Source organism: Flavobacterium profundi, from assembly GCF_006491645.1.
Taxonomy (GTDB): domain Bacteria; phylum Bacteroidota; class Bacteroidia; order Flavobacteriales; family Flavobacteriaceae; genus Flavobacterium; species Flavobacterium profundi.
On the sequence record NZ_VDCZ01000007.1, the window covers coordinates 1 to 57,671 of the forward strand.

At 31.5% G+C, this 57,671-nt stretch carries 49 protein-coding genes (1 of these 49 running past the window's edge); 17 read left to right on the forward strand and 32 right to left on the reverse strand.

What is annotated here, in order from left to right:
- Positions 1-125: 125 nt before the first annotated feature.
- The 5 genes from FHG05_RS10035 to hemB all read right to left on the reverse strand — a co-directional run bounded on the left by FHG05_RS10035 (position 126) and on the right by hemB (position 6,842).
- Entirely contained in the window at positions 126-791 is a 666-nt protein-coding gene (locus FHG05_RS10035; protein ID WP_140997891.1) for a hypothetical protein, read from the reverse strand.
- A gap of 34 nt (positions 792-825) precedes the next feature.
- The gene (locus FHG05_RS10040; protein ID WP_140997892.1) at positions 826-3,402 is read right to left on the reverse strand and encodes a phosphoenolpyruvate carboxylase; all 2,577 of its coding nucleotides are present in this window, start codon (positions 3,400-3,402) and stop codon (positions 826-828) included.
- A 97-nt stretch (positions 3,403-3,499) separates the two neighbouring features.
- Positions 3,500-4,612: a DNA-processing protein DprA gene (gene dprA / locus FHG05_RS10045; protein ID WP_140997893.1), complete on the reverse strand. Its 1,113-nt coding sequence runs from the start codon at positions 4,610-4,612 to the stop codon at positions 3,500-3,502.
- A gap of 105 nt (positions 4,613-4,717) precedes the next feature.
- Positions 4,718-5,770 (reverse strand): CNNM domain-containing protein, encoded by a 1,053-nt coding sequence (locus FHG05_RS10050; protein WP_140997894.1) that lies wholly within the window; start codon positions 5,768-5,770, stop codon positions 4,718-4,720.
- Between the two features lie 82 nt (positions 5,771-5,852).
- Complete coding sequence (gene hemB, locus FHG05_RS10055; RefSeq protein WP_140997895.1) at positions 5,853-6,842, reverse strand: porphobilinogen synthase; 990 nt, start codon at positions 6,840-6,842, stop codon at positions 5,853-5,855.
- A 151-nt stretch (positions 6,843-6,993) separates the two neighbouring features.
- On the opposite strand from hemB, the gene FHG05_RS10060 reads away from it, so the two are divergent.
- A complete protein-coding gene (locus tag FHG05_RS10060; RefSeq protein ID WP_140997896.1) occupies positions 6,994-7,629 on the forward strand; it encodes a hypothetical protein in 636 nt (211 codons plus the stop codon).
- A gap of 2 nt (positions 7,630-7,631) precedes the next feature.
- Positions 7,632-9,467, forward strand: coding sequence for a hypothetical protein (locus FHG05_RS10065; protein ID WP_140997897.1), 1,836 nt, complete (start codon positions 7,632-7,634; stop codon positions 9,465-9,467).
- A 60-nt stretch (positions 9,468-9,527) separates the two neighbouring features.
- Here FHG05_RS10065 and FHG05_RS10070 read toward each other — a convergent pair whose 3' ends face one another.
- Genes FHG05_RS10070 through hemA form a run of 8 tightly spaced genes read right to left on the reverse strand, consistent with a single transcriptional unit; the run spans position 9,528 to position 17,948 of the window.
- Entirely contained in the window at positions 9,528-10,556 is a 1,029-nt protein-coding gene (locus FHG05_RS10070) for a DUF4421 family protein (protein WP_140997898.1), read from the reverse strand.
- A 10-nt stretch (positions 10,557-10,566) separates the two neighbouring features.
- Positions 10,567-11,469, reverse strand: coding sequence for an oxygen-dependent coproporphyrinogen oxidase (hemF, locus tag FHG05_RS10075; RefSeq protein WP_140997899.1), 903 nt, complete (start codon positions 11,467-11,469; stop codon positions 10,567-10,569).
- Between the two features lie 60 nt (positions 11,470-11,529).
- Positions 11,530-12,555, reverse strand: coding sequence for a uroporphyrinogen decarboxylase (gene hemE / locus FHG05_RS10080; RefSeq protein ID WP_140997900.1), 1,026 nt, complete (start codon positions 12,553-12,555; stop codon positions 11,530-11,532).
- A gap of 57 nt (positions 12,556-12,612) precedes the next feature.
- On the reverse strand, positions 12,613-13,284 hold the full coding sequence (locus tag FHG05_RS10085) for a uroporphyrinogen-III synthase (protein ID WP_140997901.1): 672 nt from the start codon (positions 13,282-13,284) through the stop codon (positions 12,613-12,615).
- Positions 13,285-14,001: a potassium channel family protein gene (locus FHG05_RS10090; protein ID WP_140997902.1), complete on the reverse strand. Its 717-nt coding sequence runs from the start codon at positions 13,999-14,001 to the stop codon at positions 13,285-13,287.
- An 11-nt stretch (positions 14,002-14,012) separates the two neighbouring features.
- Positions 14,013-15,755 carry a TrkH family potassium uptake protein gene (locus FHG05_RS10095; protein WP_140997903.1) on the reverse strand — a complete coding sequence of 581 codons (1,743 nt, stop codon included), beginning with the start codon at positions 15,753-15,755 and terminating at the stop codon, positions 14,013-14,015.
- A 14-nt stretch (positions 15,756-15,769) separates the two neighbouring features.
- Positions 15,770-16,690 (reverse strand): hydroxymethylbilane synthase, encoded by a 921-nt coding sequence (gene hemC / locus FHG05_RS10100; RefSeq protein ID WP_140997904.1) that lies wholly within the window; start codon positions 16,688-16,690, stop codon positions 15,770-15,772.
- A 10-nt stretch (positions 16,691-16,700) separates the two neighbouring features.
- Complete coding sequence (gene hemA / locus FHG05_RS10105) at positions 16,701-17,948, reverse strand: glutamyl-tRNA reductase (RefSeq protein WP_140997905.1); 1,248 nt, start codon at positions 17,946-17,948, stop codon at positions 16,701-16,703.
- 229 nt (positions 17,949-18,177) lie between these two features.
- On the opposite strand from hemA, the gene FHG05_RS10110 reads away from it, so the two are divergent.
- The 7 genes from FHG05_RS10110 (at position 18,178) to FHG05_RS10140 (ending at position 25,986) form a co-directional block, all read left to right on the forward strand.
- Positions 18,178-19,050 (forward strand): helix-turn-helix transcriptional regulator, encoded by an 873-nt coding sequence (locus FHG05_RS10110; RefSeq protein WP_140997906.1) that lies wholly within the window; start codon positions 18,178-18,180, stop codon positions 19,048-19,050.
- A gap of 122 nt (positions 19,051-19,172) precedes the next feature.
- Entirely contained in the window at positions 19,173-20,210 is a 1,038-nt protein-coding gene (gene hemH, locus FHG05_RS10115; RefSeq protein ID WP_140997907.1) for a ferrochelatase, read from the forward strand.
- Positions 20,210-21,562, forward strand: coding sequence for an MATE family efflux transporter (locus tag FHG05_RS10120; protein WP_157504233.1), 1,353 nt, complete (start codon positions 20,210-20,212; stop codon positions 21,560-21,562). The genes hemH and FHG05_RS10120 overlap by 1 nt, the downstream gene beginning before the upstream one ends.
- Positions 21,552-22,100, forward strand: a complete 549-nt coding sequence (locus FHG05_RS10125) for a CopD family protein (RefSeq protein WP_140997908.1) — start codon at positions 21,552-21,554, stop codon at positions 22,098-22,100. The genes FHG05_RS10120 and FHG05_RS10125 overlap by 11 nt, the downstream gene beginning before the upstream one ends.
- Before the next feature lie 56 nt (positions 22,101-22,156).
- Positions 22,157-23,584, forward strand: a complete 1,428-nt coding sequence (locus FHG05_RS10130; RefSeq protein WP_140998059.1) for a sensor histidine kinase — start codon at positions 22,157-22,159, stop codon at positions 23,582-23,584.
- Between the two features lie 27 nt (positions 23,585-23,611).
- A complete protein-coding gene (locus tag FHG05_RS10135) occupies positions 23,612-24,382 on the forward strand; it encodes an enoyl-CoA hydratase/isomerase family protein (protein ID WP_140997909.1) in 771 nt (256 codons plus the stop codon).
- Between the two features lie 11 nt (positions 24,383-24,393).
- Positions 24,394-25,986 carry a hypothetical protein gene (locus tag FHG05_RS10140; RefSeq protein ID WP_140997910.1) on the forward strand — a complete coding sequence of 531 codons (1,593 nt, stop codon included), beginning with the start codon at positions 24,394-24,396 and terminating at the stop codon, positions 25,984-25,986.
- 21 nt (positions 25,987-26,007) lie between these two features.
- Here the strand turns inward: FHG05_RS10140 and FHG05_RS10145 are convergent, their stop codons facing one another.
- The 7 genes from FHG05_RS10145 to FHG05_RS10175 form a co-directional block, all read right to left on the reverse strand.
- The gene (locus tag FHG05_RS10145; protein ID WP_140997911.1) at positions 26,008-26,652 is read right to left on the reverse strand and encodes an HD domain-containing protein; all 645 of its coding nucleotides are present in this window, start codon (positions 26,650-26,652) and stop codon (positions 26,008-26,010) included.
- A gap of 70 nt (positions 26,653-26,722) precedes the next feature.
- The gene (locus FHG05_RS10150; protein ID WP_140997912.1) at positions 26,723-27,715 is read right to left on the reverse strand and encodes an acyl-ACP desaturase; all 993 of its coding nucleotides are present in this window, start codon (positions 27,713-27,715) and stop codon (positions 26,723-26,725) included.
- A gap of 4 nt (positions 27,716-27,719) precedes the next feature.
- Positions 27,720-28,454, reverse strand: a complete 735-nt coding sequence (locus tag FHG05_RS10155; RefSeq protein ID WP_140997913.1) for a lysophospholipid acyltransferase family protein — start codon at positions 28,452-28,454, stop codon at positions 27,720-27,722.
- Positions 28,455-28,541: 87 nt separating this feature from the next.
- The gene (locus tag FHG05_RS10160) at positions 28,542-28,952 is read right to left on the reverse strand and encodes a BrxA/BrxB family bacilliredoxin (RefSeq protein ID WP_140997914.1); all 411 of its coding nucleotides are present in this window, start codon (positions 28,950-28,952) and stop codon (positions 28,542-28,544) included.
- A 119-nt stretch (positions 28,953-29,071) separates the two neighbouring features.
- Positions 29,072-31,090: an FG-GAP-like repeat-containing protein gene (locus tag FHG05_RS10165; protein ID WP_181369167.1), complete on the reverse strand. Its 2,019-nt coding sequence runs from the start codon at positions 31,088-31,090 to the stop codon at positions 29,072-29,074.
- 29 nt (positions 31,091-31,119) lie between these two features.
- Positions 31,120-32,232 carry a hypothetical protein gene (locus FHG05_RS10170; RefSeq protein WP_140997916.1) on the reverse strand — a complete coding sequence of 371 codons (1,113 nt, stop codon included), beginning with the start codon at positions 32,230-32,232 and terminating at the stop codon, positions 31,120-31,122.
- An 84-nt stretch (positions 32,233-32,316) separates the two neighbouring features.
- Positions 32,317-33,465 carry a lycopene cyclase family protein gene (locus tag FHG05_RS10175; RefSeq protein WP_140997917.1) on the reverse strand — a complete coding sequence of 383 codons (1,149 nt, stop codon included), beginning with the start codon at positions 33,463-33,465 and terminating at the stop codon, positions 32,317-32,319.
- A 116-nt stretch (positions 33,466-33,581) separates the two neighbouring features.
- On the opposite strand from FHG05_RS10175, the gene FHG05_RS10180 reads away from it, so the two are divergent.
- Positions 33,582-34,067 carry a PAS domain-containing protein gene (locus tag FHG05_RS10180; protein WP_140997918.1) on the forward strand — a complete coding sequence of 162 codons (486 nt, stop codon included), beginning with the start codon at positions 33,582-33,584 and terminating at the stop codon, positions 34,065-34,067.
- On the opposite strand, the gene FHG05_RS10185 is transcribed toward FHG05_RS10180, so the two are convergent.
- Positions 34,064-36,313, reverse strand: a complete 2,250-nt coding sequence (locus tag FHG05_RS10185; protein ID WP_140997919.1) for a TonB-dependent receptor — start codon at positions 36,311-36,313, stop codon at positions 34,064-34,066. The two genes, FHG05_RS10180 and FHG05_RS10185, sit on opposite strands and share 4 nt — an antisense overlap.
- Positions 36,314-36,402: 89 nt before the next feature.
- On the opposite strand from FHG05_RS10185, the gene FHG05_RS10190 reads away from it, so the two are divergent.
- Genes FHG05_RS10190 through FHG05_RS10200 form a run of 3 tightly spaced genes read left to right on the forward strand, consistent with a single transcriptional unit; the run spans position 36,403 to position 39,340 of the window.
- Complete coding sequence (locus tag FHG05_RS10190; RefSeq protein WP_140997920.1) at positions 36,403-37,050, forward strand: metal-dependent transcriptional regulator; 648 nt, start codon at positions 36,403-36,405, stop codon at positions 37,048-37,050.
- A 10-nt stretch (positions 37,051-37,060) separates the two neighbouring features.
- Positions 37,061-38,935 carry an Nramp family divalent metal transporter gene (locus FHG05_RS10195; protein WP_140997921.1) on the forward strand — a complete coding sequence of 625 codons (1,875 nt, stop codon included), beginning with the start codon at positions 37,061-37,063 and terminating at the stop codon, positions 38,933-38,935.
- Positions 38,936-38,944: 9 nt separating this feature from the next.
- Positions 38,945-39,340 (forward strand): hypothetical protein, encoded by a 396-nt coding sequence (locus tag FHG05_RS10200; RefSeq protein WP_140997922.1) that lies wholly within the window; start codon positions 38,945-38,947, stop codon positions 39,338-39,340.
- Positions 39,341-39,342: 2 nt separating this feature from the next.
- Here the strand turns inward: FHG05_RS10200 and FHG05_RS10205 are convergent, their stop codons facing one another.
- The 4 genes from FHG05_RS10205 to FHG05_RS10220 all read right to left on the reverse strand — a co-directional run bounded on the left by FHG05_RS10205 (position 39,343) and on the right by FHG05_RS10220 (position 42,570).
- Positions 39,343-39,474, reverse strand: coding sequence for a FeoB-associated Cys-rich membrane protein (locus FHG05_RS10205; RefSeq protein WP_140997923.1), 132 nt, complete (start codon positions 39,472-39,474; stop codon positions 39,343-39,345).
- 3 nt (positions 39,475-39,477) lie between these two features.
- Entirely contained in the window at positions 39,478-41,586 is a 2,109-nt protein-coding gene (gene feoB / locus FHG05_RS10210) for a ferrous iron transport protein B (protein WP_140997924.1), read from the reverse strand.
- A 3-nt stretch (positions 41,587-41,589) separates the two neighbouring features.
- Complete coding sequence (locus tag FHG05_RS10215; protein WP_140997925.1) at positions 41,590-41,826, reverse strand: FeoA family protein; 237 nt, start codon at positions 41,824-41,826, stop codon at positions 41,590-41,592.
- Positions 41,827-41,907: 81 nt separating this feature from the next.
- Positions 41,908-42,570 carry an SCO family protein gene (locus FHG05_RS10220; RefSeq protein ID WP_140997926.1) on the reverse strand — a complete coding sequence of 221 codons (663 nt, stop codon included), beginning with the start codon at positions 42,568-42,570 and terminating at the stop codon, positions 41,908-41,910.
- Positions 42,571-42,697: 127 nt separating this feature from the next.
- On the opposite strand from FHG05_RS10220, the gene FHG05_RS10225 reads away from it, so the two are divergent.
- From FHG05_RS10225 to FHG05_RS10235, 3 genes are all read left to right on the forward strand, one after another.
- Entirely contained in the window at positions 42,698-46,126 is a 3,429-nt protein-coding gene (locus FHG05_RS10225; RefSeq protein WP_140997927.1) for a T9SS type A sorting domain-containing protein, read from the forward strand.
- 62 nt (positions 46,127-46,188) lie between these two features.
- A complete protein-coding gene (locus FHG05_RS10230) occupies positions 46,189-49,035 on the forward strand; it encodes a M4 family metallopeptidase (protein ID WP_140997928.1) in 2,847 nt (948 codons plus the stop codon).
- A 71-nt stretch (positions 49,036-49,106) separates the two neighbouring features.
- Positions 49,107-51,185, forward strand: coding sequence for a M13 family metallopeptidase (locus FHG05_RS10235; RefSeq protein WP_140997929.1), 2,079 nt, complete (start codon positions 49,107-49,109; stop codon positions 51,183-51,185).
- A 66-nt stretch (positions 51,186-51,251) separates the two neighbouring features.
- Here the strand turns inward: FHG05_RS10235 and FHG05_RS10240 are convergent, their stop codons facing one another.
- The 7 genes from FHG05_RS10240 to FHG05_RS10270 form a co-directional block, all read right to left on the reverse strand.
- Positions 51,252-52,175 carry a DMT family transporter gene (locus FHG05_RS10240; protein ID WP_140997930.1) on the reverse strand — a complete coding sequence of 308 codons (924 nt, stop codon included), beginning with the start codon at positions 52,173-52,175 and terminating at the stop codon, positions 51,252-51,254.
- 4 nt (positions 52,176-52,179) lie between these two features.
- A complete protein-coding gene (locus FHG05_RS10245) occupies positions 52,180-53,025 on the reverse strand; it encodes a Rossmann-fold NAD(P)-binding domain-containing protein (RefSeq protein WP_140997931.1) in 846 nt (281 codons plus the stop codon).
- Positions 53,018-54,415 carry a hypothetical protein gene (locus FHG05_RS10250; RefSeq protein ID WP_140997932.1) on the reverse strand — a complete coding sequence of 466 codons (1,398 nt, stop codon included), beginning with the start codon at positions 54,413-54,415 and terminating at the stop codon, positions 53,018-53,020. The genes FHG05_RS10245 and FHG05_RS10250 overlap by 8 nt, the downstream gene beginning before the upstream one ends.
- 13 nt (positions 54,416-54,428) lie before the next feature.
- Positions 54,429-54,779, reverse strand: a complete 351-nt coding sequence (locus FHG05_RS10255; protein ID WP_140997933.1) for a hypothetical protein — start codon at positions 54,777-54,779, stop codon at positions 54,429-54,431.
- A 2-nt stretch (positions 54,780-54,781) separates the two neighbouring features.
- A complete protein-coding gene (locus tag FHG05_RS10260; RefSeq protein WP_140997934.1) occupies positions 54,782-55,318 on the reverse strand; it encodes a YfiT family bacillithiol transferase in 537 nt (178 codons plus the stop codon).
- Entirely contained in the window at positions 55,319-55,798 is a 480-nt protein-coding gene (locus tag FHG05_RS10265) for a DUF6265 family protein (RefSeq protein WP_140997935.1), read from the reverse strand.
- Positions 55,799-55,936: 138 nt separating this feature from the next.
- Positions 55,937-57,463 (reverse strand): carbon-nitrogen hydrolase family protein, encoded by a 1,527-nt coding sequence (locus tag FHG05_RS10270; RefSeq protein ID WP_140997936.1) that lies wholly within the window; start codon positions 57,461-57,463, stop codon positions 55,937-55,939.
- Positions 57,464-57,609: 146 nt separating this feature from the next.
- Between FHG05_RS10270 and FHG05_RS10275 the strand changes: the two genes are divergently transcribed.
- Positions 57,610-57,671: the start of an SLC13 family permease gene (locus tag FHG05_RS10275; RefSeq protein WP_140997937.1), read on the forward strand. It continues 1,726 nt past the right edge of the window; 62 of the gene's 1,788 nt are visible here — the first part of the coding sequence; the start codon lies at positions 57,610-57,612; its stop codon lies off the right edge, out of view.

Genomic DNA, 57,671 nt, shown 5'->3' on the forward strand with positions numbered 1-57,671 from the left:
AACAACGAAAGAATTAAATCAAATCTAAACAAAATGAGCCCGATAAAATATCGAGCTCATTATTATCAAAATTAAGTTTAAATTTGTCTAACTTTTTGGGTGCAGTCTAAATTGAGCTGCTTTTTTTATTCCTTTATGATTTCCTTTATAACCCATTCCTTTTGTTTATTTGAATAAAAACAAAAAACTTTTTTTCGATTAAAATAGTCAAAAACCTCTAAGTAAGCGTTTTCTTGTGGTTTGTCTATTAAAACCCTACTTAAACTAATAACTGCTAAACTAGTATTATTCCTAACTTCTCCTTCAAAAATGGAATCAACAGGAATTGTTTTAATATTTACAGAACAACTCAAAAAATCACTATTATAAACTGCTCTTGTACCTAAAGAATCATATAGAGGGAAGAAATAGTTTTCGGTTCCTTTAATTTCATCTGAAGAAATACCCCGTAATGAGGCAACTATTCCAAAGGTTACTTTTTTATGTTGAGGTATTAGTTTTATAAAATTAGACCTATATTTTTGAATTTCATTGTTTGTCCTTAGCCATTCTTTTGCATTAACAGTATTTATACTATCTAATTCCTTTTTGGAAATGATTTTACTATGTGTTTCATACGGTGGAGGTAGAAATACAGGTTGTTTTTTGTAATAATCTTTAATTATATCAGGCAACACATCGCACAATACTTCTGCTTCCAGTTGTTCGTAGGTTTTATCTATTGTTTTTGTCTTTTCTTTACAATTGATAAAAAACAAGGATAGTATTAAAATAAAAGTACCTTTTCTCATAACACAATATTAATAAGAAAAGGTACTTCAAAAATTAAGCCGAATTTCGACTCGCATTGATATTTCCAAACAACGATCGGGTTACGATTTTTTCATAAACTGCAATTTGATTTTCATCGGGATTGTCGCTCTCTTTTAAGGCTTTAATTTTTAATAAAGCATATTGCTGTATGGTGAGCAAGGGTAACACAATTTTTTCACGCATCGCTACCGAAGCCTTTCCATCGGGATAATTTTCCATTAATTCGGTAAAACCAGATATTTTCAATAACAATCGTTTCGTTTCCAAATATTCGTCATGAATAATCGTCCAGAACGCACCATATTCAGGATCTTTTTGCATATAAGCCGTTAATGGGAAAAACGACTTACTCAAAGCCATCATACTATTTTCTAATAACGTTTTAAAGAATAAGGAGTTCTTGTATAAATTTTGAACATCTTCCCAATTTCCATTTTCTTCAAAATATTTTAAAGCTGTTCCTACACCAAAAAAACCAGGTACGTTTTGTTTCAATTGACTCCACGAACCTACAAAAGGAATGGCTCTCAAATCGTCTAAATTGAGTTGGGCCGATTGTTTTCTTTTCGAAGGGCGACTTCCAATATTGGTTTTAGCATAATAATTTAAGGTACTCATGTTTTCCAAGTAAGGAACAAATTTTGGGTGCTTTTTGAAATCGATATATTTTTGATAACTAATTTCCGAAAGTTTCTGCATCACTTCTTTCTCTTTTCCTGTCAAATGATTTTCTTCATGATGAAAAACCTGATTGTTGGCTCCAGCACTTAAAAGATTTTCCAAGTTGTAACGACAAGAATCTAGGGTGCCGAAATTAGAGCTAATCGTTTGTCCTTGAATGGTCAATTGAATTTGCTTGTTTTCTATTTCTGGGCCTAAAGAAGCATAAAACTGATGCGTTTTTCCACCACCACGCGCTGGAGGACCACCACGACCATCAAAAAAGACCACTTTAATGTTGTATTTTCGAGACATGGCTGAAATAGCCGTTTTGGCTTTATAAATTCCCCAGTTGGCCATTAAATAACCACCATCTTTGGTACCGTCAGAAAAACCAAGCATAATGGTTTGTTGATTTCCTCTTCTTTCTAGGTGCTCTTTATACGTTGGATTGGTATACAATTGTTCCATAACAACATCTGCCTTTTCCAAATCATCTACACTTTCAAAAAGAGGCACAATATCTACTGGAGGATTTTTCCAATTGGTCAAACGAAATAAAGACAAGGCTTCCATCACATTTAAAGCGCTTTCATTATTACTAATAATATAACGATTACAGCCTAATTCACCGTTTTTTTCTTGAATGGTTTTAATGGCTCTTATAGAACCCAATGTTGATTTGGTACCTATTTCAGAAAAATCATCTTCATTTAAATTTGCAGTAACCGTAGATAAAATTTCAATTTTTGCAGCCTCATCTAATTCATTATAGTTTACTGAAAATAAGGCTGGATTTTTGGAAATAATATCTTGGAAAACCGCCTGATGAATTTTACTGTTTTGTCTGATGTCTAAAGTAGCAAAATGGTATCCAAACACACTTACTTTATTGAGTAAATCTTCAATCTCATCTAAATACAACGATTGGTGTTTGTGAATCAAAAGGTCTTTCACCTTATTTAATTCGGTCAATAATTCTTCTTTGGAAATGAATACGGTTCCTTCCGAATAAAATACGGATCGATACAATTTATTTTCGATAACATTGATTACTTCTTCTACTCCTGAAAAGGTCAATTTTCTTTTTAATTTTCGAATATCTAAATAATAACATTTCAAAATAGCGGTTCGTAATCGGTCAGCAACTTTTAAAGTGATTTCTGTGGTTACAAATGGATTTCCATCACGATCTCCACCAGGCCAAAAACCGAGATTTAAAATATCATTTTGCAATACTGATTTTTTCTTAAAAATATTCTTTTGAATGTATTGCATCATTTCTCCAACGGTAGGATAAAAAACATTTTCCAAATACCAAATTAAACTTACCGCTTCGTCAAAAGGAGTTGGTTTTTCCTTTTTTATAAAAGGAGTTTTCCCTAATTGGGCCAACAATTCTTTGATGGAATTCAAATCATTAATTTTAACCGCTTCGGTTAAATCGGTAATAATTCCTAAAACAGAGCCTGGATAAAATTGGGTTGGATGCGCTGTTAAAACAGTTCGTACCTTAAATTCGTTCAAAAAAGCAATTAATTCTTCTTTTTTAAAACGTTGTTCTGCTCTTTCTTTCATACTACGTAGAGAACCACTTCCTTCTAAATTGTTTACCACATCAAAAGCTGCGTCTTCAATAGCATCAAATAATACCACTTGTCTTTCTACATATTGAATAAAACGAAACATTAAATCTATCTTCTCTTTTTCAGAAGCGTTTTCGAGGTATTTTGAAGTGAAATTTTCAAAAATCTCATCGGGACTATGATTGTTTTTATAGCCTTGCTGACAAACATCTGAAAACAGCGGTAATAAAACGCCTGTATTGTTAATTTCATCATAAGGAAGCGTGATAAAAATACTGTTGTAAATATTAAACTTGGAAGCTACGTTTTGTTCAAAACGCTCTAGTTTGGGTAAAGAATACATTGCGAATAAATTTGTTACTAATTTACGGTAATAATTTTAAAGAATTCCTACAAACACAGTTACAAATTAAACACATTGTTATTTTTTTATGAATTTTTCAAATTAATTCAAATATTTTTCCTGGTAAAGGCCGTATTAGCCCTTTTAATTCCATATTTAATAAAATCGATGAGGTTTTAAAAACGGGAAGCGCACATTCTAAGGCAATCGTATCAATTGATTCAGAAATATGGGTTTGTAAATAATTGTATATCTTTTGTTCTTCATCCGATAAAGTAACAAATAATTGTTTTTGTATGGCTTTTGGATTCGTTTTATGTTTGGCTTTGATTTCCCAATTTAACATATAAAGGATATCGGCAGCACAAGTAAGTGTATGGGCACGTTGCGTTTTAATGAGATTATTACAACCTTGACTGTATTTATCGGTAGTTCTTCCTGGTACTGCAAAAACATCTCGGTTATAATCATTTGCGATTTGTGCGGTAATTAAAGAACCTCCTTTTTCTGCACTTTCAATCACAAGTGTCGCTTCACTCATTCCAGCTACAATGCGATTTCTTTTTACAAAATTTTCTCTATCGGGTTTTGAATTGCTCCAAAATTCGGTAATAAAGCCACCATTTTCTTCCATTTTAACCATATATTTTTTATGATTTTTGGGATAAATTTGGTTTAAACCATGTGCTAAAACACCAATAGTTTGTAGACCCAATTCCATAGCAGCTTGATGTGCAACGATATCTACACCATAAGCAAAGCCACTTACAATTATGGGTTGTAAAGGCATTAATTCTTCGATTATTTTTTTAGTCATTTCTGAACCATATGTCGTCACTTGTCGCGTACCCACAATGCTAATTATTTTTTGATTCTTGAGCTTGATATTTCCAGAAGTGAATAATAGAACAGGTGCGTCAAAACATTGGTTGAGTCTTTCAGGATAATGATCATCTAAATAGTACCAAGTTGAAATGTTTTGGTTTTCGATAAAAAGTAACTCTTTTTCCGTCTTTTGAAAAATGATGGGGTCTTGGAGGTTTTTTAATACGTTTTTACCAATACCTTCAATTTTAGCAAGAGTTGTGGTTTTACTTTTAAAAACAGCTTCCGCGGAACCGCAATTTTGAATTAGTTTTTTGGCAAGAATATCACCAATTCCTTCCACTTGCAATAATGCAAGCGTGTAGTATAAATCGTTTTGTAACATGGCGTGTAATAAATAAATGGCTTATATAATACACAAAAGTAGGTTTAATTTTGGAATAACCAAATCGAATAAAAAAAGGTATCTTAAATTAGATACCTTTTCATTTTAATTCTTTTTTAATGCTTCAATTCTTTTTTCAAGATTCTTTTTAGCTAATTTTTGAAGATCTTCCACCGAATCGCTTTCGTCCATAATTTCTAGACCTAATAGCGTTTCAATTACATCCTCTTGTGTGACCAAACCGCTAAAAGAACCATATTCATCTAAAACTGCAGCCATGTGATTTTTATTTTGGATTAATTCTTCAAATAATTGAGGAATCGGTTGGTTTCTTTTGGTTAATACAATAGGTCTTTTTATGGATTCGAGTGTAGCCTCACTATTATTGTTTATGATAGCATCTAATAAATCCGTTTTAAGAACAAGACCTATAATATTATCTGATGTATTTTGGTAAATAGGAATTCTAGAAAAACGAAGTGTTTTATTGTCATTATAAAAGGAAGCAATTGAGGTTGCTCCATTGGCAATTTTTACAACAGTTCTAGGCGTCATAATGTCTTTTGCAAAAACAGATTCTAAGCTTAGTAAATTTTTTAAAACTTTAGATTCGGATTCTTTAAAAACCCCTTCTTTTTCGGCTAAATCTGCCATAGCAGTAAAGTCATCCCTACTTAAAATAGAAACATGCCCAGAACCGCCAATTAATTTTGTAGCTAGTTGCAATAACCAAAGAATACCTGTTATCTTTAAAGGAAACATCAAAAAATATAAGGTACTAGTCGTAAAAGAAGCTAAAGGTTTCCAAAATTTAGCTCCAATGGTTTTTGGGATAATTTCAGACAGGATTAAGATTAAAAAGGTCATAATGGAAGAAACGATTGCAACCGCATTATTTCCATTACCAAATGTTTTCTCTGCTTGAACTCCCACTAAAATAGCGCCAACAGTATGTGCTACTGTATTGAGGGTTAAAATCGTAATTAAAGGTTTGTCGATATCACTTTTTAGGGCTTCTAAACGCAAGGCAAATGATTTCCCTTCCCGTTTGTTTACGGTAATAAATGTGTGAGTAACACTTAACAAAACCGCTTCCAAAATGGAACACAAAAAAGAAAAGAAAATAGAAGTGACTGCGTAAATAATTAATAGTGTCATTAATTGAAATTTTAAAATTCTAAAGTAAGCAATAAAAAAGAGAAAGCAAACTAAATAATAGATTCCTCTTAGAAAATAATCATTATTTTAATAGCTTCACGATATCTTTTGCAAAATAACTCGCAATGATATCTGCTCCTGCTCTTTTCATCGCGGTGGTTTGCTCCATCATAATGGCATCATGGTCTAGCCAACCTTTTTCAGCCGCAGCTTTTATCATGGAATACTCCCCCGAAACCTGATATACTGCTACAGGTACTTCTGACATGTTTTTAATTTCTCTAACAATATCCAAATAAGCTATACCGGGCTTTACCATTACAATATCTGCTCCTTCTTCAATATCCATTCTTGTTTCTTTGATTGCTTCTGTTCGATTATGAAAATCCATTTGATACGTTTTTTTATCTTTAGGAATATCAATTAAATCCACTGGAGCAGAATCTAAAGCATCTCTAAAAGGGCCATAATGTGCAGAAGCATATTTTGCACTATAACTCATAATTCCAGTATTGATAAAGTTTTCTTCTTCTAATAATTCTCTTATATCTAAAATGCGTCCGTCCATCATGTCGCTTGGAGCTACAAAATCGGCACCAGCTTGCGCATGAGATAAAGCCATTTCAGCTAAAAAATTAGAAGTACTATCATTTGCAATTTGACCGTTTTCGATAATCCCATCGTGTCCATAAATGGAATAAGGGTCTAAAGCTACATCGGTCATCACAATCATTTCTGGAACAGCATTTTTAATGGTTTTAATAGCACGTTGCATTAAGCCATTTGGGTTTAAGGCTTCAGCACCTTTATTGTCTTTTAAATTTTCAGGAACTTTTACGAAAAGTAAAACCGATTTTAGGCCCATCGCCCATAATTCTTTAACCTCTTTTTCAAGTAAGTCTAAGCTATATCTGAAATAATTAGGCATGGATGGAATTTCATCTTTTATTCCTTTTCCCTCAACCACAAAAAGAGGTACTAAAAAATCATTGGGTGTAAGTATCGTTTCACGAACCAACGCGCGTAGGTTTTCACTAGTTCTTAATCTTCTGTTTCTTCGTAATGGGAACATATAATATTGTTTTTTAGAAGTATTATGATTGTATTTCTATATAAGAATTTCGTTCACAAAGTTAATGAAATTAGTCTAAAATAAAGGTTTTAACAAGCTTTAATACCAATGAAAACTTAAAAATTTAAATTATTAATAGTAAGTTTGCAAAATGAAAAAAATGATACTTTTATGTGGGTGTTTCCTTTTAACCAGTTGCTTTGAAATAACGGAAAGAATAAAGCATCATAGTGATGAAAGTGGCGAATATAGTTTAAAGGTAGATTTTTCAAAATCTTGGATTCGAACGCGATCTGCAATTTGGTTAGAAGAAGTTGATGGAGTAAGTATTCCAAGTGAAGACGATATAAAAAATAAATTGGTTGATTTTCGAACAAAAGCTTCAAAAATTGAAGGTGTTTCCAATATTGCAACCACCTATAATTTCAAATCGTATATTTTTACAATTACTTTTCAATATAAGAACTTAATTGCTTTAAATGCGGTTCTAAACAGCATGAATACTGATGATCCCATGACTCATTTTAGTATTTCTAAAGAAAGTTTTTTTCAGCGTTCTGCTTCGTATCCTATTCCTAAAAATTTGGTAAATAAAGAAGATAAGAAAGAGGATTTAGAAGACGCTCATATTACTACAATTTATACATTCGATAAAGAAATTTCTAAAATTTCAAATCCAAGCAGTAAAGTTTCAAAGAACAAACAAACCGTTTTTTTAAAACATAATATTTATAATGTTTTAAAAAACAATACTTTAATGAATAATACAATTTATTTTAATCCATAATTATGAAAAAACAGTTGCGTGTTTTATTACTATTAGCCAGTACTATTGTTTTTGGTCAATCTACTCCTGATGAGTTAGATTATTTTATTCAATTTAATGGAAATCAGTTTTCTAAAAAAGTAACCTTAGATGAAATATTAAATCATGATGCTTTAAAAAAGATTACCAATTCCAAATCTGATTTTAATATTAAAGAATACTTGTCTTTTGTTAATTTGGATAAAAATACTGTTATTCATGGAAATTATACTTCGGACAGTCGTCCTTTTTATCAAATTACAATTCCCATTAAAAACAGTCAAGACCTTAAAAATTTTATCATAAATCAAATCAGTAATAAAGGTCAGGATTCAATACCTCCGTCTGTAGTTGAATATGAAAACTATACTGTTTATACAAATCCGAAGGAGTCAGTATCAATGGCATGGAATAAAGAATATTTGATTTTTATGGAGTTTCTTAAACCTAGGTTAACTCATGATAATTATTCGAATTTATATGACATTCCCTATCCAGATTATGAAGAGCCAGTTGTAGTGGAAGAAACAGAAGAAATAGAAGAAGAAGTTGTAGTAGAAGAAGAATCGCCTGCAGAATGGGAAGAAGAGGGTGAAGATCCAGTTGTTTTCATTGAAAATTATGATTATGAAAAGGAAAATGAAGCGTATTTGAAACAACTAGAAGCAGAAAGACTAGAGCGCATTGTTTTACAACAAGAACATATTGCTTTCTTGTTTGAAAATGGTTTTAACGTACCAACATCCGATAAAATTACAACTAAAGCAGATATTTCGGCTTGGATAAATTATCAATCTGTTTTCAATTCTATAAAAGATTTTTCAGGCATTATACAATCGATAGCAAAAGGATCTAGAGATTTTAGTACAGATGATATTGATAGTTTTATTAAAGGAGTTAATTTTAATATGTATTTTGATAATGACCAAGCGAGAATGGAACAAATAGTAGAATATTCCAGTCCGTTAGCTTCTCTTATGAAAAAAGTAGTCAATAGAAAAGTAAACAAGAATATTTTTAAGTATTTTCCAAATGAAGCGCCTTTAGCTTATATGAGTTATCATATTAATTCGGAAGAAGCATTAAATGGTTTTCCAGCGATTACGGCACAAATGTATCCAGAGAATAAATTCTTGCAAAGAGAAGATTTAGAATTACTAACTGATTTTATAGGAACACTGTTAGATGAAAAAGCAATTGCTTCTTTAATGGATGGTGATTTTACATTTTTCTTGCATGATATTTCACAAACTGAATATACGTACACTTCCTATGAATATGATGAAAATTATGAAGAGACTGCAATTGAAAAAACAGATACAAGGAATACTCCCATTTTTACATTTGTATGTACTTCCACACACAAAACAATGGGTCAAAAGTTGTTGAATTTAGCTGAAAGAAAAGGAGGTCTTATAAAAGAAAACAACTATTATAAGGTTAGAGGTGTAGAAAATGAGTTAGGAGATTTAAGAATTCTAAAAGATGGAGATGTTATGGTAATAACCAATGGATTTAACTACATCAATCGACCGAATGCTTCACTTAGTTCGCAATTCAAACAACAAATGAAGTACAATTTTGCCTTTGGTAACTTAAACATGAAAGATTTGATGGCACAATTAGCAGCCAAAGAACATTCTAATAAAGATAAGGATAAGATGCACAAAGTAAGTGAGCAATTTGAAACGTTACAGTTTCAATCGTCTAAGAAGATTGAAAACAACAAATTACAAATTGAGATGAGTTTGCATTCTTCAGCTGCCGATAAAAACATCATTTTACAAACCTTAGATTTAATTTCTATTTTGAATAATTAAAATAGAATGTAGTAAAAGCTAAAAACCGTATTTGTCATTAAACAAATACGGTTTTGTTTTTTAGAATATTTTCTTTTCAAGTAATTCAAATACTTTTTTTATTTTCTTATTTTCTTTAAAACGATAGCCTACAAAAAAATCGATATACAATTTGGAGTTAATTAATTCAGCGGTTTTGGAATTGTCGTATTGATAATCTCTAAAATTTACTTTAAACCCACCAAATAAATTCTTGTTATTATATCCTAATGCTAAATTTAAATCCAAATTAAAATTCATATTAAGAGATTTTATGATGGTTTGTTCATCGGTTGCCTTTTCGTAATAATAACTTCTTGAATTATTTAATCCGATTCCTGGATGTGCTCCTAAAGTGGCAAACCATTTTCTACTTAATATGAAATTATGCATGTAACCGTATTGAAACAAAGCATCAAACGAATACACTTTCAACAATGATTTCTCCTTTTCATCCACTCTTTTCGATTTTAATGTATTGAAATAATAACCAATAGAAGGGATAAAACTTCCTGCATTTCTAACTTGCCTTTCAGTCATGTTTTCAAACGCCCGATATGAAAAATTATTATTCATTATGTAAAATGTTTTTCCACCAATAGTTCGAATTTCTAGTTGAGGATAAACATCTAAAGGAGTAGATTGTAGTGGACTTTCTACATAAAACCCACGTGTATTTTTAAAATCGACTTCCTGTCGCAATCGATCGGTATAAAAAAATTTAAAACTTAAATCCAAGGTTTTGGTTTCGCCATAAACGGATTCATCTTTCGCATAAAAATTGGGCGAATAAGAAATGAAAAGGCCTAGGAATTTATAATCAAATGAAAAACGCAGTTTTGTTTTTTGGTTGGGAACAAATTTACTTTCGTTTCCAAATGCGCGATTCAAATTAGGAATGGAATAGTTGTCTACATCACTATTCAAATCTATTTTGAAAATCATTTTATCGAAGTAATTTATGCGATATTCTGGATTGTATTTGTGGTTTTTTGCGTGTAAAATTGCCCCTTCATCTTGAGCATAAAGACGAAAACAAAGTATTAATATGAAGCCAAAATAGAATTTCAATTGCTTCTTTTTATATCCAATCCTTCGGATTTTCTAGTACTTCAATTAGTCTTGCTTCGTTGCTTCCCTCTTTCGGATGGTAATTATAAACCCATTGTACATGAGGAGGCAAACTCATTAAAATACTCTCAATTCTACCATTTGTTTTCAACCCAAACAAAGTACCTTTGTCATGTACTAAATTAAACTCAACATAACGACCTCGACGAATTTCTTGCCAGTTTCTTTGTTCGTGAGTATAACTTAGATTTTTTCTTTTTTCAACAATAGGTAAATAAGCGCTTAGGAAACTATTTCCAACTTCGGTTACAAACGCATACCAATTTTCCATAGAAAAGGTCTCCGTTTCTTTGCAATAATCAAAAAATAAACCACCGATTCCTCTAGCTTCATTACGATGCGCATTCCAAAAATACGCATCACATTGTTTTTTAAATTTTGGATAGAAAGTTGGATCATGTTTGTCACAAGCGGTTTTACAAGTTTGATGAAAATGAATAGCATCTTCTTCAAAAAGGTAATAAGGGGTTAAGTCTTGACCGCCACCAAACCAACTGTTGATAATAGTTCCATGCTCATCATACATTTCAAAATACCTCCAATTTGCATGAACGGTTGGAACCATTGGGTTTTTAGGATGAATGACTAAACTTAATCCACAAGCAAAAAAATCAGCTTCACCTACATTGAACAATTTTTGCATTGAATCGGGTAATTTTCCATGAACAGCAGAAATATTAACACCTCCTTTTTCAAAAACAGTACCGTTTTCAATCACACGAGTTCTTCCACCACCACCTTCAGGTCTTGTCCATAAATCTTCTTTAAAAAATGCATTTCCATCGGCTTTTTCTAAACCTTTGCAAATTTGATCTTGTAAATGTTGTATGTATGCGTAAAATTTATTTTTCATGTTCTCAGTTTTCAATCGCAATTTTCAGTCGCAGTATCTGATTACTGAGACTGAAACTGCCTACTGTTTATACTCTTTAACCGCTTCCACAAAGGCTTTTGCATGATCCACTGGAATATTTGGTAAGATACCATGGCCTAAGTTTACTACATAATTGTCTTTTCCAAATTCGTCAATCATTTCGTGCACCATTTTCTTAATCACAGGAATTGGAGATAATAATCTCGAAGGATCAAAATTTCCTTGTAACGTTTTCTTTCCACCTGTTAAATATCTAGCATTTCTTGGAGAACATGTCCAATCTACTCCAATGGCAGCTGCTTTGGATTTTGACATATCATTTAAAGCAAACCAGCATCCTTTACCAAATACAATTACTTTAGTTTCATCGGCTAAAGCTTCTACAATTTGGTTAATATAGTACCATGAGAATTCGGTATAATCTGCAGGTGAAAGCATTCCACCCCAAGAGTCAAAAACTTGAACCGCATTTACACCATGCTTTACTTTCTCTTTTAAATAAAGAATTGTAGTATCTGTAATTTTTTGTAGTAATTGATGTGCTGCAACTGGGTTTGAAAAACAAAAACCTTTGGCTTTATCAAAACTTTTGGAACCTTTTCCTTCTACTGCATAACAGAAAATAGTCCATGGAGAGCCTGCAAAACCGATTAAAGGAACTTCATTGTCTAACTTTTCACGAGTCATGTCTATGGCATCCATAACATAACCCAAAGTTTCATTAATATCTGGGATAAAAACGTTATCTACGTCACTCGCTTTACGAATTGGATTTGGTAAAACAGGACCAATATTATCTTGTAATTCCACTTGTATTCCCATTGCTTGCGGTACCACTAAAATATCTGAAAACAAGATAGCTGCATCTGGTTTTATAATGCGAATAGGTTGTACTGTAATTTCTGATGCTAATTCAGGAGTTTTACAACGGGTGAAGAAATCATATTTTTCTTTGATAGCCATAAATTCTGGTAAATATCTACCAGCTTGACGCATCATCCAAACAGGTGGGCGCTCCACTGTTTCATTATTTAAGGCTTTTAAAAACAAATCGTTTTTTATCATTATTTTTTATTTTTTAAATATCTGATTCTGGTTTTGATTCTAAAGATTCTATTAATATTAAGAATTATAATAATGTATTACCTCTTCGATTACACTTTCAACAGAAGGTTCATTGGCAATAATAATTTTATCAGTCGCTATAGAAGTACTGTTTTTTTCTAAGCTTTGAGCTGTAGTATTTCCAATACAAAAACAAACTTGATTTTGAATGGTGTTTTTTTCCAAAAAACTTTCTACAGCAGATGGACTAAAAAATAAAATGGCAGCTGTTTCCAAAACAATTCGTTTGGGTTGCAAAATTGTTTTATAGGTGGTAATTTCTTCTAATCGAATTTTTTTATCTAAAAGTTTTTTGGGTAAAATCTCTTTGCGCAAGTTTCCAGAGAAAAAAGTAAATGTTTTTTGAAAGTACTTTTCACAAATGGTTTCGGCTAGAGTATTGGCATCTTTTTCATGACGTATTACATGAAATCCATTTGTTTCCAAAAGTTTTTTTGTTTTTTCACCTACACAAAAACAATCTTTATCTTTTAAGGCTTCAATATTTTTACTTTTTAAAACGCTCTTAACAGCATTTTTACTCGTAAAAATAAGGCATTCATTAATTTTATTTCCAACAAATTTCAGCCATTTGATTTTGATAAAGTCGGCATGAATGAGTGCAAATTTTTTTTGATCAAATAAAGCAAGTTGTTTTTTGTTAAGTTCTTTTGTACTTAAAATAACCATTTATATTTTTTTATTTCTCAAATCATATTCTTCTTGACCCATACAGTAATTTTCGATGTCTTTGTTGTTTCCGTAAACCACTAAAATATCATCTTCTTTCACAATCGTTTCTGGATTAGGTCTTCCAATAGATTCCTTCACTATTGTTTTTTTACCAATTAAGTTACGTTTTTCTTTCTTACGAATGATAGTAACTAATGTTAAGCTATACTTGTCTACAGAGTCTAATTCGCCTAAAGTTTTGCCATAAAATTCTTTTTTAGCACGTACTTCAGAAATTGTAAAATTGTTATCCAATTGGTAATTTTCTAAAGTAGATTTAAAATTAATTTGTTTGGTTAAACGATCTGCAGAATCTTGTTCGGGATGAATGATACTGTAAATACCCATGGCTTCCAAAACTGTATCGTGTATGGGAGACAACGCTCTACTGATGATTTTCACATCACTTAATTTTTTAATAATCGCAGTAGTTATAATGGCAGCACCTTCATTCTCACCTATGGCTACTACTACTTTATCTGAATCTTTTAGAGGAACAGCATCATAGGCTAATTCATTGGTGGAATCCATACAAATGGCATGTGAAATTTTATCTTTTACTAAATTCACTTTATCCATTTGTTTGTCTATTCCAATCACTTCATTACCTGTTTCTGTCAAACTTAAAGCGAGTGACATTCCAAAATTTCCAAGTCCAAAAACAATTATTTTCATTTGAAATTTTTTTAGTTAATCAAAATATTTTCTTTGGGATACTCATAAAATTGATGGTTCATTTGTCTAAGTAAACCAATCATTAAATTGAGCATTCCTATTCGTCCTATAAACATTACCGCAATAATCACATATTTACTAGGTTCCGATAAGGTAGGTGTAAAATTTAAACTTAAACCTACGGTACTGTATGCTGAGAAACATTCAAAAACAACCGTTAATACAGGAGTGTCTTTGGGTTCAAAAATAAGCAAAGCCATAATTGCCATACCAATTACAATTAATGAAATACATAAAATGGCAAAGGCTCTAGATGTAGATTCACTTGTAATTCTTCTGCCAAAAATTTGAATTCTACTTTTTCCTTTTGCAACCGCAAATATATTTAAAGTGGCTAAAGCAAAAGTACTTGTTTTAACACCACCTCCAGTGGATGCAGGTGACGCTCCAATCCACATTAAAAAAATAATAAATAATAAAGAAGGAACCGTCATACTCGTATAATCTACTACATTAAAACCAGCAGTTCTTGGGGTTACCGAACTAAAAGCCGCATTAGTAATTTTACCAAAAACCGTTGGATGTTCTAGCAAGGTATTGTTGTATTCCGAAATAAATAAAAACACCCAACCCCCAAATAAAAGAATGATAGTGGTGTAAATAACAATTTTAGTATTTAAAGTAATTACAGGGACTTGTTTGTGAATCAATTTTTTATCAAATAATTCTAAAACATACGTTTTTAAATAGCGATAAAAATTAAAAATGATATTATGTCCTAATCCTCCAAAAACAATAAGTATCATAATTATCCATTGGAAATAATAATAAAAACGAATACTTTCGTCGTATAATCCATTAGAAAAAATGGAAAAACCGGCATTGCAAAATGCTGATATCGAGTGAAATAAAGAAAAGAATAATTTGTTTGTTATGGCATAATTATTCGCAATGGAAGAATAAATAAATAAGGCTCCAATAATCTCTACACTAACCGTAAAAATAACCACATTTAAAGCAGCTCTAAATACATCTTTTAAGCCTTCTTGAGCAATAAAGTCTTTGGTATTTAGCCCTTCTTTAAACGACGAACTACCTCTAAAGAAAAAAGCAAAGAAAGAAGTAAAAGTTAAAATACCAATTCCACCCAACTGAATCAACACTAAAATAATAGATTGACCAACAGTCGTAAAATCAACTCCTGTATCTACTACCGCTAAACCAGTAACACAAACGGCACTGGTTGCTGTAAATAAAGCATTGGTAAAACTTATTCCATTCGTGGTGGCACTGGGTAACATTAATAAAAAAGCGCCTGACAAAGCTAAAATTAAGAAGCTACCTACAAATACAATAGCTGGATTGAAATAAATGTCATAAATGTGACGTACCAAGACTAGTAATCGTAGAAGGAAATACATAATTAAACCGCCTTCTAAAACTGGTTTGATTTTTTGTAAAATGTAGTGGTAACTAAAATCGGTATTTAAAAGAGCAATAATTAAAGATATAGCCAATAAAAGTGAAATGATAATCATGTTCACTAAGGCCACTTTTTTATTACTTTTATACTTATAAATAAAGAACTTAAAAGTATTAAAGACTAACAATAGAATGGTCAGAATAATTAACCCAATAACATGTGGACTATTGAAATTCTCTGCAAAGTCATAGCCAAAATCAAAGACTATAAAAAGCAGTACAATAATATCAAAAAACCTATAAATATAATTGAGTAATGATTCTCTTTCCATTTTTTAGCAGTGATTTATTTCACTTTCAATTGCGAACGAAGTTGCTGCATTAAAACGGCTCCTCCTTGTTCTAAAATTATTTGGGCACAATTTTCCCCAAAAGATTTATAATCAACAAAATTACAACTTTTTTTAATGTAATGTTTTTCTTTTCCGTCTAAAGAAAACAAGACACCTTCAAAAGAAATGGAATCCTTTTCTATAGTTGCTAGAGCACCTATTGGAGCGGTGCAACCACCTTCTAAAGTTTTCAAAAAGTTCCTTTCAATTGTAGTACAAATTTCAGTTTCTTTATGATTCAACTGCTGTAAAGCTTCTCTTGTATAAGTATCCTCTTCCATGGCTACGACAAGCATTGCGCCTTGAGCAGGAGCAGGAATCATCCAATCTAAATTGATAAATGTGTCTGGTTTCAAATTAATTCGTTCTAAACCAGCAGCTGCAAAAATCGCACCATTCCAAGAATGATCGTGTAGTTTTTGCATTCTTGTATTCACATTTCCTCTTAAATCTTCAACTGTATGGCTAGGATATCGATGAAGCCATTGGGCTTTTCTTCGTAAACTTCCTGTAGCAATAACTCCTTCTGTATTTAGAAAATCTACATTTCCTTTATGAACCAAAATATCTAAAGTGTTTGCTCTTTCTAAAACCGCTGCTTGAACAATTCCCTTGGGTAAACTTGTGGGAACATCTTTCATAGAATGTACCGCTATATCTACTTCGCCCTTTAGCATAGCAACATCAAGAGTTTTGGTAAAAATTCCTGTAATTCCTAATTCATATAAAGGTTTGTCCAAGATAAGATCACCAGTAGATTTTACGGCAATAATTTCTGTGGTATACCCTAATGCGTTAAGTTGATTTTGAACAGTATGTGCTTGCCAAAGAGCCAATTCACTATCACGGGTACCAATGCGTATTGTTTTTTTCAAAAGAAGTAATTTATGGGTTTAACCGGAAGACTTTTTCAATCCATTCAATGCTTTCATCCACCATGGTGTTTTCATGTTTCAAATGATTGGCAAAATGAGTAGTGATTTTTTGAATGATGCGGTTGCTAATAATTTCAGCTTGCTCTTCATTAAAATTATCCATTTTTTTTCTTTGATAATTTAATTCTGAATTCTTAATATCTGCTAATTTTTCTTTTAAAGAATGGATAGTGGGCGCAAACTTGCGTGCTTTAGACCAATTGATAAACTCTTCTACAATTTCGTTTATAATTTTTTCTGCAGCGGGAATATGAGCTTTCCTTTTTTCAATTGTTTCATCTGTAACCTGAGATAAATAATCCAAGTGAACCAAAGAAACACCCTCTATATCCGTAACATTTTCATTTACATTTTTTGGAATCGACAAATCTAAAATAAGCAATGGTTTTTTTAGATTTAAAATTTTAGCATCAATGGTTGGATTTTGGGCACCTGTTGCTACTACTAAAACATCAGATTTTTGAATTTCTAATTGTAAATCAGCATAATCTTTTACCAGCAAATTAAATTTACCTGCTATTTTTTCTGCTTTTTCTTTGGTTCTATTGATAAGAACGATATGGTCGTTTTTAGTATGTTTTACTAAATTTTCACAAGTATTTCTACCAATTTTACCTGTTCCAAAAAGCAAAATATTTTTCGAACCAATATCGGTAATCGTATTCATAATATATTGAACAGAAGCAAAAGAGACAGAAGTAGCACCTGAGCTAATTTGAGTTTCATTCTTTACTCTTTTACTAGCTTGAATAACAGCATTTACTAAGCGTTCAATATAACTATTTCCTAAACCAATTTTTTTACTTTCTGTAAAACCAATTTTTATTTGTGAAATAATTTCAAAATCCCCTAAAATTTGACTATCCAAACCTGTTCCAACTCGAAATAAATGCGTTATAGCTTCTTTATTTTTATATACGTAAGCTATTTTTTGAAAATCTTCAACAGTTCCTAAACTATTATCACAAAGTAATTTGATAAGTTGGAAAGGGTGTTCTGCAAAGCCATAAATTTCGGTTCGATTACAAGTAGAAATTACAAACAAACTTTCAATATGTTCTTCTTTGGCTTGCTTTAATAAATCAATTCTAGTTGTTTCATTCAAACTAAATTTACCTCTCATTTCGGCATCTGCTTTTTTATAGCTGAGACCAATTGCGTAAAAACTAGTGTGTTTGACTCCTGTAAAGTTCTCCATAAAATTCTACTTCCCTTATAGAAAAACAAAATTAGTATAGAAGTGTTTTTAAAAATAACGCTCAAAGGACTTTTTGTGTCGATTGCAGATTTTTTGTAAAATTTATGATTTGTTTTTAGTATTTACGCTATTTTTGTAGTAAAATTGGTTCACGAGAACTTTTTTATTTATAACCAATCTAAATAAGTTCAAATTTTAAATTGGCTTTAATAACTCAAAAAACAACGCTATGAGTTCATTTGAAGAAATAAAAATTGAAACAGACTTTACTTTATTGCGTTTTCAAAATGATTCCGATACTATGGAACGTATTGAAAAACAGGTAAAAACAGGTTTGATTCAATTTCACTTTAATGTAAAAGGAAAAGCAAAATTTATTTTTAATCAAGGCACTTATGCTTTGGATTTGAATGAAGAAAAGTCATTACTACTTTATAATCCTCAAAAAGAATTACCACTTCATCTCGAAGTAAGTCCGAAATCGTGGATTATATCGATGCTTATTTCTATTAAAAAATTCCATGCTTTATTTTCTAATGAAGCAGATGTAATTCCTTTTTTAAGTAAAGAAAATTTAGATAAGAAATATTACGGAGAAGAAGATATTAGTCCATCTATGGCTATTGTACTCAATCAAATTTTCCACTACAATCAAAATTCTTCCATTAAAAATTTGTATCTCAAAGGGAAAGGGTATGAACTAATGAGTTTGTATTTCAATCAAAATGAAGACCCCAATGCAGAGCACTGTCCTTTTTTAATAGACGAAGAAAATGTCTTAAAAATAAAGAAAGCAAAAGAGGTAGTTATTAATAATATGGCTGAACCACCTGGTTTGCAAGAGTTAGCCGACCAAGTTGGGTTAACATTAAAAAAGTTAAAAGTAGGTTTCAAGCAAATTTACGGTGATAGTGTCTACAGTTTTTTATTTGACTATAAAATGGAATATGCTCGAAAGATGCTCGATTCAGGTTCCTATAATGTCAATGAAGTTGGGTTAAAAGTAGGATACAGTACTTCCAGTCATTTTATAGCCGCATTTAAAAAGAAATTTGGGATTACACCTAAAAAATATTTGATGAATTTGAATCTAAATGTGTAATCATTTTATCATCGATTTACCCAATATAGAAATAGAAATTAAAACTAATCTTGAGAGAAATATAAAAATGACTTTATCTATTTTTACTCAAGTTAATAATCATAGAAATCCAATTTATAACCATGAAGAAAGGCGTATTATTAGTGAATTTAGGTTCCCCTGATAGTCCAACCCCAAAGGATGTAAAACCTTATTTAGATGAATTTTTAATGGATAAATACGTAATAGATGTTCCTTTTTTATTACGTGCTTTATTAGTAAGAGGAATCATTTTACAAACCCGTCCTAAAAAATCGGCTGCAGCTTATCAAAAAATTTGGTGGGAAGAAGGTTCTCCCTTAATTGTACTTTCAAAAAGAATGAAAGCTAAAGTGGAGCAAAATGTAAGTATACCTGTTGCTTTAGCGATGCGATATGGAAATCCAAGTATTGAAAGTGGTTTGCAAGAGTTAAGTGATAAAGGCATTACAGAAGTTTTGTTGTTTCCTTTGTATCCACAACATGCTATGGCTTCAACGGTAACCATTTTGGTTTTGGCAGAAGAAATTCGTAAAAAGAAATTTCCACACATGAATTTTACGATTGTTCCTGCCTTCTACAATCAAAAAGATTACATCAGAGATTTATCTAATTTGATTAAAAAACATTTAGAAGGATTTGATTACGATCATTTATTATTCTCGTATCACGGTATTCCTGAGCGTCATATTCGCAAAACAGATATTACAAAAAGTCATTGTAAAATAGATGGTAGTTGTTGCCATACTCCATCACCAGCTCACGAATTTTGCTACCGTCATCAATGTTTTGAAACTACCAAACAAGTAGTAGAATTTCTAGGTATTGAAGAAGGAAAATATAGCCAAACTTTTCAGTCTCGATTAGCTGGAGATAAATGGTTAACGCCTTACACGGATGTTGAAATTAATAAAATGCCTGAAAAAGGGATTAAAAAATTAGCGGTGGTAACTCCAGCCTTTGTTTCGGATTGTTTAGAGACTTTGGAAGAAATTGCTATGGAAGCTAATCATGAATTTAAAGCACATGGTGGTGAAGAATTTAAGGCAATTCCTTGTTTAAATGATGATAACGATTGGTGTAAGACTTTGAGCCGTTGGATTGATCAATGGGCCTTTCAATCGGAAGAACAAAATGTATAATGGCAGTATCATCAACAGAATTAGGCACATTACCTATTAGAGAATTACTGATAAAGCAATCAGTACCTGCTTCTATAGGCATCTTGTTTATGTCTGTTAATATACTTATTGATACTATTTTTGTAGGACAATGGATAGGATCGCTTGCAATAGCTGCTGTTTCTGTCGTTTTGCCTATAACTTTTTTAATTTCCTCCTTAGGAATGGCTTTAGGAATAGGAGGAAGTTCCATTATTTCTAGAGCCTTAGGAGCAGAAAACAGAGAAAAGGCACTACAAACTTTTGGAAACCAAATTGTACTTACTTTAGGGTTGGCTATATTGGCAGTGCTAATTGGTTTATTGTATTCTGAAGAAGTACTTCTTTTATTTGGTGCCAATGGTGAAATTATGCAACCCGCCATGGATTTTTTTATTCCGGTTTTATATGGAGTACCTTTTTTAGCTTTATGCATGATGGGAAATACCGTAATTCGAGCTGAAGGGAAACCAAAATTTGCCATGATTGCTATGATTATTCCTGCTTTTGGGAATATAATCTTAGATGTCATTTTTATAAAATTTTTGAATTTAGGCATGTTTGGTGCAGCATTAGCTACTTCATTATCCTATTTCATGTGTTTTGTTTTTATTTTTTGGTTTTTTATCTTCAAAAGTGAATTGCGTTTGCAAATGCATCATTATGTACTTCAAATAAATATTGTTTCTGAAATAGCTTCACTTGGGTTTGTTACTTTTGCAAGACAAGGCGTTGTGGCTATTTTATCGATTATTTTAAATCATACGTTGTACATTCATGGAGGAGAAATTTCAGTTGCCATTTATGGAATTATAAGCCGAATGTTGATGTTTGCTCTTTTCCCAATTTTAGGAGTTACACAAGGATTTTTACCTGTTGCTGGATATAATTATGGAGCCAAAAATTACGTAAGAGTGAACGAAACAATCTCAAAATCTATAAAATGGGCGGCCGGTTTAGCCACCATAATTTTTATTGTAATACTAGTTTTAGCGGAACCCATCGTTGCCATTTTTTCTAAAGATGCCACGATTATCAAAGAAACACCAAGTGCTTTGCGATTGGTTTTTGCAGCTTCCCCTATTATAGCGATACAATTAATTGGAGCAGCTTACTTTCAAGCGGCTGGAAAAGCAATTCCTGCTTTATTGTTAACTTTAACCAAGCAAGGATTTTTTCTCATTCCATTAATTTTAGTTTTACCAAATTATTATGGTATTTTTGGAGTATGGATTGCCTTTCCCATTGCAGATATTTTATCTACTTTAGTCACAGGTTTTTTTTTAAAAAGAGAAATGAATAGAAAATTAACGTACGTTCAAGATGGAATATAATTACATTAAAGCTTTACATCTCATATTTGTGATTACTTGGTTTGCTGGACTATTTTATATCGTTCGTTTGTTTGTATACCATGCAGAAGCCAAGCAAAAACCACAACCAGAACAAGATATTTTAATTCAACAATACCAATTAATGCAATACCGACTTTGGTATATCATTACATGGCCAAGTGCAGTTTTAGCTAGTTTTTTTGCTTTTTGGATGTTGTTTTTCACTGAAGCCGGAAAATTTTGGTTAACCCAACCTTGGATGCATGTAAAATTGGCATTTGTTTTGTTACTCTATTTGTATCATGTAAAATGCCATCAAATCTTTAAACAATTGCAAAAGAATGAAGTAAAAAACACTTCCAATTTTTTTAGAATTTGGAATGAAGGAGCCACCATTATTTTATTTGCTATTGTTTTTTTAGTCATCTTAAAAAGTGCTATCAATTGGATTTATGGTGTAATCGGAATTTTTATTTTTTCCATTTTAATTATGTTAGGATTTAAATTGTATAAAAGGATACGAGAAAAAAATAAATAATGTACGCACTATTCAATATTAAGCATATTTCGCTACGATTAAGAATTTTTATTTCGATGATATTCTTAACGCTTATTGCTTCTATATTAATTGCTTTTGTTTCCTATTATCAATTTAAAAAAGAAGCAAAAGAATACCATCAAGATCGATTAGAACGTAAAGAAAATGCGATTATTGAAAACATCAATTATATCTTAAACAATACGAGTTTCCCACTTACAACTGAAAATATTCAATATATTTTTAAAGATAAAATTCACGAAATTGCAGATATTCATAGTTTAGAAATTAATTTTTTTGACTTACAAGGGAATTTAATTATTTCTTCCAAGCCTGTTTTTAAAATGGATAGTATTCGTCCAGAAATTAACGCTTCCACCCTTAAAATTTTAAAAGGAACCATAGACAAACGCTATGTAGAATTCACCAAAATTGACGGTCTACCTTATCGATCTTCTTATTCTTATATTAAAGACAATAAATTTAAGCCTTTGGCCATTTTGAATTTGCCTTATGAAGAAGACACCGAATTTTATGATAATGAAATCAAGAATTTTTTGATACGTTTTGGGCAAGTGTATTTTGTGATGTTATTGATTTCAATTTTCTTGTCCTACTTTTTATCCAGTTATATTACAAAATCTTTAAAAATTATATCCGATAAAATTCAAGAAACCAACTTCAATCAGCAAAATCAGAAGATTGAATTAGACGAAGGTAGTAAAGAGATTAATTTGTTGATTGAATCGTATAATAATATGGTAGACAAATTAGAGGATAGTGCAACCAAATTAGCCCAAAGTGAAAGAGAGCAAGCGTGGAGAGAAATGGCAAAACAAGTGGCACATGAAATTAAAAACCCACTAACACCCATGCGATTAACGGTGCAAAGTTACCAAAGACGTTTTGATTTAAATGATCCAAAGGCAAAAGAAAAATTAGATGATTTTGCGAAAATTTTAATTCAGCAAATTGATACGATGAGTTCGGTTGCTAGTGCCTTTTCTAATTTTGCTTCCATGCCAGCTCAACAAAATGAAACCTTAGATGTGGTAAAGGTGGTTCAATTGGCTTTGGATATTTTTAATGAAGATTTTATCCGTTTTTCTTATACAGAAGAAGAAATTATAGCCAGTTTGGATCGAACGCAATTGATACGTGTGATTACGAATTTGGTTAAAAATGCCATTCAAGCAATTCCTGAAAATCAAGAAAATAAAGATATTTTTGTACGTGTCTTTAGGAAAGGCAATCATGCTATTATTACAGTGAAAGACAATGGAAAAGGCGTTTCAGAACAAAATAAAGCGCGTATTTTTGAACCTAAATTTACCACAAAATCGAGTGGAATGGGACTTGGTTTAGCCATTATAAAAAATATTATTGAAAATTATAATGGAACCATTACTTTTGAAAGTGAAGAAGGGAAAGGAACCGAATTTACAGTCTCTTTTCCTATAACTGCGGAACAAGAAATAATTTAAAAACATACATAAAACAATCAAACTAAAATGGAAAATATTTTAATTGACAAATTAGACCAACTTGCTATTATTACCATTAACAGACCTGAAAAATTAAACGCTTTAAACAAAGCTACAATTTTGGAATTACATGAAGCGTTTCGTTCGTTAAACGAAGATACAACTGTAAAAACAATTATATTAACAGGAAGTGGTGAAAAAGCTTTTGTTGCTGGAGCAGACATATCTGAATTTGCCAATTTCTCAGTAGAGGATGGAGGAAAATTAGCAGCTAAAGGACAAGAATTATTATTTGATTTTGTACAAAATTTAACAACACCTGTTATTGCTGCGGTAAATGGTTTTGCTTTAGGCGGCGGATTAGAATTGGCTATGGCTTGTCATTTTAGAATTGCTTCAACCAATGCAAAAATGGGTTTACCTGAAGTAACTTTAGGCGTAATTCCTGGTTATGGAGGAACACAAAGGTTGGCACAATTAGTAGGAAAAGGAAGAGCAATGGAAATGATTATGACTGCTGGAATGATTGATGCTTCTGCAGCCTTACATTACGGATTAGTAAATCATGTAGTGGAACAAGCTGAATTACTCTCTTTTGCCAAAGAAATTGCAGCAAAAATTACTAAAAACTCTAGTGCTGCAATTGCAAAAGCTATTGAAGCTATTAATGCAAATTTTGAAGACGGTACCAATGGATATCAAGTAGAAATTAAAAATTTTGGTGCTTGTTTTGGTACGGAAGATTTTAAAGAAGGAACAACCGCTTTCTTAGAAAAAAGAAAAGCAAATTTTAAATAGTAAATTTTTATATGAAGTTAATTACTAAAACAATAGTAGTATTATTTTTATTAAGTAATGTATTAGTTCAAGCTCAAAGCGAGATTAAAATTCAAAAAAGTCAGATTTTTAAAGATAAAAATACCTTATCTAATTTAGTTTTTTCTGTTGATGATGGAAAAGGCGGCTTATTCCTTCTTAGAAGACTATCGAGTACATTTGGCAGAAATTCTAGAGGTTATGTATTAGAGCATTTTGATCACGATTTAAAATTGTTAGTCTCTAAAGAATTTGAAGACCAAAACAATGTTTTCAAAGCGCTTTTTATTAATGATAATAAAATTAATTTAATTGAAAGCATAAAAAACAGTAAAGAAAAATCATTAAGTTATAATTTATTAAGTGCTTCAATTGAAGATTTAAATTTTTCATCTAAAACAATTTTTTCAATTAATAAAGATGATATTAATAATACCTTCTTAGCTGATCTTGGCCTTTTTCTTACGGCAAATTATTTTAAATTAGATAGTGATCTCTTAGGAGAAGTTCAAATTTCTAAAAACAATAAATATATTGCTTTCAATTTTGATATTAAAAATGATAAAAAAGAGACACATAGGATATTAGTATATGATATCAATTTGAATAAAATTTATCAAAAAGAATTTAGTCAAAATATAAAAGATAAATACTTTAAATACAATTCATTTAAAATAAGCGAAGAGGATGGCTCCGTTTTTTTTCTAGGAAAAGCCTATAAAAATGAGAGTTATAAAGACCTAAAAGATGGGATAATTAATTATAACTTTAAGCTTTACAAATTATCGAACGAAGGCATTCAATTTGAAACTTTTTCAACAAATGAAACTTTTATTAATAGCTTAGAATTATTAATTAATAAAAATCAAGTTTTTTGCGTTGGTACTTATTCAGATAAATCATCTTATAATGACAGAGGAGTTGTATTTTATGAGGTTGATACAAATAATTTAAAGACAAAAAACTTTAAACTAAATCCTTTCACAGAACAATTTTTAATTGACAAATACGGAGAGAAAAAAGGGAAGAAAAAATCTCAAGATAAAGCGGAATTATCAAATTTAGTGTATAAAGATTTTTTTATTACAGATCAAAATGAAATTTACATCAATGCTGAGGAATACTTTATTTCAAGTTATCCTAGTACTTCATCTAGCGGGAGTACTCATTATGTAACCTCTTACAATTTTAACGATATTTTTTCATTTAAACTTAATTTTAATGGAGAATTACAATGGATGCGAACAATTAATAAAGGGCAAAGTACAACTGGTATTTTTGATTATTTTTCCTATTCGTCATTAGTATACAAAGGGAAAATGTATATTTTTTTAAACGGAGACGAGGATGTAAAAAAAATAAAAGATAATCGTATTTCTTTTAAGCAGACAAAGATTAAAAAGATGAATTTTTATGCAATTGAAATTGATGAAGAGGGCAACTTTACTTATAAAATTTTAATTACTGATAAGGATTCAAAAATTACGTATAAACCTTTTTTTGGAATTTATACTGATGAAGAAGGAGTAATTTTATTTGAAGGAAATGATGGGAGAGACAAACAAATTATTAAACTCAAGATATAATTAAAAATGGGAAAGTGAAAACTATTTTTCACCTTCCCATTCGGCATAAAATTGAGCTAAAAACTGTTCCATAAATCGGTGTCTTTCTGCTGCTATTTTTTTCCCCGTTTTGGTATTCATTTTATCTTTTAAAAGCAATAGTTTTTCGTAGAAATGATTTATGGTAGGCGCATCACTTTTCTTATATTCTTCTTTGCTCATATTAAGATTGGGTTGAATTTCTGGATTATAAAGGGCTCTGTTTTTAAAGCCTCCATAATTAAAAGTTCTTGCGATACCAATAGCACCTAAAGCATCCAATCGATCAGCATCTTGTACGATTTCTAATTCTTTTGAAGTATATGTTTTTTCAAAATTACCTCCTTTAAATGAAATATTTTCAATAATAGCAACTACTGCGTTTATGGTATCATCTGCAACATTTTGGCTCACCAAAAAATCACGGGCTATTTTAGGTCCGATGGTTTCATCTCCATGATGAAATTTACTATCTGCAATGTCATGCAATAAAGCACCTAACTTTACAATTTCTAAGTTGCAGTCTTCTTCTTTTGCTAATAGGAGTGCGTTTTTATACACTCTTTCAATGTGAAACCAATCATGTCCTCCTTCAGCCTGTTGCAATTGTTTTTTTACAAAAAGAATGGTCGAATCTATTACTGTCATTTTATATAGAAAAATTCCAAATTCTATTCATTACTAATGGAATTTGGAATTTTATTTAGAGTTTAAACGATTATTTTACTAAAGCGGGTTGTACCCATTTGAAGACATGGCCAGTTTCAGGGATTACTAATCTTTCAGAAACACGAGCCATCCTTGCTGGTAATTTCATTAAGAAATCCCTCGCTTTTTCAGCATCATCAGTTAAGTTTGTAATTTTATCAATTTGCCATTTATCAATGAGTTTTTGCATGATATCTACATAATCATTTGCAGTGTAAACCCCAATTCGTTGTGCGGCATCTGAAAATTGTTCGAAAGCGGTACTTATTTTTTGTCCGGATTCTCTTAAAAAATGAGCAGGCATCGTAATTTTATGTTTCATCATGTGTTGGAAAGCCAACATCATTTCACTAGGATCTACTTCAAAGATTTTGTTTACAAAAGTACTGTAGGCTTGATGGTGACGCATTTCATCACCAGCTATTAAACGGCACATTTTAGACAACTTATTATCACCAAATTTCTTAGCCATTTGTGCTACACGATTGTGGGAAATATAAGTGGCTAATTCTTGAAAACTCGTGTAGACAAAATTCTTGTAAGGATCGTTACTGGTACCAATGTCAAAGCCATCATTGATTAGATGTTGCGTTGTCATTTCTACTTCTCTCATGTTTACTCTACCTGATAAATATAAATATTTATTAAGAGTGTCACCATGACGATTTTCTTCACCGGTCCATTGTCTAATCCATTTACTCCAACCATTTCCACCGTTTTCTTGATCAACACCTTCTACTTGAGTTAACCAAGATTCATAAGTAGGTAGAGCTTCTTCTGTGATAGTATCTCCAACTAAAACTACCCAAAAATCATAGGGTAATTCTTTTGCAATCTCTCTTAATTCGGTGACTTCATCAAAAAATTTTTCATTTTGTGAATTGGGTAATAAATCAGTAGGTTGCCAAATTTTTTCAACTGGAATTAAAAATTCTTCCACGAAGGAATCAATTTTTTTTTCCAAAAACTGCATTACTTCTAAGCGAACATTTTTTAGGGACATTTTTTTATTTTTTAATATGATCTTTAATTACTTTTTCAGTTTTTTCAAAAATTTCTTCGAAAGTATAATCCGAAATTTTTAGAGGTTCGTGAACCTGAAATTCCAATCGATTTCCAAGTCCTAGTGGAAAAGTCCCGTAACGGGCTAATTTCCATGAGTTGTTAATAGTAACAGGAACAAAATAAGCATCCGGTGCAAATTTGTAAAGCATTTTTAAACCATTTACAGAAAAAGGTTTTGGTTCCCCTTTTTTTGCGCGCGTTCCTTCTGGAAATATAACGACAGAATAGTTGTTTTTATTGATAAATTCTGCACATTTTTTTATTTCTGCCAAGGCTTGTTTTCCATCTTTTCTATCAATTAATGCAGAACCACCATGTTTTAAGTTATAAGAAACACTGGGAATTCCTTTTCCTAATTCTTTTTTACTAATAAATTTTGGATGCCAAGCTCTCAAAAACCAAATATAAGGCGGAATATCATACAAGCTTTGATGATTGGAAACAATAATTAAAGGTTGATTTTTAGGTAATTTTTCTCGGCCTTTAAAGTTATAAGTGGTTCCTAATAAATGGGTGGTTCGTACCAAAAATAAATTAAGAATGGCTACACTCCATCGATGTGCATTGTATCCAAATACATTTAGACACACCCATTGGATGATGTGAAAAACACACAACCAAAATAAAAATAGTATATAATATACAATAGAAATGGGATAAGAAAGAATCTTTTGCATAACCGAATAGACTTTTTAACAAAGGTACTATATAAAACAAAAAAACCATCAGTAAAAGATGGTTTCCTGTAATTTTATTTTTTAAAATTAACAATATTCGTTGTAAGCGTCTTTTAAATTTTCTGCAATTAATTCCGCTGGACGACCTTCAATGTGATGGCGTTCTAACATGTGCACTAATTCTCCATTTTTAAATAAAGCCATACTTGGTGAAGAAGGAGGAAAAGGAAACATTTCTTCTCTTGCTGCATCAACAGCTTCTTTATCAACACCAGCAAAAACTGTAATTAAATTAGAAGGTTTTTTAGCACCGTCTAAACTCATTTTTGCACCTGGACGTGCATTTCTAGCCGCACAACCACAAACAGAATTCACTACTACTAAAGTAGTTCCTTCTTTTTGAATTTCGTTTTTAACGTCTGCAGCTGTATATAATTCTTTAAAACCTGCTTCAGAAAGTTCTGCACGCATTGGTTTTACCATTTCTTCTGGATACATAATTCTTTGTATTTTAATTAATGTTGCAAAGTTACAAAGATTAAACAATTGAATATCTAATTAAATCATAAAGATTTGTTATCGCTTACTACAAAAATGATTATACTAAAAGCAACAGTTTAATTTTTTTTAACGAAATTTCTTGAGAATTTTTCACCAGCTGTTGTTTCTAAGGTTAACATATAAATCCCTTCTTTTAAATCGTTAATTTTAATTTGAGATGATCCATCCGTAATTTTTTTTACTAATGCTCCATGCATGGCATAAATCGCAATAGATTTTATTTGTAGTTTTTCCGCATTGGTTATACGTATGAAGTCACTACTTGGGTTGGGATATACTTCAAAGTTGTCTGTATTAAAAGTAGTAACATCTAATGGTGAAGAACCCTCTAGTATCGTTAATGCTTGGTCTACATTCGGATTGTCGATAACATCGATAATTCCAGAAGGCCATCTGATAATTACCTGATCCACATTGGTCTCTGAACCAATTCCAAAATGAGCATTCATAGTACTTTGATGGCTAAAACCATGTCCGCTTCTGATTTCTCTAATTTGTTTTCCCCAATTACCATAAATTTCTACTCTTGCCCCAATACCATTTTGATTGCTAATTAACCCTTGGAGGTTAATTTTAATCCAATGATTGGCATTCGGAACATTATAAAATACATTACTAGCAAATTGAACATCTAGAAAACCATCATTATTTAAATCGCCTATTCCTCCTTCACTAAAAGTCAAATCATAACCTGTAAATGTTAAATCGCCGTTATTTAAGTATAATTCTTTTCCGTTTTGCCAAAGAAAATCAATCCAGCCGTCATTATTGAAATCAGCCGCTTGCACTTCCCATGAACCTACTTGCGGATCAATACCTGTTGACGCATAAATATCGGTAAAAGTTCCATCACCATTATTCAAATAAAATTTATTGGTATCAGAAATATTAGATAATAAAAAGTCCATATCTCCATCATTATCAAAATCTTCAATAGCAGTTGACCAAGATTGAGAACCGTCGTTAATTCCTGCAACAGCACCAGATTCTGTAAAAGTGCCATCACCATTATTTTTATACAATAAATTGATTCTTTGAGAATCTCCTACAGGTGCACCACCACGACATTTTGCTAAATACATATCCATGTCGCCATCATTATCATAATCTGTCCACATGGATTGATAATTTCCACCTACAGGTAACGTTTCCATTAAAGAAATATCGAAAACAAGATCTCCTGAACCCATATTCCTGTAAGCATGACTTTGAGCAACATCATGGCAAGCCCATAAGTCTAAGTTTCCATCATTATTGATATCTATAAAATTAGTTCTTTGTGTGAAAATATTTTGTGGATAAGGTACTTCTGTGTAATTAGTACCGGTAGCATCAGCTTTAACTATGGTTAACCTACTTCCACTTCCAAAAACCAAATCATTAAAACCATTTTTATCATAATCTCCAGCCGCAATACTCCAAGTAGGTGTAGCAGTTAAACTTGGTAAAGAAATAGTGGAACTAGTAAAACCGCCACCAACATTTTGTTTTAAAATCGTCATAGCATTGGAACTCACCGTAACAATATCATCCAAATAATCTCCGTTCATATCGACGACACAACAAATCGTAGCGTTAGAAGAGATGGGTTGTTGCGTAAAACTCACAGGTGGCGCAACATATGGAACTTCAGATAATTGAAACTCAAAACCAGAAGTACTCCATCGGTTATCAAAAGCAATATAATAAGTGGTTCCAGGAGTAGTATTAAAACTTACTATTGACAGGTACGAATTGGTATTTCCATTGTTACATTGGATAATTCCAGAATCATCATCACCCGCTACACAAATTAAGTTGGAGCAGTCACCTGAATAAATATGTACGCGAGTATCTTTACAAATATTAATAGCTAAGTCAGTAGTAACTGTAACAGTATAACTGTCATCAGCAACATATTTGTACCATTCTCCTGCAGTTGCATTATTGTTTATACAACTTTGAGGAATTTGTGTGCCATTTATTTGACCCACTGTGTAGGTGCCAGTAGTTACTGTTACAGCTGAGGCACAATCATCTTGTGCAAATGAGTAAAAGCACAAGCTTAATAAAAAGAATAAGGTAGTTTTTTTCATATTTTTTGGTTTTTTATTTGGTTTGTTTTTTAACGACATTCTGGTAAGGAGTTGATCCATGAGGTAATTAAGGCAACACCTTCCTCATGAACCAAAGTTCTACCAATATAGGGCATCATAAGGCTTTCTTCTGTAGAACTTATTCTTTGTATCATTTCAGATTGATCAGCATTGCCACCATTTATTACATAAGGTCCGTTTGGGATACTAAATAATGGAGTCATACACACACCGAAAGTGCTTAAGTTTGTATTGCTATAATTTAACCTTAAATCTACATAATCACAATGACCACCCGTTCTGTGGCAATGACCACAATTAATATCAATATACGAGCGCACTCTTTTTTCTAAAGGTTCATTGATATTTGTCCAATTAATAGTTGTATTTGTTGGAGTAGGTGAATTAGGATCTAAATAACCTACGCTTTTCCATTTAGCTAATTGGTTGACGGTTTCATTACCATAATCAAAAGCGAGATTTAAGTTTTGTGGCTTTACTCCGATAGGAATGGTAATTTCACCATTTTCTTCTTGATTCGGGTTGATTTTATGGCAAGTCACGCATTCTGTTTGAGAAGGAATTTTGTAAGTAGTACTTTTAGGTATTCCGTTTTCAGACCATTCAACAGGAATAAATACCCCTTGTTCAACAGTATCTAAATTGGCTTCAGTTTGTGCTTCATTCCAAATGTAATCGTACGCTTTCCAACCGTCTTCTTTTCGAATTAAAAGTCTTGTTTCAATGATTTTTTGTGTATTATTTGGTAATACATTGTCGTAATAAAAGGTCTTTATCAAAACAGCTCCAATAGGAAATTCTAAGGTATTATCATCTCCATTATAAATAGCTTGTTTGTTTTTTGGCATCCAAACGAATCTTTTTTTGTGTGCGTAATCCGAAAACAAACTACTAGCAGGTTCATATGGTAACACATCTAAAGAGGGAGACTGATTTTTTAATAATCCATTAAAAAAATGGTAATCAGATAATTTACTGTAAGGTACTTGAGATAAATTAACGGTTACAGGAGAAATTTCAGGTGTAGGTATTTCTGTGTAATTGGAGTCATCATCACTACAAGAAAACAGTAATACGGAACACACCATCAGACCTAGAGTCAGATAGTATTTTTTAATCATGTTAGTAAATTTAGTTTTTTTAGTTGTAAAACAAATATAACTAAATTAATGCAAATATCTTATAAATAGATGATTACCTCAATTTTATGGGATTAACCGATAAAGAAGCGCTTTTAGAAAAGGGATTTTAGGACAGTTCCAAATGACCTGTAAATCTTCAAGAACAGTAGTTTCTTCATCTAAAAATTTAAAGATTAATTTTGGGTTGTCTCCCTGAAATAAATCGGAAAATAATTGCGCACCAATTTCATTATTTTGGTACAAAACATCTATGAATAATAAATCATAATACCAAAATTTATCTTTTGTTAGTTCTTTTTGATTACTAAAACCAATTTCCTTTTTTTGTAGGAGTTGCACTAAGTTTTTAGCTTTTTTATAGGCTTTTTTAAAAGTATAACCCGTGCTCGCTTTTGTCCAACCACCGGCAGAACCAATATGAATAATATTATTTGTGTTTTGTTCCCAAAAAGGGAAGCTAGTCATAGGAATATTACCCTGTTCTTTTTCAATAATTTCATATGCTGTTATTCCTATTTTTTGAATGTAATTTTTAATTTCTTGCTCATATTCTTCCTTTTTAAGGAGCTCTGAGGAGAATAAAGTATACTCTAACAAAGCTTCATTTTTTGAAAATGGAAGCAAATACATAAAACGGGTATTATTATTTTGTTTTACGGAAAAATCCATGAAAGTAGCCGTCTCTGAATCAAAAACAGGCTCTTTAGATTTGATGAACCAGCCTATAAAATGTTGTTGTAGTAAAGGATATTTTTTCTGAGAAGTTACTCTTTCAGGTTTAAATATCGAATTGAATACAATATCTGAAGAAAAAGTGCTGCTTTTTGTAGTTACTTTGCATTGATTGCCAAGATCTTCAATATGAAGCACTTCCTCTTTAAGAAAAGTAATATTAGGGTTCTGTTGAATTAAATTAAAAATATATTCATATAAATCTATCCCTTTTATCATTTTATAGGAATAAGGAGTAATACTCCACTTTTTATTTTCAGAAGAGGTAATGAATGCAATTTTGTCCCATTTTTTAGAAACAATTGCGTCAAAAAGATGAGTTTCATCCCAAAAACACCAGGTTCTGTCATTGGTTTTTTTGGATTCTTTATCAATGAGAAGAATCGTCTTTTCTTTAAAATAAGAAGACAAACTCATTTCATAAATCGTTAATAGTGCGGCTAAACCTGTACCTGAAAATATATAATTGTAGTGTTTCACCTTCCAAAGATATTGAATTTAACGTTTTATTTTTGGTCAAACAAACGTTAAACCAGCTCTTAAATAGCCTTTTAATTCAGAAATGCATTATTTTTGAATAGTTAAAGTGATATGTTATGTTTAAAGAATATGATAAAGCTTGGGCTAAATACCAAGAAAGTTTGTCTCTTTTACCAATTCCTATAACTTCATGGGAATTTTATCAATTACCAAGAGCTGAACAAAAAGAGTTCAATGAAATTCAAAAATATTGGTCACAAAAAGTTGATTTCGCAAAAGTTAAAAAAGACAAAAATCTTAGTATTTTAGTAACCGATTGCGAATTTAAAATTGTATTTGCATCTAGTAATGTAATGCAGATGAATGGGTATCATTATAAAGAACTTATAGGAAACTCTCCAAAAATGTTTCAAGGAAGCGAAACTTCATTAGAAACCACAAGAAAAATAAGTAAAGCAATTGGTAATCGTGAACCCTTTAAAGCGATTGTTTTAAATTACAAGAAAAATGGAGAGACCTATTTTTGTGAAATTGAAGCGTATCCAAAATTTAATACTGATGGTACTTTTTTAAACTATATTGCTTTTGAAAAAGCAGCTTAGTTTAAAGAATATCGCATTCCTAAAAACAAACGAATTCCTTGATTCGGTGCGTACACATAACTTGGATCAAAAGTTAATGCGTAAGGATTGTTTGCTGTTGCCATAGGATTACCATTTGCATCAAAAACTACTTCTTTATCAAATGGATCATTAGCTCGTGCAATTAAAAACGGATTTTTTTTATTAGGTGTCCAATTTAATAGGTTTTTAGCTCCTAGATACCATTCGAAATTCTTTATATTTTTGTAGGTAAATTGAATGTTTTGAATGCTCCAAAAAGAAGAATATTCGCTTCTTGGATCTAAATCTCCTAAAAGAGATAATCGCATCGGGCCATAAATATTTCCAGTGTAGTCGAGCGTTGCATTCCACTTAGAGAGAGTGTAAGAAATACCCCAAGTAGCACTAAATTTCTCAGTTAAAATAGGAGTTGATACTATAGCATCTCTTTTATTTTTAGAATTTAATAAGGTAAACCCTGTCATTGTTTTTAAACCAAATGGGAAAAGAAATTCTACATTTCCAGTGATACCAAAGGTTTTCGAATATCCCTTTAAATTTTCATAAATAATTTGGTTGGCATTAGTATCATAATCTGGAATGATTTGGTTTTTAAAATGAGTATACCAACTAGAAAATTCTACTATTGATTGAATGTTTTCTCCAATTTGTCCTTTTTTTAAGTAATTAAAATTGATGTTGTAGGATTTTTCTGGATTCAGATTTTCTTTAATAATAACGTCTCTTGAACCAGTTAAAGCGGCATGTTCTTCTGTAAATAAATTAACCACTCTAAAACCAGTTCCTGCATTTATTCTAAAAATATCATTTTTAGTAGGTTTCCATCGATAGGCTATTCTTGGTGTAAAGATGTAACCATGAATCGAATGATAATCCAATCTGGATCCAAGAAGGATGTGATTGCTTTTGGATAGTTTTATTTCGTCTTGAACAAAAACACTACTAATTTTATTTTTCTCTGGTGCTTTAGTTGCTGTGGTGTTATCATTATACAATTGATATCGATAGGCCATTCCTATCAAAAAATCATGATTTGTACTTTTTTTATCCCAAGTAAGCTGACCATAAGCGATTTCTTGTTTTGCTTCAAATAGGGTTGTTCCATACACGGAATTTTGATGGTGATTCGTATAAGATAAGGAGCTTGTAACGTTTTCTACAATGGGCAGTTCATATTTACCTAGCAATTCATATCGTTTCGTATAAATACTTTCTCCATACACTTCATCGCCACCTCTGTAACTTTTGTTCCATTGCATTTCGCCACCCCATCGATCTTCATAAAAGAAACGACCCGCAATTGAAAATTCTTTTTCGCTTTTTCTATCCCAGCTCAATTTGTTAAAAACCGAAATTCGTTCTTGTAGGGTAACATCCGTAAAATTATCCTGATTATTATCTATAGGGTTATTGTAATTGAAATAATTTAATCCTAATAACGCATGCATTTTTTTGCCTAAGTTGTATTTTGCACCTAAATCAAGATTGTTTTCTAACCAAGTTGTACTAAAAAAGTCAGCATAGAGTAAAGGAGCAGTAGCGGGACTCTTAGTAATAATATTGATAAGACCACCTACTGCTTCGCTTCCATATAATGAAGAAGCAGGCCCTTTTACAATTTCGATTCTTTCAATTAAAGAATTAGGAATTCCAGACAAACCATACACCGTTGAAAGACCACTTACTATAGGCATTCCATCAATCGTTACCATAGTGTAAGGACCTTCTAATCCGTTGGTATGAATATCACCCGTATTGCAAATGTTGCAGTTCAGTTGAGGTCTTACACCATTTACATTTTGTAAGGCTTCAAAAATATTAGGTGTTGGATTTTTTTTCAAAAAAGTAGCGGTGTATACTTCTACAGGAACAGGTGTTTCCAATCTTGAAACGGCTTTGAGTGTTCCTGTAACAACAACTTCATCTAAGCTTTGGTTTTCTTCGAGGGCAACATCTAAAATAATCGAAATATTATTATCTATAACCACTATTTTCTTTTTTGTTTTATAACCAATGAACGAAAAATGAATGGTAAAACTGCCATTAGGTATGTTTTCCAAAACATACATTCCATTTTCATTCGCATTTACACCCTTACTAAGTTCCGGTATAGAAACAGAAGCGAATGCTAAAGGGTCTTTTTTATCGGTTATTTTGCCCTTAATAGTGGTTTGTGCAAAAACAACAGTATTTAAAGTTAAAAAGAAAAGAACTATTTTTTTCAAAATAATAAAAATTAAATTTAGACAAAACTAAAAATATTTTTTACAATAACAGAATATAATTGTTATATTTGATTAAATTTTATTTTATAATGACGATTTCTGAAGAAAATTATTTAAAAGTGATTTATCATTTATCATTGGTTTCTCCAAAAGGTGTTAATACAAATGCAATAGCTGGAATGTTAGATACTAAGGCTTCTTCCGTAACAGATATGCTCAAGAAATTAGCAGAGAAAGATGTGGTAACCTATAAAAAATACCAAGGTGTATCTTTAACGAATAATGGTTTGTTACAAGCCAAAAAAATTGTAAGAAGACATCGTTTATGGGAAGTTTTTTTAGTTGAAAAATTACAATTTACTTGGGATGAAGTGCATGAAATTGCGGAAGAATTAGAACATATAAAATCCGAAAAATTGATTAATAGTTTAGACGCTTATTTAGATTTTCCTGCCTTTGATCCACATGGTGATCCTATACCAAATGAAAAAGGTGAAATAAAAAAACAAGAAAAACAATTACTTTCAGAAATGCCAACAGGAGTAGTTTGTAAATGTGTAGGTGTCAAAGATTCTTCGGCCGATTTTTTGCAATATTTAGACAAACAAAAGATTACTTTAGGTTCGGAAATTAAAATTTTAGAAAAAGAAACTTTTGATGAATTAATCAAGGTTGAGGTAGATGCGAAGGAAGTAATTCTTTCCAATAAAATAGCTGTTAATTTATATGTGCAATAATAAATAAAATATGGGTAAATCGTTAGAAGAAGTTAATGAATCTGTTGCAACACAAGGAAAAGCATCTACTTTTAGGAGAATTCTTGCCTTTTTTGGTCCTGCTTATTTAATTAGTGTGGGTTACATGGATCCTGGTAATTGGGCAACTGATTTAGCGGGAGGAAGCCAGTTTGGATATGCCTTAATTTGGGTGTTACTAATGAGTAATGTGATGGCTTTATTATTACAAAGTTTAAGTGCTAGGTTAGGAATTGTAACCCAACGTGATTTAGCACAAGCTTCAAGAGAAACCTATTCTCCATTTGTCAACTATATTCTCTATTTTTTAGCTGAAATAGCAATCGCTGCCTGTGATTTGGCTGAAGTTTTGGGAATGGCCATTGGTTTAAATTTATTATTTAATATTTCGTTACTCGATGGAGTTCTCATTACCGTTTTAGATACTTTCTTATTGCTTTTTTTAATTAATAAAGGCATACGAAAAATGGAAGCTTTTATTATTGCTTTAGTAGCAATAGTTGGTTTTTCATTTGTTTTTGAAATGTTTTTTGCACAACCAGAATTAGGAAAAGTAGTCACAGGATTAATTCCTACCTTACCCAACGAAAATGCGTTATACATTGCAATAGGAATTATTGGTGCAACCGTTATGCCTCATAATTTATATTTGCATTCTTCTTTGGTTCAAACCAGAAAATTTGATAGAAGTAAAAAAGGGATTAAGCAAGCTTTAAAGTATAATTTAATTGATAGTACGATTGCATTAAATTTGGCCTTTTTTGTCAATGCTGCAATTCTTATTTTAGCGGCAGCTACTTTTTATAAAAATGGATTATTTGAAGTGGCTGAAATTCAAGATGCACATCAACTTTTAGAGCCTTTACTAGGAACTAAATGGGCGCCTATATTATTCGCAGTGGCTTTAATTGCGGCTGGACAGAGTTCTACAATTACAGGAACGTTGGCCGGTCAAATTATTATGGAAGGATATTTAAGTCTGCGAATTCAGCCTTGGGTAAGAAGAATTATTACTAGATTGTTAGCGATAGTGCCAGCTGTAGTAACTATTTTATATTTTGGTGAAGATATTACAGGGAAACTATTAATTCTAAGCCAGGTAATTTTGAGTTTACAATTAGGTTTTGCCATCATTCCATTAATCCATTTTGTGAGTGATACGTCTAAAATGAAAGGATTTCATATTTCCAAAACCACACAAGTTGCTGCTTGGTTGATTGCTTCGATTATCGTAACGCTAAACGGAAAATTAGTTTTTGATGAGATTAAAAATTGGTTGCAAATTACCAATCATCCTACCTTAATTTGGACGACAGTTGTTCCTTTGGCAATCGGATTTCTATTTTTACTATTGTATATCGTTTTCAAGCCTTTTTTCGTTAAAGCAAAACATAACATTCATAATCATTCGCCCCATAATTTAAAATTAAAATTAAGAGCATTAAATACGTATTCTGCAAAAAACATTGCCATAGCAGTTGATTTTTCCAAAGCCGATGAATTAGCCATTAACAGTGCTTTTGAATTAGGAGGATTAGAGGCAAAATATACCTTAATTCATGTAGTGGAAACGGTTGGTGCCATGATGTATGGTAGAAATACAGATGATCATGAAACCACAATAGACGAAAAATTATTGTTAGAATATAAAACTTTATTAGTAGATAAAGGGTATCAAATTGAAACGCAATTAGGTTTTGGAAGGCCTGGAAAAGTATTGCCTAAAATTGTAAATGAAAATAGTTTTGATATTTTAGTAATGGGCACGCACGGACATTCTGGAATTAAAGACTTGTTGTTTGGTACAACAGTAGATAAATTACGTCATAAAATTTCAGTACCTTTATTCATTATAAAAAACAAATAAACAAAACACATGAAAACTATTTTATTTTTTTTAACGCTTTTAGTAGCACAATGTGCTTCAAAAGAAAATGAAACTAAGGATACTTCGAGTAATAGGAATGAAGAACGATTGGACCAAAATCAAGAAGAATACCAATTTAAATTGAAAAAGGTTATTGCTGATTCTCGTTGTCCGGAAGGATTAAATTGTGTATGGGAAGGACAAGTTGAAATGCTGGTTTCTGTATACAAAGAAAATGAATTAGTAGAAGAGAAAGAGCTCATCGTGAATTCGCAAACTACAGACAAAAATGTAGCTTGGGCAAATCAATACAGTAAAAAGAAAATCACTTTTATTGGAGTTTTACCAAATAGGGTAAAAGATCAAGAAATAAAAGAAAATGAGTATAAGTTAGTCATTAAATAGGATTAATGACACGAACAATCATCACCACAAGATTTAGAACTTTTGGGTTTCTTTTTTTTCCAAACAAATTTTCGAATTAAAAATCCAATGGCAATAGTAAGTGTTATGTAAACTAAAAGTTGTTGAAAATCCATACCTTATTTTAAAATTTGATAAGCCACTAAAGCGGTAACATAAGCGAAACCACTCATAAAAATAAATTGTAACAGAGGCCATTTCCAAGAATTGGTCTCTTTTTTTACGATAGCAATGGTCGACATGCATTGCATAGCAAAAGCATAAAAAAGCAATAGGGAAATGCCGGAAGCAAAATTAAAAACTTTTTTTCCAGTTTCAGGATGTACTTCAGCTGCCATTCTGTTTTTTATGGTTACTTCTTCGTCACTATGATTTCCTACATTGTAAATAGTTGCCAAAGTACCAACGAAAACTTCTCTTGCTGCAAAAGAACTTACTACAGCAATTCCAATTTTCCAATCATAACCTAGAGGCTGAATAACAGGTTCAATGGTTTTGCCTAATATACCAATATAAGAATGTTCTAATTTATAGCTATTGATTTTATTTTCAAGAATCTCTGTATCTATAGAAGTATTGTTTTGTTTTAATTCTGTTGCAACAATTGCTTCCGCATTATCAAATTTTTTTGAAGGGCCATGCGAACCTAGAAACCATAAAATAATTGATAATGCTAAAATGATTTTCCCTGCTCCAGTTACAAAAGCTTTCGTCTTCTCAATTACATTTAAAGCTACATTTTTGAACATTGGAACTTTGTAAGATGGCATCTCAATAACAAAATAGGATTTGCAATTTAATTTTAAAAAATAATTTAAGATAGTAGCAGAAAGTACAGCCATCCCAAATCCAATTAAATAAAGCAACATAAGTGTTAAGCCTTGTAAACTTAAAAAACCAAATACTCTTTCTTCAGGAATAATTAAAGAAATTAAAATAGCATATACTGGTAATCGAGCAGAACAAGTTGTAAAAGGAGTCACTAAAATAGTAATGAGTCTTTCTTTCCAATTCTCTATATTTCTTGCTCCCATAATGGCAGGAATTGCACAAGCTGTTCCAGATATTAAAGGAACAATACTTTTACCCGAAAGCCCAAAACGTCTCATAATTTTATCCATTAAAAAGACAACACGACTCATGTAACCACTTTCTTCTAAAACGGAAATAAATAGGAATAAGAAAGCAATTTGTGGAATAAAAATAACAATACCGCTTATTCCAGGAATAATTCCTTCGCTCAACAAATTAGTAAATTCTCCAGAAGGCAAATGATTTTTAGTATAAGCACTTAAAGAAGTAAAGGTCTCATCTATAAATTCCATTGGAATCGTACTCCAATCAAAAATAGATTGAAAAATCAATAACAAAATGCTAAAGAAAATAAGATAACCAAACACTTTATGTGTAAGAATACGATCCAATTTAGCTCTTAAATCAGAAGCTTTTGTGATGTCTATTTTTTGACCAATTTTTAAGGTGTCGTTTATAAATTGATACCTTTTAATGGTTTCTTTTTGTTGTAATCTTTTTAAATCGGAATGTGATTTAGTAAACGAACTTTTAATTTCGTTTCTTTCTAAATTTAGAAAATTAACGTCTTGCGTAATTACTAACCATAATTTATACAAAAGTTGATTGGGAAAGGCTCTTCTTAAATTGTTAAAGTAGTCAGGATCAATTACAGAGGCATGTAAACAAGGTTCTGTTGATAAAGATTCATAATTTAAAATCAATTCTTTTAAATCAGAAATACCCGTTTTTTTTCTAGAACTCACTAGAGCAATTTTTGTTTTTAGTTCACGTTCTAAAACCGGAATATCAAATTCAATTCCTTTTAACGACATACGATCTGCCATATTAATGACTAAAATCGTAGGAATTTCTAAATCTTTTATTTGGGTAAAAAGAAGTAAATTTCGTTTGATATTTTCCACTTCACTTACGACTACCGCAACATCAGGAAAATCTTCATCATTTTTATTTAAAAGTAGTTCAATTACAACATTTTCATCTATTGAACTCGCATTTAAACTATACGTACCAGGTAAATCAATTATTTTAGCTTTAACCGATTCCGAAAGCTTACTAATTCCTTGTTTTTTTTCAACAGTAATTCCTGGATAATTTCCTACCTGTTGATTTAAGCCCGTTAATTGGTTAAATACAGATGTTTTTCCCACATTAGGATTTCCAATTAAAGCAACTTTTATAGTAGATTTAGACATGAATTAAATCGTAATTTCTAATGTTACAATGATTTGTTTTGCCGTTTCTTTTCGAATGGCAACATGAGAATCATTGATATTAAAATAAAAAGGATCACCCAAAGGTGCAATTTGAATTAACTCAATAAAATTGCCAGGTAAACAACCCATTTCTAATAACTTTAAAGGAATTTCATCTACATTTATTTCACTAATGTATGCTCTTTCTCCCTTTTTTAAATCTGACAAATTTTTTTCCAAACTTATTTAGATTGAATTAAAATACAAAGGTAGCTAATAATTAGAAATGGAAAGACAATTTTGTATAAAATTTAAAGATTATTATTCGCAAAGGAAAAGGATGTCTTCATAGAGTTTTTTAACTTCTTCTAAATTCGTTCCATCATAAAAGCCACGAATCCTTCTTTTTTGATCTATTAAAACAAAGTTTTCAGTGTGAACCATATCGTATAATTCTTCTGGTCTACCTGTTTTAACCACTAAATATGATTTTCTAGCAATATAATAAATGTCTTTTTTAGTACCCGTTACTAAATTCCATTTCCCATCAATGACACCTTTTTCTTTAGCATAAGCTTTTAATATTGGTACGCTATCAATATCCGGTGTAACAGAATGTGAAAGAAGCATTACTTTAGGGTTGTTTTTAATTTTGTCTTGTAACCAAACCATGTTATCTGTCATAATTGGACAAATTGACGGACAAGTAGTAAAGAAAAAATCGGCTACATAAATTTTATCTTTATAATCATCTTGAGTAATTGTCTTTCCATTTTGATTTGTAAAAGCAAAATCAGGAATTTGATGATTGTATCCAATATGCTGAATTGTTGAATCTACTAATTCTGGATTGACATCTCTAGGAGTGAAAATTTTCAGTCTTTTTTGAGGTTTTAAAAGAGTATATATTCCTACAAATATAACAATACAAAGAATTGAAAATAGGGTTATAAAGCCAAAATATTTATTTCTACGTATATTCATAATACATACAAAATTATATGTTTCAACTGAAAATTAGGCAAATACAGTTGTTAATATTGAAAAAAAACAAAATTTTTTAAACAAAACTAATTATATTTGCGAAATTTTGAATTTAATAGTTAATATTATGAGAAACAATTACTTGTTTTTATTGTTATTTACCACAATGGGTTTTACTCAATATAGCCCTTCCGCACCATGGAAAGTAGATAATGCTTTAGCCAAAAAAGAAAAGTTAACTCTAGAAGAAGAAGTTGCATTGTTTAATGAATATTGGACAACTAGAGATAAAAATGTGAAAGGTTCTGGTCACAAACCTTTTAAGAGATGGGAAAACTATTGGAAGAACCTTGTTAATGAGCAAGGATATATTATTTCTCCAACTCAATTTTATGAAGCTTGGCAGGAAAAAAATAACGCAAAAAAGAACAGTACTGTAAATTCAAGATTTTCTTTGCCAGTAAGTAATTGGCAACCCGTAGGCCCTTTAACTCATACTAATACTGGTTCTTGGTCCTCAGGACAAGGGAGAGTAAATGTTGTTTATCAAGATCCAAATAATGCCAATACACTTTATATTGGGGCTCCAGCTGGTGGTATATGGAAATCTACGGATGCAGGAGTAAATTGGACGCCATTATCGGATTATTTACCTCAAATTGGTGTTTCAGGAATCGTGGTAGATCATACAAATTCTAACGTAATTTATATTGCCACTGGGGATAATGATAATGGTGATTCATATTCAGTAGGTGTTTTAAAATCAACAGACGGCGGTACTACATGGAATACGACTGGTTTAACTTTTACAACTACAAATAGAACTGCGGGTGATATTATCATGCATCCTACAGACAATTCAATTTTATTTTGTGCAGCAAGTAATGCATTGTATAAAACAACAGACGGAGGAACCACTTGGAATATTGTAAGACTTGGAAATTTTGCAAAAGGATCTGTACGTTTCAAGCCGAATGATCCAAGTGTAGTGTATGCTGTTACAAATACTTCATTTTATAAGTCTACAAATACAGGAAGTACATTCACTCAAGTTACAAGTGGTTTACCTGCTTCATCTAGTCGTTTAAGACTTGATGTAACTCCTGCAAATCCAAATTATGTTTATATTTTGAGTCATTCTTTTAATGAACCTGCAAATAATGGTTTTCAAGGCGTATATAGATCTGTGAATAGTGGTGATGCTTTTACTTTAAGAAATAATACTACAAATGTATTAGAATCTAACCAAGCCAATTATGATTTAGCTCTAGCAGTATCAGATACGAATGCGGAAGAAGTTTATACGGGTTGTTTAAATATTTGGAAATCTACTAATGGAGGAACAAATTTTACTAAATTAAATAATTGGAGTTCCCCTACGGCAGCGGCTTACACTCATGCAGATATTCATTTTTTAAAATTTTATAATGGCAATTTCTTCTGCGGAAGTGATGGAGGAGTTTATAAATCAACTAATAGTGGAACCAATTTTACAGATTTAACTGCAACCGCACAAATTAGTCAATTTTACCGAATTGCGGTTTCAAAACAATCTTCTGCTAATATGGTAGGAGGTCTTCAAGATAATGGAGGACATGCGTACAGTTCAGGTGGATGGAAAAATTATTATGGTGCTGATGGGATGGATACTGCTGTAAATTCTAATGATCCTAATGCTTATTACGGCTTCATTCAATATGGAGGAACCTTATATTTATCCAATAATGCAGGAAATAGCAGAACAGGAAGCGTGAGTGCACCTGCAGCAGAAACTGGAACAAATGATGATGGTGGAAATTGGATTACACCTTTACGAGCAAATAATTCTGGAGAACTATTTTCTGGTTATGAAAGATTATATCGATTGAATGGAAGTAGTTGGGTGCAACAAAGTGTAGGTACAATTGGATCTGGAAATATTGAAAATATTGAAGTATCACCTGTAAATGATGATATCATGTATGTATCGAATGGAGCATCTTTATTTTTAAGTACAAATAGAGGAATTAATTTTAATGCTGTATATTCTGCTTCTTCGTCAATTACATCTATAGAATGTCATAGTAGTAATTCCAATATTGTATACATTACCACTTCAGGCGCATCAGGTGGAGTTTTTGTTTCGACAGATACAGGATTAAATTTTAATGATATTACTTCGGGTATTCCAAATATTGGTAAAAATGTAATTGTACATCAAAGTCAAAATACAGATAATCCTTTATATGTAGGGACTAGTTTAGGGGTTTATTATAAAGATGATACGATGTCTTCTTGGGAACCTTTCGACACCAATTTACCAAATGTATCGGTAACTGATTTAGAAATTAATATAAATGATGCTAAATTGATAGCCGCTACCTATGGAAGAGGTATTTGGCAAACAGATATTCCTGTTCAGGTACCTAATGATGATGTTAAATTAGTACAAATTCAAAACCCAGTTACAGGCATTAATTGTGGTAATAATGTTAATCCAGAAATAGAAATCCAAAATAATGGATTAAATCCTATTACTTCTGTCACCTTTGATTATACTATAGATAGCACTCCATATACCTATACATGGAATGGTAATTTAGCTTCATCAGCAACTACAGTTGTAGCATTACCATCAGTAACAATAGCAAGAGGAACACATGTTCTTTCGGTGTCTTCTTCAACAACAAATGATGCTTTTCCGGATAATAACAATGGAGAAAAAAGTTTTATAATAAATGATTCTGGTACCATTGGAGTAGTTAACACCTTTACTAATGCTTCGGATGAATTAATATCCTATAATGAAGGAAGTGCAGGTTCACAATGGGTTAGAGTAATTAGATCCGACGGTAGTACAATGGATAGTGCTGGAAATTCGGTGTATTCTACAAGTGCTTCTGGAAATTACCCAGATAATACAAAAGCATACTTAGTATCTCAATGTTACGACTTAAGTTCTGTTTCAAATCCTGAAATTAGATTTTCTTTAAAATATGATTTAGAAGAAAATTGGGATATTGTTTACGTAGAATATTCAACAGACTTTGGAGGCAATTGGAATGTTTTAGGAACTAGTGGACCAAATTGGTACAATAGTAATAGAACGAATGCAACTTCTGGTACTGCAAACGATTGTCAAAATTGCCCTGGTGCGCAATGGACAGGTTTAAATACAACAAACACGTCTTATTTTTATCCATTAACTGCACTAAATACTGAAACACATGTTATTTTTAGAATTGTTTTTCATTCGGATCAATCCGTAAATAATCCAGGAGCAAATGTTGATAATTTTGTTATAAATGGGGTTGTTTTATCTTCTGAAACTTTTGCACTAGAATCTATAGCTGTATACCCAAATCCATCTAATGGATTATATACTGTCAGCACTAAGAATCAACAAATTGAGGCTATAGAAGTATATGATATCAGTGGTAAGAATATTTTGAATCAAAACAACTTTAAATCTTCAAACGAAATCATGTTAGATTTAACTCACGCTTCAAATGGTATTTATTTTATGAAGATAAGTACTGATGTAGGTTCCATTACGAAAAGAATCATAAAAAAATAAAATTCTAAATAAAAGAAGTTGGTTTAATTAAACCAACTTCTTTGTTTTAAAGAAACTCAATAATGAAAAATCAAATTCTTCTACTGCAACTATTATTTATATCATTTGTTTTTTCCCAAAAAAAAATAGAAAAGCAAACCCCTCACTCTAGTTTATTTTTTGCTTCAAAATCGTTTTCTGAAAAAGAAGCTTTGAATCAATTTTCTAAAGCATACCATTTAAATGAGGATTATAGCTATCAATCTCTTTATGAAAATACAGATAGAAAAGGACAAAAGCATCATAAATTTCAACAGTTTTATAAAGGAATCAAAATCGAATTTGGAACGGCTATTACCCATTCAATTGAAGGAAAAGTAACTCATGTGAATGGTGAATTATATGATGTAAGCGCTATTCCATTAAATCCTAGTATTAATTCTGAAGAAGGATTGAATAAGGCTTTAGCCAATATAAATGCAACTAGTTATTTGTGGGAAAATGAGGACGAAGCGCATCTCATGAATTATAACAAACCAAAAGGAACACTTGTTTATTTCCCAAATCAGAAGACAAATACGATTCATTTAGCCTATAAGTATGATATTTACACTACGCAACCAATATCTCGACAAGAGGTGTATGTAGATGCACACACTGGAAACCTTTTGTTTTCTAATCAAATTATTAAACATGTTACTGCTAAAAACACTGATAAAGCCTTTCAGCCAAAAATTGAAATTGAAACCAAACCTAGTTTTGTTTTAGGTACTGCAGCAACACGATATAGTGGTACTCGAAGCATTGAAACCACATTTGATGCAGCTAATTCGAATTACATTTTAAGAGATCAAACGAGAGGATTAGGCATTTTCACCTTCAATTGCCAAAATTCAAACAGTTTCCAAAATATTGATTTTACGGATAATGATAATAATTGGACCGATGCAGAATATAACAATGCAGCAAAAGATAATGGCGCTTTGGATGCACACTGGGGTGCTGAAAGAACGTATGACTTCTGGTCAGAGGTTTTTGGTAGAAATAGTTATGATGATAATGGCGGAATAATTAGAAGTTATGTTCACTTTGGTACTAACTATAATAATGCAGGATGGAATGGTTTTGCAATGAGTTATGGAGACGGGAGTAGTTTTGATATCTTAACCTCTATCGATGTATGTGGTCATGAAATTGGCCATGCGGTTTGTACTTATACAGCAAATTTGGTTTACCAAAATGAATCAGGAGCAATGAATGAAGGATTTTCAGATATTTGGGGAGCCTGTATTGAACACTATGGACGAACTGGAAACCTTTCAAACCCTATATCTAATAATGTTTGGCTTATAGGAGAAGACCTTACCAATACAGGTTTAAGATCCATGCAGAATCCCAATTCAAATGGTGACCCAGATACTTATTTAGGGACGTATTGGTATTCTGGAACTGCTGATAATGGAGGAGTGCATACCAATTCTGGAGTTTTAAATCATTGGTTTTATATCTTAACCGTTGGAGAAACAGGAACCAATAATGCTCCATCTCCAGATTCGTATTCCGTTACTGGGATTGGGATGGAAAAGGCATCAGAAATAGCCTATTTAGCAGAAAGAGATTATTTAACTCCTAATGCTACTTATGAAGAGGCAAGAACAGCAACTATAGCGTTAGCCAATCATTTATATTGTGCGAATAGTCCAGAAGCTATTGCTGTTACCAATGCTTGGTATGCTGTGAATGTAGGAGAAGCTTATGTTGCTGCTGCTGATGATATTGCTCTACAAGCTATTGATAACTCGAATACTATTTTATGTACTTCTTCTTCAGTGGTAACTGATTTATTAATTAAAAATCAAGGCTTAAATGTGATCTCTACTGCTACAATTTCTTACACTATTGATGGATCTAATTTAGTTACCGAAACTTGGAATGGTAATTTAGCACCTTGTGAGGAAATTAGTTATCCTATAACTATTAATGGATTAAACAGAGGAGCTCATTTATTGAATGTAACAACTTCCATTTTAAATGACGGAAGGCCAGAAAATAATACTAAAGAAACATTATTAATGGTTAATGATGAAGGAACAGTGGGACTTATCAATACCTTTAGTAATAGTTCGGATGAATTAATTGCTTATAACGAAGGTGAAGCTAGCTCCTTGTGGGTTAGAGGTATTCATACCGATAGTCCTACAAATGCAATGGACAGTAACGGAAATACCGTATATACCACAAATCTTTCAGGTAATTACCCTGACGAAACTAAAGCGTATTTAATTTCTCAGTGTTATAACTTATCTTCTATTTCAAATCCAGAAATTAGTTTCAATATGAAATATGATTTAGAGAATAATTGGGATATTGTCTATGTGGAGTATTCTACAAATTTTGGAGCCAACTGGCAAGTATTAGGATTTAATGATATGGCCAATTGGACCAATTGGTATACGAGTGATCACACACAACTTACAAATGGAAATGATTGTTTTAATTGTCCAGGAGCTCAATGGACTGGAACCAATACAACCCTAACCAATTATTCATATCCATTAAATGCACTGAACAATGAAACCCATATAATTTTTAGAATCGTTTTTCATTCTGATCAAGCCGTGAACGAATTAGGAGTTAATATTGATGATTTTGTGGTTAATGGAACCTTAGCAACGAACAGTTTTAACAGTGATGTAGTTATGGTTTACCCAAATCCTTCACAAGGAATTTATACCTTATCTTTAAGAAATGTTGAACCCGTTTCAATTACCATTTATGATGTAAGTGGTAAGACAATTTCAACAATTCAGGAGATAAAAACAATAGATAACAAAGCAACTTTAGATTTATCTAAAGCTTCAAAAGGGATTTATTTTTTAGTTATTCAAACACAAGAAGGAATAGTTTCTAAAAGAATTGTTAAAGAATAGTCACATTTTTTTAAGGCTCTAGCAAATAAGGTATATTTGTCTGACAACTAGACTTTAAAAACCCAAGTAAAATGAGAAATTATATTTTTAAAGGAAGTGTAGGCTTCCTTTTTTTGATTTCGATTCTTAATTCCTGTAAATCAGGAGATAGCAGTGCAAAAAGTACAAGTAAGAATCAAGCTGTTGGTATTAATACCAATTTAATGGACAAATCAGTTGATCCTGCCGACGATTTTTTCCGATATGTGAATGGAAAATGGCTAGATAACACTGAAATTCCAGCCGATAGAACGCGATGGGGTAGTTTTGATGAACTACGTAAAAAAACAGATGAAGATGTAATGTTAATCATAAAAGAAGCTTTGAATGATAAATCTATCGATTCAAAATCAGATCAAGGAAAAGCATTAAGTCTTTATAAGTCAATTTTAGATACGGTTACTAGAAACAAACAAGGGATTAGTCCTTTACAGCCGTTTCTTAATAGAATAAATCAAGTAAAGAATGCCGATGAAGTTGTTGCATTGGTAACAGAAATGGAACCACAAGCTGGTATCGGTTTTTTTGGAAGTTATATCGGTACAGATGCTAAAAATAGTACACGAAATGTAGTGTATATTGGTACCGGTAGTTTAGGTTTGCCGGATCGTGATTATTATGTTTCTGATGCTCCTGACAATAAAGAAAAAAGAGAAAAATACGAACAACATGTAGCTAAAATGCTTCAATTTATAGGGGATGATGAAGCAACTGCAAAAGCAAATGCCGCTAAAATTTTAGCGTTGGAAACTAAAATGTCTGAAGCTACTTTTGATCGTGTTGAAAGAAGAGATAGAAGAAAAAGCTATAATCCCATGACTGTAGCTGATTTAGAAAAGATTACGCCTACAGTACAATGGGAAAACTATTTACAAGGAGTTGGAATTGGTAAAATAGATTCTTTAATCGTTTCTCAACCAAAATATATGGAACGTTTAGAAACTATTTTTAAAGAGAACGATTTGGAAGCTTGGAAAGCCTACATGAAATGGACTTTACTAAGAGGTGCTTCGGATGAGTTAACCACAGCAATAGAAGATGCAAATTTTGAATTTTATGGTAAAACCCTAACAGGAGCTGTTAAACAAAGACCAGCTGATGAAAGAGCGCTTCAAGTAGTTAATAGAAGATTAGGAGAAGCTATCGGAAAATTATATGTGGCTAAAAAATTCCCACCAGAGGCAAAAGCGAAAGCACAAGCCATGATTGCAAATGTTTTTAAAGCTTTTGAAAACAGAATTGACAATTTACCTTGGATGACCAAAGAAACCAAAGAAAATGCTAAATTGAAATTAAAGAAATCAAGAGTAAAAATTGGTTATCCAGATGTATGGGAAGATTATTCTAAACTGACTATCACGGATCCAAAAGATGGAGGTACTTATTTCCAAAATTCAAGACAGTATGCGTTATGGAGACATCAAGATAATTTAGATAAATTAGGAAAACCAGTTGATAAAGAAGAATGGGGAATGTCACCACAAACGGTAAATGCGTACTTTAATCCTTCTTACAATGAAATTGTTTTCCCAGCAGCTATTTTACAGCCTCCTTTTTATGATTATAGAGCAGATGAGGCGGTAAACTATGGAGGAATTGGTGCTGTAATCGGTCATGAAATTTCTCATGGATTTGATGATTCAGGATCTAGATATAACGCAGATGGAAATTTAATCAATTGGTGGAGCGATGAAGATTTAACACAATTTACTTCTTTAGGGTCAGCTTTAGCAGATCAATATTCTGCTTTGCAACCTTTACCAGGTATCTATGTAGATGGTAAATTTACTTTAGGAGAAAACATTGGCGATTTAGGAGGTGTAAATGCAGCGTATGATGGTTTACAAATCTATTTAAAAGAAAACGGTAATCCAGGATTAATAGATGGTTTTACACCAGAACAACGTTTCTTTATTTCTTGGGCAACCATTTGGAGAAGTAAAATGAGAGATGAAGCCATTAAAAACCAAGTGAAAACAGATCCACATTCTCCAGGAATGTATCGAGCTTACGTGCCGTTACAAAATGTAGATGCTTTCTATCAAGCATTTGATGTAGAAGCAGGTGATGGCATGTATGTAGCTCCAGAAAAACGAGTTAAAATCTGGTAAATAGATTTGGTTTAGTTACAATTCAAAAATTATAGAACACTCAAATACTTTTATTTGAGTGTTTTTTTATGGTTTTTTGATTGCTTTATTTACCAAAAATAAACCAGTAAGCGTTACCAAGCCTCCAATGGCAATTGAAACGGTTAAAGGTTCGTTGAATAAAATATAGCCAAAAAACAAAGCCACCATAGGATTAATATAGGCATACAAACTACTTACTTCTTTAGGTAAGTGTTCTAAAGCATAAATAAAAGCAATAAATGTTAGAACGGATCCAAAGACTACTAAATAAGCAATCGACCACCAAGAAACAGCAGGTATTTCACTTAAAGGAACCGTTTCTCCTGTCGATTGAATTACTCCAAAAATAGCCACACATGAAATTAGCATTTGTAAGCCTAAACTAAAATAAGGGTTGAAATTCGTTCTATTTTCTCTAATATAGATGGAAGATAGAGCCCAAGTAAATGTTGCAATAACAGAAAGAATAATTCCAAAACGAAATTCAGGGTTTAGAAAATCGTTCAGATAATCATAAAATATTACACAAATTCCAAAAAAACAGATAATCAACCCTAAAACAGCTTTCCATGAAACTTTTTCTCCTCTAAAAAAGCTAATAATTACAATCCATAGCGGAAATATGGAACCAATAATAGCACCCAATCCACTAGAAATATATTTCACACCCCAAGTGCTTAAGCCGTTACTCAACATGAAATTTAATATACTTAATACTAAAATATTACGCCATTGTCTTTGTGTAGGCCAAGGTGCTTTTTTTATAAGAAAATAAGTTAAGTAGATAATGCCACCAAAAAATTGACGTAATACAACCAACTGCATGGCGGGCATATGTTTTACCCCTTCTTTAGAAGCAATCCATGTGGTTCCCCAAAAAAAACTAATCCAACACAATGCAAGAAAAGGCAACCCAATTGCCTTTTTTTTCTGCTTGATATATTCGTGAAAAACACTAAAATAGGCCATTTATTTATACCTCTTTTTTAAAAATATAAGACAATACTGTTTCAATTTTAGCACTACTGATAATTTTACCTTTTGATGCTGTATTTTTGGCAAATATAGGCAAAGGCAAATTCATATTTTTTGCTTTTTTGTGATAATATTCTTCTCGAGTGGGATGCTGAGGTGCCACAGCGTTAAAAATTATTTTGTCAGTCTTATTGTCACTTCGAGCGGAGTCGAGAAGTTGTTCCAAAATTTCCAGAATTATACCAATACAATCTTCTTGATGTATAAAATTAATCGGTCCATCAGGGTTTTCTACATTTTCTTTGCCAGCCAAATATTTAATGGGATGCCTATCTTCTCCAATTAACCCACCAAAACGTAGAACTATAGTTTGAAAATAGGGATTATCCAATAGTAATTGTTCTACTTCAACTAATTGCTTTCCGCTTTCAGTATCAGGATTTGTAGGTGTTTCTTCCGTCACTTCGAGCGGAGTCGAGAAGATTTCTATATCTCCATAAACAGAAGTCGAACTAACAAAAAGTACCTTTTTAATTTCAGATTTTTCTATTTGGGTAACCAACGTTTTTATTTTAGCTACAAATGAAATAGAAGTGTCTTTTCTCAAACTAGGCGGAATGTCTATAACTAAAACTTCCGAATCCTTTAAAAAACCAGTTATGTCTCCTTCAATGGTATTTTCGTAAAGAGTAATTAAAAAAGGTTGGATGCCCTTCTCCTGTAATAATTCTAGTTTATGCGCTGAAGTAGTAGAGCCTTTCACAGAAAAGCCATTTTTTAATAAATCATTGGCCAAAGGCAAACCCAACCAACCACAGCCTAATAGGGAAATTTGTTTAGTCATCTTCTGGACGTTTAGGAGGTAATTTTAATAAATTATCAGTTTCAAACGCGTAGTTATATATAATATTAAAAGGCAAAATTGATTCTGGATTATTATATAAAGTATAATCACCTACATTTTTTTCTCTAGCAACTATTTTGCAAGCCTTTAAATAACCGGCTCGAGTATAAGATAAAACGTTTATATAATCTGAAAAAACGGCATCTTCTTTAAGCCTTACTACTAATGTATAATGCTTATCTTTTAAAATATGTAATGCTATATTTTTTGCTATTTCATTACAATTAACAGCACTATTATTTATTAAAATTTCATTTTCTTTGGTTAATTGAACTATAATTTCATTTTCAAAAGACGAAACTTTTTTCCCTTCAAAAATGCCTTCAGAATTGTCTTGATAGTATCTTTTGGGAAATTTTGGATTTTCAGGATACGCGTTATAAACAATCTTAAAATCGGAGTAAGTCGTAATAAATTTTTTTAATTTATATAACTGTTTTAAAGAAGTATTCTTATCAATATTGAGTTGTACAAAGTAATTGAGATTTTCAAAATAAAATCCTTCATTATTAAGCGCTACTACTATTTCTTTTAGTTGACTGAAATTTCTTTTTTTTCCATAAAAGTATAGTTCTCCTTTTTTTGAAACATATAGTTGTAATGTTTTATTTCGTGAATAAATAGCTTCGGTAAAAGGAATATTAGGCAACTCGATATTTCCTTTAATATAAGGGTTTTCGGCATGTTGTTTCTTGAAATAGCTTTCAAAATCCACAAGATTAATTTGAGAAAAAACTATCGCAACAATAGAAATGAAAATAAAAGAACCAATCATGTATTTTAAGTAAATATGAAGAATTACTCTTAAACTTTGCCAGGATTGTAAAAACAAGACCAATATGATCAATAAGAATAGATAAGGATATTCTTCAAAAAAATTAAGATGCTCATTAATTGAAAAGGTATAATCTCTCCAATAAAGACTATTCATATTCATAACTCCGTAGAAAACAGCTAATTTTATAAAACAAAATAGAAAGAACCAAATCCATATATTTTGGTTGTGAACTATTTTTTTACGGCTAAATTGAATTCTTTTTTCCCACAATTTTTTATTGGTATCAAAAATTATTTTTAGAAAAAAAGTTTGTGCAATAATTAAGGCTAAAAAAGCATAAAATAAATTATAAAAAAGGAGTTCGTTTTCCGTAAATTCTAAATAGTTAAAATTAGTGGTAAACGTATACGAGCGAAAGATATCTCTACCTAAAATAAAAAATTGGTATAAAAAAAAGCTTAGAAAAATACTTATAACTAAACCTGCCCAAAACCTCAATTTTGAAATAGGAATGGATTCTTTAAAAGAAATCTTTTCTCTTTTCTCTTTCATCTTTTCTCTAAATCTAACTGTCTTTTTTTACTAATACGAAACCATCATTTTCAATTGCCATATACCCTTGGTCGTATAAAAAGTAATAGGTATTACCTGTTTTAGTTTGGTAAATAGAGGTGAAAAATTCAAAATCAAAACCCTTACTTAGAAGTTTATTTCTCGTCGTTTTGGTTTTATCTTCTGGATTTAATTCGCACAGAATTCGATAATTTTTACGCAATTTGTTGTTCACATTACGCATCAAATTATTCTGATCTTTGTTCATTTTATTGTTGTAGGCATTTCTACAACTATCGGAACAAAACTTTTTATCTTCTCGACCTACAATTTTATCGTTGCATTCTAAACAAACTTTGGCCATTCTTAAAAATTATTTTTATGCAATAAAGCTTGTTTAATATGTGCCAAATGGTGGTTGCAATGCCAAGCATATAATCCAGCAACACTTTTTAAAGTGAACGATTTGTTGCTTTCTGGATGGAAGTACGTTTTTTCCCAATCTTTTTCATCCATATTTACCATCAACAAATGCCACTTATGATGCAAGCCTTTTAAGATTAATAAAGAATAGGAAATATCATCATCTGTGCCATCAATTAATTCCGCCCAAACATCTTCCGCATAGGGTTTAATAGTTGGGTTATTTTCAGTAAGTGCCAATTTAAATCGGATCAAAGCATTACTATGGCTGTCTGCACAATGATGCACTACTTGTTTGATGTTCCAACCATACGGACGGTATTTCCAATGCAATTCTTCCTTTGAAAGACCATCCGTCACAGCCACAATTTGTTCTGGAAAATGTTGTATTTCTGAAATCCAATTATTAAGGATATCTTCAGTAATAATTTCTGGACAATTAAATTGTCCTATAGGATATTTAAGTTGATCTAGTTCCATTTATTTCTTAAAATTAAAAACGACTTCTTTTTTAGAATCTTCAAAATAGGCGTAAAGGTTGATTTCATTTTCAGATACTTTTTCAAAAGTAAAATTATCAAAATACATTCTGTTTTTTTCTTTTTTGATAAACCTAAAATCTTCGGATTTGTCTTTGTCTTCCCAACCTTTTAAATTAGCATCAAAGTGTTTGATTTGGTACAAAAGTGTTTTGTCTTTTTCCACGATATGACCTACTTCATAAAAAACAACTTTACCTTCTACCACTAATTTAAAATCAAATAGCATGGAACCGCCTAAAGGTTGGCTCCAGTTTTCTTGAAAAAAACCACCAAAAGCTTCTCCAGTCCAATTTCCAGCAAGCCATTCTATATCTTTTAAGGTTGCTTTTTCCGAACCTTTTTCATCATTGTAATGGAGTGTATTTTGTGCAAAACTAAAGGATGAAATTATTAGGAATAGAAAGATTTTCTTTTTCATAGACTTAGATGATATTTTAATGGTTTGGAGAAAACTTTTTACTAATATTGAATTCATGTTTGTATTTATTTAGTTGTCAGTTCGAGCGGAGTCGAGAACAATTTTAATTGAGTCATCTCGACTCCGCTCGATGTGACATTATCTCAATTTCTTTAAACTATATAAATCCAGTCTTCGGTCTTTCATGGTGTTTACACTTCCGTGTTCATGCAATTCTTTTAACAAGTCAAGATCCACATCTACTATTAACGTCATTTCAGTATTTGGAGTAGCTTCTGCTTTAATTCCATTACTTGGAAAAGCAAAATCGGAAGGTGTAAAAACAGCTGCTTGCGCATATTGAATATCCATGTTATTTACTTTGGGCAAATTGCCAACACAACCAGCAACGGCTACATAACATTCATTTTCAATGGCACGCGCTTGAGCACAGTTTTTAACGCGAGTATATCCATTTTGAGTATCGGTTAAAAAAGGAACAAATAAAATATTCATACCTTCATCAGCCATTAGACGTGATAATTCTGGGAATTCCACATCATAACAAATAATAATTCCGATTTTTCCACAGTCGGTATCAAAAGTTTGAATTACATTTCCACCAGTCATTCCCCAGTGAAATACTTCATTTGGTGTAATATGAATTTTGCGATACATTTCATAGGTTCCGTCTCTTCTACAGAGAAAACCTACATTGTACACATGGCCTCCTTCTTGAAAAGGCATACTGCCACTAACAATATTGATATTGTAGGAAATGGCATATTCTTGAAATTTTTTACGAATGGCATCCGTATATTTCGCTAATTCTTTGATGGCTTCAGCTTCCGATAAGTGATTGTAATCGGCCATTAAAGGCGCTGTAAATAATTCTGGAAATAGAGCAAAATCACTACCATAACCTGAAACAGCATCAATGAAAAATTCAGCTTGTTCAAATAAGGCTTCTAAATTGTTTAAAGGACGCATTTGCCATTGGATTAAACCCAAACGAACAATACTCTTGTCTACGTTAATTAATTTTTTAGCATCTTCGTAATAAATATTATTCCATTCCAATAAAACAGCATATTCTTGAGATTCCTTATCCCCTTCTAAATAATTTTTTAAAACTCGCACTTCATGAAAATCATTACTTAACTGAAAAGACAATACAGGGTCATAAATCTCTTTCTTTTTTACCTTTTCCAAATATTTTTTAGGCGTAATTTCTTTAGCATATTTGCCATAATTTGGTATTCTTCCAGCAAAAACAATAGAACGTAAATTCAATTGTTCGCATAATTCTTTTCGAGCATCGTACAAACGCCTTCCTAATCGCAACCCTCTGTAATTGGGATTGATAAATACATCTATTCCATATAAAACATCCCCATCTTCATCGTGCGTTTTAAACGTATAATTTCCAGTAATATCTTTATAGGTTTTAGTGTTAAAAGCAAAGTCTTCCGTAACTAAAATCGACAAAGCAGAACCTACAACTACATCATCTGCAACAATAACAAGTTGTCCTTCAGGAAAAATTTTCAAAAGTTTTTTTATATGATTTTCATTCCAATACGAGTCTACCATTTCAGGATAAGCTTCAATCATGGATTTTTTAAGCTCTTTATAATCTTTTATCTGTAAATTTCGCAGTTCAACTTTACTAATGGTATTTGGCATAAATTAAGGTTTTTTACCAAAGATACTAATTTTAGTTTCCCTTTACAACGCTTTCTAATTACTCTTATAATCTTGTAAAAGTATTTGAAAATGATGTAAATTTTTATCTTGTTGTAATTGTATTTTTATATCTAAATTAGAACTATATGACCTTTGAAATTGGAATCGTTTTAAGTGTTTTAGCCATTGCCTTTCTGCTTTTTGTAAG

Bases quoted from the DNA above. Each gene is read 5' to 3' on its own strand.
- FHG05_RS10035 (WP_140997891.1), bottom strand. From the start codon at position 791: ATGAGAAAAGGTACTTTTATTTTAATACTATCCTTGTTTTTTATCAAT.
- FHG05_RS10245 (WP_140997931.1), bottom strand. From the start codon at position 53,025: ATGACTAAACAAATTTCCCTATTAGGCTGTGGTTGGTTGGGTTTGCCT.
- FHG05_RS10250 (WP_140997932.1), bottom strand. From the start codon at position 54,415: ATGAAAGAGAAAAGAGAAAAGATTTCTTTTAAAGAATCCATTCCTATT.
- FHG05_RS10145 (WP_140997911.1), bottom strand. From the start codon at position 26,652: ATGACAGTAATAGATTCGACCATTCTTTTTGTAAAAAAACAATTGCAA.
- FHG05_RS10180 (WP_140997918.1), top strand. From the start codon at position 33,582: ATGTTTAAAGAATATGATAAAGCTTGGGCTAAATACCAAGAAAGTTTG.
- FHG05_RS10165 (WP_181369167.1), bottom strand. From the start codon at position 31,090: ATGAAAAAAACTACCTTATTCTTTTTATTAAGCTTGTGCTTTTACTCA.
- FHG05_RS10085 (WP_140997901.1), bottom strand. From the start codon at position 13,284: ATGGTTATTTTAAGTACAAAAGAACTTAACAAAAAACAACTTGCTTTA.
- FHG05_RS10135 (WP_140997909.1), top strand. From the start codon at position 23,612: ATGGAAAATATTTTAATTGACAAATTAGACCAACTTGCTATTATTACC.
- FHG05_RS10265 (WP_140997935.1), bottom strand. From the start codon at position 55,798: ATGAAAAAGAAAATCTTTCTATTCCTAATAATTTCATCCTTTAGTTTT.
- hemB (WP_140997895.1), bottom strand. From the start codon at position 6,842: ATGTTCCCATTACGAAGAAACAGAAGATTAAGAACTAGTGAAAACCTA.
- dprA (WP_140997893.1), bottom strand. From the start codon at position 4,612: ATGTTACAAAACGATTTATACTACACGCTTGCATTATTGCAAGTGGAA.
- FHG05_RS10195 (WP_140997921.1), top strand. From the start codon at position 37,061: ATGGGTAAATCGTTAGAAGAAGTTAATGAATCTGTTGCAACACAAGGA.
- FHG05_RS10170 (WP_140997916.1), bottom strand. From the start codon at position 32,232: ATGATTAAAAAATACTATCTGACTCTAGGTCTGATGGTGTGTTCCGTA.
- hemE (WP_140997900.1), bottom strand. From the start codon at position 12,555: ATGATAAAAAACGATTTGTTTTTAAAAGCCTTAAATAATGAAACAGTG.
- FHG05_RS10095 (WP_140997903.1), bottom strand. From the start codon at position 15,755: ATGGAAAGAGAATCATTACTCAATTATATTTATAGGTTTTTTGATATT.
- FHG05_RS10130 (WP_140998059.1), top strand. From the start codon at position 22,157: ATGATATTCTTAACGCTTATTGCTTCTATATTAATTGCTTTTGTTTCC.
- FHG05_RS10120 (WP_157504233.1), top strand. From the start codon at position 20,210: ATGGCAGTATCATCAACAGAATTAGGCACATTACCTATTAGAGAATTA.
- FHG05_RS10225 (WP_140997927.1), top strand. From the start codon at position 42,698: ATGAGAAACAATTACTTGTTTTTATTGTTATTTACCACAATGGGTTTT.
- FHG05_RS10155 (WP_140997913.1), bottom strand. From the start codon at position 28,454: ATGCAAAAGATTCTTTCTTATCCCATTTCTATTGTATATTATATACTA.
- feoB (WP_140997924.1), bottom strand. From the start codon at position 41,586: ATGTCTAAATCTACTATAAAAGTTGCTTTAATTGGAAATCCTAATGTG.
- FHG05_RS10220 (WP_140997926.1), bottom strand. From the start codon at position 42,570: ATGAATATACGTAGAAATAAATATTTTGGCTTTATAACCCTATTTTCA.
- FHG05_RS10235 (WP_140997929.1), top strand. From the start codon at position 49,107: ATGAGAAATTATATTTTTAAAGGAAGTGTAGGCTTCCTTTTTTTGATT.
- FHG05_RS10150 (WP_140997912.1), bottom strand. From the start codon at position 27,715: ATGTCCCTAAAAAATGTTCGCTTAGAAGTAATGCAGTTTTTGGAAAAA.
- FHG05_RS10050 (WP_140997894.1), bottom strand. From the start codon at position 5,770: ATGACACTATTAATTATTTACGCAGTCACTTCTATTTTCTTTTCTTTT.
- FHG05_RS10230 (WP_140997928.1), top strand. From the start codon at position 46,189: ATGAAAAATCAAATTCTTCTACTGCAACTATTATTTATATCATTTGTT.
- FHG05_RS10240 (WP_140997930.1), bottom strand. From the start codon at position 52,175: ATGGCCTATTTTAGTGTTTTTCACGAATATATCAAGCAGAAAAAAAAG.
- hemH (WP_140997907.1), top strand. From the start codon at position 19,173: ATGAAGAAAGGCGTATTATTAGTGAATTTAGGTTCCCCTGATAGTCCA.
- FHG05_RS10160 (WP_140997914.1), bottom strand. From the start codon at position 28,952: ATGTATCCAGAAGAAATGGTAAAACCAATGCGTGCAGAACTTTCTGAA.
- FHG05_RS10190 (WP_140997920.1), top strand. From the start codon at position 36,403: ATGACGATTTCTGAAGAAAATTATTTAAAAGTGATTTATCATTTATCA.
- FHG05_RS10140 (WP_140997910.1), top strand. From the start codon at position 24,394: ATGAAGTTAATTACTAAAACAATAGTAGTATTATTTTTATTAAGTAAT.
- FHG05_RS10125 (WP_140997908.1), top strand. From the start codon at position 21,552: ATGGAATATAATTACATTAAAGCTTTACATCTCATATTTGTGATTACT.
- hemF (WP_140997899.1), bottom strand. From the start codon at position 11,469: ATGAAAAATAAATTTTACGCATACATACAACATTTACAAGATCAAATT.
- FHG05_RS10090 (WP_140997902.1), bottom strand. From the start codon at position 14,001: ATGAAAATAATTGTTTTTGGACTTGGAAATTTTGGAATGTCACTCGCT.
- FHG05_RS10255 (WP_140997933.1), bottom strand. From the start codon at position 54,779: ATGGCCAAAGTTTGTTTAGAATGCAACGATAAAATTGTAGGTCGAGAA.
- FHG05_RS10060 (WP_140997896.1), top strand. From the start codon at position 6,994: ATGAAAAAAATGATACTTTTATGTGGGTGTTTCCTTTTAACCAGTTGC.
- hemA (WP_140997905.1), bottom strand. From the start codon at position 17,948: ATGGAGAACTTTACAGGAGTCAAACACACTAGTTTTTACGCAATTGGT.
- FHG05_RS10065 (WP_140997897.1), top strand. From the start codon at position 7,632: ATGAAAAAACAGTTGCGTGTTTTATTACTATTAGCCAGTACTATTGTT.
- FHG05_RS10205 (WP_140997923.1), bottom strand. From the start codon at position 39,474: ATGGATTTTCAACAACTTTTAGTTTACATAACACTTACTATTGCCATT.
- FHG05_RS10110 (WP_140997906.1), top strand. From the start codon at position 18,178: ATGAGTTCATTTGAAGAAATAAAAATTGAAACAGACTTTACTTTATTG.
- FHG05_RS10040 (WP_140997892.1), bottom strand. From the start codon at position 3,402: ATGTATTCTTTACCCAAACTAGAGCGTTTTGAACAAAACGTAGCTTCC.
- FHG05_RS10200 (WP_140997922.1), top strand. From the start codon at position 38,945: ATGAAAACTATTTTATTTTTTTTAACGCTTTTAGTAGCACAATGTGCT.
- FHG05_RS10260 (WP_140997934.1), bottom strand. From the start codon at position 55,318: ATGGAACTAGATCAACTTAAATATCCTATAGGACAATTTAATTGTCCA.
- FHG05_RS10270 (WP_140997936.1), bottom strand. From the start codon at position 57,463: ATGCCAAATACCATTAGTAAAGTTGAACTGCGAAATTTACAGATAAAA.